This window comes from Vibrio sp. L3-7, assembly GCF_963898195.1.
In the GTDB taxonomy this organism is placed as follows: domain Bacteria; phylum Pseudomonadota; class Gammaproteobacteria; order Enterobacterales; family Vibrionaceae; genus Vibrio; species Vibrio echinoideorum.
This window is the reverse complement of sequence record NZ_CAWQUW010000034.1, coordinates 57,672-115,342: the sequence shown is the minus strand read 5'-3', so window position 1 is coordinate 115,342 and position 57,671 is coordinate 57,672. Positions and strand designations below refer to the sequence as shown.

Annotated in this window: 49 protein-coding genes, 1 tRNA gene and 1 pseudogene (2 of these 51 cut by a window edge); 19 read left to right on the top strand and 32 right to left on the bottom strand. The window is 44.2% G+C overall.

All coding sequences use genetic code 11. The features are described 5' to 3' along the window. The 3 genes from AACW75_RS18575 to AACW75_RS18565 form a co-directional block, all read right to left on the bottom strand. Window positions 1-215: the start of a DNA topoisomerase III gene (locus AACW75_RS18575; protein ID WP_135458119.1), read on the bottom strand. The gene continues 1,747 nt to the left of window position 1, outside the view; only the first 215 of its 1,962 coding nucleotides appear in the window; it begins with the start codon at window positions 213-215; the stop codon falls past the left edge of the window. A gap of 126 nt (window positions 216-341) precedes the next feature. Further along, window positions 342-890, bottom strand: coding sequence for an NAD(P)H nitroreductase (locus tag AACW75_RS18570; protein ID WP_017072511.1), 549 nt, complete (start codon window positions 888-890; stop codon window positions 342-344). Window positions 891-1,113: 223 nt separating this feature from the next. Beyond that, entirely contained in the window at window positions 1,114-3,123 is a 2,010-nt protein-coding gene (locus tag AACW75_RS18565; protein ID WP_186437196.1) for an NADPH-dependent 2,4-dienoyl-CoA reductase, read from the bottom strand. 545 nt (window positions 3,124-3,668) lie between these two features. On the opposite strand from AACW75_RS18565, the gene sppA reads away from it, so the two are divergent. After that, on the top strand, window positions 3,669-5,519 hold the full coding sequence (gene sppA, locus AACW75_RS18560; RefSeq protein WP_145570887.1) for a signal peptide peptidase SppA: 1,851 nt from the start codon (window positions 3,669-3,671) through the stop codon (window positions 5,517-5,519). 118 nt (window positions 5,520-5,637) lie between these two features. Next, window positions 5,638-6,654: an asparaginase gene (gene ansA, locus AACW75_RS18555; RefSeq protein WP_017072514.1), complete on the top strand. Its 1,017-nt coding sequence runs from the start codon at window positions 5,638-5,640 to the stop codon at window positions 6,652-6,654. A gap of 307 nt (window positions 6,655-6,961) precedes the next feature. Here ansA and AACW75_RS18550 read toward each other — a convergent pair whose 3' ends face one another. Continuing rightward, window positions 6,962-7,243 carry a YeaC family protein gene (locus AACW75_RS18550; protein WP_017072515.1) on the bottom strand — a complete coding sequence of 94 codons (282 nt, stop codon included), beginning with the start codon at window positions 7,241-7,243 and terminating at the stop codon, window positions 6,962-6,964. 113 nt (window positions 7,244-7,356) lie between these two features. Between AACW75_RS18550 and AACW75_RS18545 the strand changes: the two genes are divergently transcribed. Then, a complete protein-coding gene (locus tag AACW75_RS18545) occupies window positions 7,357-8,163 on the top strand; it encodes a DUF2989 domain-containing protein (RefSeq protein ID WP_029224694.1) in 807 nt (268 codons plus the stop codon). A gap of 176 nt (window positions 8,164-8,339) precedes the next feature. Here AACW75_RS18545 and msrB read toward each other — a convergent pair whose 3' ends face one another. Beyond that, window positions 8,340-8,777 (bottom strand): peptide-methionine (R)-S-oxide reductase MsrB, encoded by a 438-nt coding sequence (gene msrB / locus AACW75_RS18540; protein ID WP_017072517.1) that lies wholly within the window; start codon window positions 8,775-8,777, stop codon window positions 8,340-8,342. Between the two features lie 319 nt (window positions 8,778-9,096). On the opposite strand from msrB, the gene gap reads away from it, so the two are divergent. The 8 genes from gap to AACW75_RS18500 all read left to right on the top strand — a co-directional run bounded on the left by gap (window position 9,097) and on the right by AACW75_RS18500 (window position 20,046). Then, a complete protein-coding gene (gap, locus tag AACW75_RS18535; protein WP_026012234.1) occupies window positions 9,097-10,092 on the top strand; it encodes a type I glyceraldehyde-3-phosphate dehydrogenase in 996 nt (331 codons plus the stop codon). Between the two features lie 243 nt (window positions 10,093-10,335). Beyond that, window positions 10,336-11,220, top strand: a complete 885-nt coding sequence (locus tag AACW75_RS18530) for a D-hexose-6-phosphate mutarotase (protein WP_135458111.1) — start codon at window positions 10,336-10,338, stop codon at window positions 11,218-11,220. A 287-nt stretch (window positions 11,221-11,507) separates the two neighbouring features. After that, the gene (locus AACW75_RS18525; protein WP_145570885.1) at window positions 11,508-13,544 is read left to right on the top strand and encodes a methyl-accepting chemotaxis protein; all 2,037 of its coding nucleotides are present in this window, start codon (window positions 11,508-11,510) and stop codon (window positions 13,542-13,544) included. 193 nt (window positions 13,545-13,737) lie between these two features. After that, window positions 13,738-14,553, top strand: coding sequence for a 23S rRNA (guanine(745)-N(1))-methyltransferase (gene rlmA, locus AACW75_RS18520; RefSeq protein ID WP_135458108.1), 816 nt, complete (start codon window positions 13,738-13,740; stop codon window positions 14,551-14,553). A 75-nt stretch (window positions 14,554-14,628) separates the two neighbouring features. After that, window positions 14,629-15,588, top strand: a complete 960-nt coding sequence (locus AACW75_RS18515; protein ID WP_145570883.1) for a ChaN family lipoprotein — start codon at window positions 14,629-14,631, stop codon at window positions 15,586-15,588. A gap of 253 nt (window positions 15,589-15,841) precedes the next feature. Next, on the top strand, window positions 15,842-16,195 hold the full coding sequence (locus AACW75_RS18510; protein ID WP_102497443.1) for a hypothetical protein: 354 nt from the start codon (window positions 15,842-15,844) through the stop codon (window positions 16,193-16,195). A 193-nt stretch (window positions 16,196-16,388) separates the two neighbouring features. Next, a complete protein-coding gene (locus AACW75_RS18505) occupies window positions 16,389-18,275 on the top strand; it encodes a BCCT family transporter (protein ID WP_145570881.1) in 1,887 nt (628 codons plus the stop codon). 193 nt (window positions 18,276-18,468) lie between these two features. Then, window positions 18,469-20,046, top strand: a complete 1,578-nt coding sequence (locus AACW75_RS18500; protein WP_145570879.1) for an alkaline phosphatase — start codon at window positions 18,469-18,471, stop codon at window positions 20,044-20,046. A 183-nt stretch (window positions 20,047-20,229) separates the two neighbouring features. On the opposite strand, the gene AACW75_RS18495 is transcribed toward AACW75_RS18500, so the two are convergent. Continuing rightward, complete coding sequence (locus tag AACW75_RS18495) at window positions 20,230-20,667, bottom strand: YcgN family cysteine cluster protein (RefSeq protein WP_017067609.1); 438 nt, start codon at window positions 20,665-20,667, stop codon at window positions 20,230-20,232. 159 nt (window positions 20,668-20,826) lie between these two features. Between AACW75_RS18495 and AACW75_RS18490 the strand changes: the two genes are divergently transcribed. After that, complete coding sequence (locus AACW75_RS18490) at window positions 20,827-21,075, top strand: YkgJ family cysteine cluster protein (RefSeq protein WP_145565595.1); 249 nt, start codon at window positions 20,827-20,829, stop codon at window positions 21,073-21,075. A 100-nt stretch (window positions 21,076-21,175) separates the two neighbouring features. Next, a complete protein-coding gene (aqpZ, locus tag AACW75_RS18485; protein WP_135458093.1) occupies window positions 21,176-21,865 on the top strand; it encodes an aquaporin Z in 690 nt (229 codons plus the stop codon). Window positions 21,866-21,961: 96 nt separating this feature from the next. Here aqpZ and recR read toward each other — a convergent pair whose 3' ends face one another. The 7 genes from recR to AACW75_RS18450 form a co-directional block, all read right to left on the bottom strand. Next, window positions 21,962-22,561: a recombination mediator RecR gene (gene recR, locus AACW75_RS18480; protein WP_145570877.1), complete on the bottom strand. Its 600-nt coding sequence runs from the start codon at window positions 22,559-22,561 to the stop codon at window positions 21,962-21,964. 78 nt (window positions 22,562-22,639) lie between these two features. Then, a complete protein-coding gene (locus tag AACW75_RS18475) occupies window positions 22,640-22,969 on the bottom strand; it encodes a YbaB/EbfC family nucleoid-associated protein (RefSeq protein ID WP_017072534.1) in 330 nt (109 codons plus the stop codon). Between the two features lie 184 nt (window positions 22,970-23,153). After that, window positions 23,154-25,409, bottom strand: a complete 2,256-nt coding sequence (gene dnaX / locus AACW75_RS18470; protein ID WP_135458091.1) for a DNA polymerase III subunit gamma/tau — start codon at window positions 25,407-25,409, stop codon at window positions 23,154-23,156. 18 nt (window positions 25,410-25,427) lie between these two features. Further along, the gene (gene apt / locus AACW75_RS18465) at window positions 25,428-25,973 is read right to left on the bottom strand and encodes an adenine phosphoribosyltransferase (RefSeq protein ID WP_145570875.1); all 546 of its coding nucleotides are present in this window, start codon (window positions 25,971-25,973) and stop codon (window positions 25,428-25,430) included. A 163-nt stretch (window positions 25,974-26,136) separates the two neighbouring features. Further along, window positions 26,137-26,508 carry a YbaN family protein gene (locus AACW75_RS18460; RefSeq protein WP_145570873.1) on the bottom strand — a complete coding sequence of 124 codons (372 nt, stop codon included), beginning with the start codon at window positions 26,506-26,508 and terminating at the stop codon, window positions 26,137-26,139. 74 nt (window positions 26,509-26,582) lie between these two features. Further along, on the bottom strand, window positions 26,583-26,720 hold the full coding sequence (locus tag AACW75_RS18455; protein ID WP_017072538.1) for a hypothetical protein: 138 nt from the start codon (window positions 26,718-26,720) through the stop codon (window positions 26,583-26,585). A 148-nt stretch (window positions 26,721-26,868) separates the two neighbouring features. Next, window positions 26,869-27,972, bottom strand: a complete 1,104-nt coding sequence (locus tag AACW75_RS18450) for a response regulator (RefSeq protein WP_017072539.1) — start codon at window positions 27,970-27,972, stop codon at window positions 26,869-26,871. A 228-nt stretch (window positions 27,973-28,200) separates the two neighbouring features. Here AACW75_RS18450 and AACW75_RS18445 point away from each other — a divergent pair, with 228 nt between their 5' ends. Beyond that, window positions 28,201-29,076, top strand: coding sequence for a LysR family transcriptional regulator (locus AACW75_RS18445; RefSeq protein ID WP_004734167.1), 876 nt, complete (start codon window positions 28,201-28,203; stop codon window positions 29,074-29,076). A 142-nt stretch (window positions 29,077-29,218) separates the two neighbouring features. Here the strand turns inward: AACW75_RS18445 and purF are convergent, their stop codons facing one another. From purF to AACW75_RS18400, 9 genes are all read right to left on the bottom strand, one after another. Beyond that, window positions 29,219-30,733: an amidophosphoribosyltransferase gene (gene purF, locus AACW75_RS18440; protein ID WP_017072540.1), complete on the bottom strand. Its 1,515-nt coding sequence runs from the start codon at window positions 30,731-30,733 to the stop codon at window positions 29,219-29,221. Window positions 30,734-30,766: 33 nt separating this feature from the next. Then, on the bottom strand, window positions 30,767-31,258 hold the full coding sequence (locus AACW75_RS18435) for a CvpA family protein (protein WP_102553021.1): 492 nt from the start codon (window positions 31,256-31,258) through the stop codon (window positions 30,767-30,769). A 61-nt stretch (window positions 31,259-31,319) separates the two neighbouring features. Continuing rightward, window positions 31,320-31,895, bottom strand: a complete 576-nt coding sequence (locus tag AACW75_RS18430; protein ID WP_135458087.1) for an SPOR domain-containing protein — start codon at window positions 31,893-31,895, stop codon at window positions 31,320-31,322. Then, a complete protein-coding gene (folC, locus tag AACW75_RS18425) occupies window positions 31,896-33,164 on the bottom strand; it encodes a bifunctional tetrahydrofolate synthase/dihydrofolate synthase (protein WP_145570871.1) in 1,269 nt (422 codons plus the stop codon). It abuts the gene before it with no gap. Between the two features lie 42 nt (window positions 33,165-33,206). Next, the gene (gene accD, locus AACW75_RS18420) at window positions 33,207-34,133 is read right to left on the bottom strand and encodes an acetyl-CoA carboxylase, carboxyltransferase subunit beta (protein ID WP_017072544.1); all 927 of its coding nucleotides are present in this window, start codon (window positions 34,131-34,133) and stop codon (window positions 33,207-33,209) included. A gap of 176 nt (window positions 34,134-34,309) precedes the next feature. Further along, window positions 34,310-35,104: a tRNA pseudouridine(38-40) synthase TruA gene (gene truA, locus AACW75_RS18415; RefSeq protein WP_017072545.1), complete on the bottom strand. Its 795-nt coding sequence runs from the start codon at window positions 35,102-35,104 to the stop codon at window positions 34,310-34,312. Window positions 35,105-35,275: 171 nt separating this feature from the next. Continuing rightward, on the bottom strand, window positions 35,276-40,186 hold the full coding sequence (locus AACW75_RS18410) for a FimV/HubP family polar landmark protein (protein WP_237297489.1): 4,911 nt from the start codon (window positions 40,184-40,186) through the stop codon (window positions 35,276-35,278). Window positions 40,187-40,394: 208 nt separating this feature from the next. Continuing rightward, window positions 40,395-41,408 carry an aspartate-semialdehyde dehydrogenase gene (locus AACW75_RS18405; protein ID WP_017074542.1) on the bottom strand — a complete coding sequence of 338 codons (1,014 nt, stop codon included), beginning with the start codon at window positions 41,406-41,408 and terminating at the stop codon, window positions 40,395-40,397. A gap of 12 nt (window positions 41,409-41,420) precedes the next feature. Further along, the gene (locus AACW75_RS18400; RefSeq protein WP_135458080.1) at window positions 41,421-42,554 is read right to left on the bottom strand and encodes a 4-phosphoerythronate dehydrogenase; all 1,134 of its coding nucleotides are present in this window, start codon (window positions 42,552-42,554) and stop codon (window positions 41,421-41,423) included. Between the two features lie 244 nt (window positions 42,555-42,798). Here AACW75_RS18400 and AACW75_RS18395 point away from each other — a divergent pair. Then, a pseudogene (locus tag AACW75_RS18395) lies at window positions 42,799-43,010 on the top strand (hypothetical protein). A 139-nt stretch (window positions 43,011-43,149) separates the two neighbouring features. Here the strand turns inward: AACW75_RS18395 and fabB are convergent. Next, window positions 43,150-44,361, bottom strand: a complete 1,212-nt coding sequence (gene fabB / locus AACW75_RS18390; protein ID WP_017074539.1) for a beta-ketoacyl-ACP synthase I — start codon at window positions 44,359-44,361, stop codon at window positions 43,150-43,152. Between the two features lie 128 nt (window positions 44,362-44,489). On the opposite strand from fabB, the gene mnmC reads away from it, so the two are divergent. Further along, the gene (mnmC, locus tag AACW75_RS18385) at window positions 44,490-46,568 is read left to right on the top strand and encodes a bifunctional tRNA (5-methylaminomethyl-2-thiouridine)(34)-methyltransferase MnmD/FAD-dependent 5-carboxymethylaminomethyl-2-thiouridine(34) oxidoreductase MnmC (RefSeq protein ID WP_222425041.1); all 2,079 of its coding nucleotides are present in this window, start codon (window positions 44,490-44,492) and stop codon (window positions 46,566-46,568) included. 134 nt (window positions 46,569-46,702) lie between these two features. Here mnmC and AACW75_RS18380 read toward each other — a convergent pair whose 3' ends face one another. The 3 genes from AACW75_RS18380 to AACW75_RS18370 all read right to left on the bottom strand — a co-directional run bounded on the left by AACW75_RS18380 (window position 46,703) and on the right by AACW75_RS18370 (window position 48,203). After that, window positions 46,703-47,224, bottom strand: coding sequence for an NADPH-dependent FMN reductase (locus AACW75_RS18380; RefSeq protein WP_017074537.1), 522 nt, complete (start codon window positions 47,222-47,224; stop codon window positions 46,703-46,705). A 175-nt stretch (window positions 47,225-47,399) separates the two neighbouring features. After that, window positions 47,400-47,663, bottom strand: coding sequence for a YfcL family protein (locus tag AACW75_RS18375; RefSeq protein WP_017074536.1), 264 nt, complete (start codon window positions 47,661-47,663; stop codon window positions 47,400-47,402). 9 nt (window positions 47,664-47,672) lie between these two features. After that, on the bottom strand, window positions 47,673-48,203 hold the full coding sequence (locus tag AACW75_RS18370) for an elongation factor P hydroxylase (protein ID WP_029224984.1): 531 nt from the start codon (window positions 48,201-48,203) through the stop codon (window positions 47,673-47,675). A gap of 301 nt (window positions 48,204-48,504) precedes the next feature. Here AACW75_RS18370 and AACW75_RS18365 point away from each other — a divergent pair, with 301 nt between their 5' ends. Then, complete coding sequence (locus AACW75_RS18365; RefSeq protein ID WP_145570865.1) at window positions 48,505-49,128, top strand: trimeric intracellular cation channel family protein; 624 nt, start codon at window positions 48,505-48,507, stop codon at window positions 49,126-49,128. Between the two features lie 108 nt (window positions 49,129-49,236). Here the strand turns inward: AACW75_RS18365 and aroC are convergent, their stop codons facing one another. After that, window positions 49,237-50,322: a chorismate synthase gene (gene aroC / locus AACW75_RS18360; protein ID WP_004734182.1), complete on the bottom strand. Its 1,086-nt coding sequence runs from the start codon at window positions 50,320-50,322 to the stop codon at window positions 49,237-49,239. A 384-nt stretch (window positions 50,323-50,706) separates the two neighbouring features. Here aroC and AACW75_RS18355 point away from each other — a divergent pair, with 384 nt between their 5' ends. After that, window positions 50,707-51,210, top strand: coding sequence for a GNAT family N-acetyltransferase (locus AACW75_RS18355; RefSeq protein WP_145570863.1), 504 nt, complete (start codon window positions 50,707-50,709; stop codon window positions 51,208-51,210). Between the two features lie 113 nt (window positions 51,211-51,323). Here AACW75_RS18355 and AACW75_RS18350 read toward each other — a convergent pair. Then, a tRNA-Arg gene (locus tag AACW75_RS18350) sits at window positions 51,324-51,400 on the bottom strand. A gap of 210 nt (window positions 51,401-51,610) precedes the next feature. On the opposite strand from AACW75_RS18350, the gene folD reads away from it, so the two are divergent. Beyond that, window positions 51,611-52,468, top strand: coding sequence for a bifunctional methylenetetrahydrofolate dehydrogenase/methenyltetrahydrofolate cyclohydrolase FolD (gene folD, locus AACW75_RS18345; RefSeq protein ID WP_017074532.1), 858 nt, complete (start codon window positions 51,611-51,613; stop codon window positions 52,466-52,468). Between the two features lie 155 nt (window positions 52,469-52,623). Here the strand turns inward: folD and AACW75_RS18340 are convergent, their stop codons facing one another. From AACW75_RS18340 to AACW75_RS18325, 4 genes are all read right to left on the bottom strand, one after another. Continuing rightward, a complete protein-coding gene (locus AACW75_RS18340; RefSeq protein WP_145570861.1) occupies window positions 52,624-54,438 on the bottom strand; it encodes a cation:proton antiporter in 1,815 nt (604 codons plus the stop codon). 214 nt (window positions 54,439-54,652) lie between these two features. After that, the gene (locus tag AACW75_RS18335) at window positions 54,653-55,852 is read right to left on the bottom strand and encodes a NupC/NupG family nucleoside CNT transporter (RefSeq protein ID WP_145570859.1); all 1,200 of its coding nucleotides are present in this window, start codon (window positions 55,850-55,852) and stop codon (window positions 54,653-54,655) included. 204 nt (window positions 55,853-56,056) lie between these two features. Next, window positions 56,057-56,977, bottom strand: coding sequence for a LysR family transcriptional regulator (locus tag AACW75_RS18330; RefSeq protein ID WP_081324466.1), 921 nt, complete (start codon window positions 56,975-56,977; stop codon window positions 56,057-56,059). A gap of 182 nt (window positions 56,978-57,159) precedes the next feature. Beyond that, window positions 57,160-57,671, bottom strand: partial view of a lytic murein transglycosylase gene (locus AACW75_RS18325; RefSeq protein WP_145570857.1) — the 3' portion only. The gene runs 487 nt beyond the window's last position; 512 of the gene's 999 nt are visible here — the last part of the coding sequence; its start codon lies off the right edge, out of view; the stop codon is at window positions 57,160-57,162.

Genomic DNA, 57,671 nt, shown 5'->3' with positions numbered 1-57,671 from the left:
TCCGGCACGATGGGAAGATCGGCTAAGTTCCACTTCTTATAACGGTCATCATAAGCGTCCGGCTCAACCTGCTCCAATAAGTGTCCAATACACCAAGTCACCACATCCCCATTGCCACATTTGATAAACCCTTGGTCTTTCTTCTGTGGATTCGGTAGTGCGGCGGCAATCGCGCGGCCTAGGCTTGGTTTTTCAGCAATGATAAGACGAGACATGTTTTTCCAGATGCTACAAACAATTAGGGCCACATTATCTAATGTGGCCCTAATAAATCAAGGAAAACTGGTTGTTTATACAGTTAGCATTCACAATTCGTTTTATAGCTATTTCCCTGAAGAGATCTATAAGAACTCGACAAATTTTGAGAAGTCGCGCTCTGGGGCTTTCATTGGTGTACAACCCGGTGTGCCTAGGTATAAGAAACCAACAATTTCGTCGTCGCCTTCTAGGCCAAATGCTTGATGAACTTCAGGGTGGAACATCCATTTACCTGAACGCCAAAAGCCTTGGAAACCTTGTGCAACTGCGGCCATTTGCATTGCTTGTGCAGCGCAACCCGCAGACAAATGTTGCTCGAATGCAGGCACTTTGTCGTGTTCAGTCACTTTTGCGATGACAGTGATAACCATAGGTGCTCGAAACGGCGCTTTCTTTACTTTATCAATCACCGCTTCTTCGCTTTTGTCCGCTTCAGCGGCACGAACCAAGATGTCAGAAAGTTTTTGTAACCCTGAACCTTGTGCGATAACAAAGCGCCACGGTGTCAGTGCGCCGTGGTCTGGAGCTCGTAAACCCGCTTTGATGATATTTTCTAACGCAACACCTTCAGGTGCCGGATCAGAGAGTTTTGCGATTGAGCGTCTGTTGAGCAATAGATCCAAAGCATCCATTTGAAGTCCCTACTAATTCTTTATTATTTGTATACTTGAACTGTAGCACAGAATACAAACGATAATAAATCTCAACGGCTGTCCATTTTAAACAATATTTGAAACAGTATTGGAAACAATAAAGGCTCCTAAATCTATGACTTAGGAGCCTTATTTCTCTGTCTAGTTCGAGCTTATTTACCCATCTAGTTCAGCTTATCGAACGAGAGTACTCTGCTTGTTGTTAGAGCTTAATCGCTAACTCTACACCTTGGCGAATCGCACGAACTGCATCCAGTTCACCCGCGTAATCAGCGCCGCCGATGACGTGAAGCTTGCCACCGAACTCTTGCCACATATCTTCGAATGGACGAACTGAAACCTGACCCGCACACACGATAACGGAATCGGCATCCAGTACCTGTTCTTTTTTGCCAACGCTAATATGCAGGCCTTGGTCATCAATTTTGTTGTAGCTCACACCGCCAAGTAGGTTCACACCACGTTTTTCTAGCGTTCGCTTGTGAATCCAACCTGTGGTTTTGCCCGGTCCTTTACCTACGCGACCCGCTTTACGCTGCATCACCCAAACCGTTTTATCGCTGAACGAATCAGGGTAAGGATAAAGTCCACCAGGGTGTTCCATATTCTTATCAATGCCCCACTCATGCAGCCAGTCGTCCAAGCTGTGAGAAGTCGGCTCTGTCAGCATAGTTGCCACATCAATACCAATACCACCAGCACCAACAATCGCGACTTTTTCGCCTACTGGTGTCTTTTCACGAATCAAGGTTTGATAATCGATCACGTTTTCTTGGTCAATGCCTTCAATATCAAGCTTTCTTGGCTCTACACCTGCAGCCATCACAACTTCATCGTACTTCAACAACATCTCAAACGTCGCTTCAGTATCGAGTTTAAGATTCACACCTGAGGCATCGATTTGGTTTGCAAAGTACCGAATGGTTTCTCTGAACTCTTCCTTGCCCGGTATCTGCATTGCCAATCTGAATTGGCCGCCGATACGATCATTTTTCTCAATGAGATCAACATTGTGCCCACGCTGTGCCAACGTTGTCGCGCAGGCTAAACCAGCAGGCCCAGCACCAACCACGGCAATGGTTTTGGTCGCTTGGGCAGGCTGAACAACAATTTCAGTCTCGTAACAAGCGCGAGGGTTCACCAAACAACTCGCTCTTTTGCCTTTGAATACGTTATCAAGACAAGCCTGGTTACAACCGATACAGGTATTAATGAACTGCGCTTGGTCTTGAGCGGCTTTATTAACAAAGTCAGGGTCAGCCAAGAATGGACGAGCCATTGATACCATGTCGGCCTGTCCTGAGCTGAGGATACGTTCGGCCTCTTCTGGCGTGTTGATACGGTTACATGTCACCACTGGGATAGACACGTATGGTTTAACTTTTTCCGTCACCCAAGAGAATGCCCCTCTTGGTACTTGTGTCGCAATCGTAGGAACACGAGCTTCATGCCAACCAATGCCGGTATTAATAATGGTCACGCCCGCTTCTTCTAGCTTCTGAGCCAGAAGTACAACATCTTCGAACGTGCTGCCTTGCTCAACCAAATCCAGCATCGACAGTCTAAAAATGATAATAAAATCATCACCAACGGCTTCACGAATCGATTTGACGACTTCTAATGGGAAGCGCATGCGTTTTTCATACGAACCGCCCCACTCATCGTAACGCATGTTGGTACGCTTACAGATGAACTGGTTAATCAAGTAGCCTTCAGAACCCATGATCTCAATGCCGTCATAGCCAGCAACTTGAGCTAGCTCCGCACTATTGGCAAAAGCACCTATGGTCTTTTTAATTTGACGCGGGCTCATCTCGCTTGGGGCAAACTTAGCGATTGGCGCTTTAATACCCGAAGCACTTTGCGCGAATGGGTGCATTGCGTAGCGCCCAGCATGCAACAACTGAAGCGCAATTTTACCACCATGCTTATGCACGGCTTCGGTAACAACTTGGTGAGCTTTAGCGTGCTTAACTTTACTGAATTCAGCACTAAACGGGGTCAATCTGCCACGTAAATTAGGAGAAAAGCCACCGGTAACAATAAGGCCAACACCTCCTTTAGCTCGCTCTTCATAAAACGCGGCGAGTTTGTGCAGGCCTTCTTTGTTTTCTTCTAAACCAGTGTGCATTGATCCCATCAATACACGGTTACGTAATTGAGTAAATCCAAGATCGAGTGGTTCAAGTAAATGTGGGTACATGGCAGACATCACTTCTATTATTTTTATCCTTGTGGTCAGACCACAATATAACTCAATCACCAAAAGTTCAAACAACCGTTTACATTTTTGTAACACCGATCATAATGCAGGACGCATTAATCGTTCAAAAGTCCTAGGGGCTGTTGACCTTTCGAGCTGGGTTTTGCAGCATCTTGTGGGCAATTTATACAAGGAAGAGACTTTGACGTGTAACTGGCCTACATGAAAAGCCGATAAAGCAGTAGAAATGAACCACAAGGGCTGCCCGAAGGGTTCGGCTAAAATCGTTTTATGCTTTGTTGAAGAATATTTGCTTAGAATGACTAGGCTACATACTCTTCGCCGCGCCTAAAACGATTTTATCTCGAACAAAACTTAACCACGAAAGATCAAAAGCCCCTATTCTGTCTACACTTAATGAGAATATATATCGATTAACAATTCTTGGTGTAGTTTGAGCTAGGGAATTATCGTAGGATATTAAGCAGTTCATATTATTGAGATTAATAGTACTGCTGCTTGTTAAAGCGACGTGATCTCACTGCGGAGACAGAATGAAAAAAATATTCAAATTTATAGGCATGATCTTTAAAGGGATTTGGAAGCTCATCACGTTTGTGCGTCTTGCGCTTGTTAACCTGTTCTTTTTACTCAGTATCGCCATCATCTACTTTGTGTACTTCCACTCGGATACGGCTCAACCGACCGTTCCACAACAATCGGCTTTAGTGCTTAATCTCTCAGGTCCGATTGTTGAACAAAGCCGCTACATTAACCCGATGGATTCCGTGACAGGCTCACTGCTTGGTAAAGACCTTCCAAAAGAGAACGTCTTATTTGATATCGTTGAAACGATTCGCTACGCCAAAGATGATGAAAACGTTACGGGTATCGTTCTAGCGCTTAAAGAGTTGCCAGAAACCAACCTGACTAAGCTTCGTTACATAGCTAAAGCGCTAAACGAGTTTAAGGCAACGGGTAAACCTATTTATGCGGTGGGTGATTTTTACAACCAAAGCCAATATTATTTAGCCAGCTACGCCAATAAAGTCTTCCTGTCACCCGATGGTGGTGTGCTCCTTAAAGGCTACAGCGCTTACTCGCTTTACTACAAAACCTTATTAGAGAAGCTAGACGTGAACACACATGTGTTCCGTGTGGGCACTTATAAGTCTGCAATCGAACCTTTCATCCGCGATGACATGTCGGACGCGGCGAAAGAATCCGCTTCTCGTTGGTTAAGCCAACTTTGGGGTGCGTATGTCGATGACGTGAGCAACAACCGTCAGATCGACGCGAAAACACTAAACCCAAGCATGGACTCTTTCTTAAAAGTTCTTGAGTCAGTTGATGGCGATATCGCGAAACTGGCAGAGAAGCTTGGTTTAGTTGATGAACTGGCGACTCGCCAGCAAGTACGACTAGAGCTTGCTGAAGTATTCGGTAGTGATGGTCAAGACAGCTACAACGCGTTTGGATACTACGAATACCGTACAACAATGCTTCCAGACGTAACAAGTGAATCGCACGATGTCGCTGTGATTGTTGCCAGCGGCGCAATTATGGATGGTAAGCAACCGCGTGGCACTGTTGGCGGTGATACAACTGCAGCGCTACTTCGCCAAGCTCGTAACGACGATCAAGTGAAAGCTGTCGTGCTTCGAGTCGATAGCCCAGGTGGCAGCGCATTTGCTTCTGAAGTTATCCGCAATGAAATAGAAGCCATTAAGCAAGCAGGTAAGCCTGTTGTTGTTTCGATGTCTAGCCTTGCCGCTTCTGGTGGTTACTGGATCTCGATGGGCGCGGATAAAATCCTAGCTCAACCAACCACATTAACCGGTTCGATTGGTATCTTTAGTGTGATCACGACCTTCGAAAAAGGTTTGAACGGTATTGGCGTTTATACTGATGGCGTTGGCACCTCACCTTTCTCAGGCCTTGGTGTTACGACTGGATTAAGCGAAGGTGCTAAAGACGCTTTCCAAATGGGCATTGAAAATGGTTACCGCCGTTTCATCAGCTTAGTTGGCGAGAATCGCGGCATGGAAGTAAACGCCGTCGATAAGATCGCTCAGGGTCGAGTATGGACAGGTCAAGATGCGATGCAAAAAGGCCTAGTGGACGAAATCGGTGATTTTGATGATGCGATTGTGGCAGCCGCTTCACTTGCCGAGCTAGAAAGTTACAATATCTACTGGGTGGAAGAGCCTCTTTCAACAACTGAACAATTTATTCAGGAATTTATGAATCAAGTTCAGATGTCGGTAGGTCTTGATATTCAATCGATGATACCAAGTAGTTTACAGCCTGTTACTCAACAGTTAGCTCAAGATAGCCAGCTGTTAGGCAACTTTAACGACCCGCAAGGTCGTTACGCCTTTTGCTTAAACTGCCAAGTTCAATAAGTTAAACCAATAACTCAATAATCAAGAGGCGCCTCTGTGTGAGGCGCCTCTTTTTATTGCATGATAATTCGCTATAATCGCCCTCCTGTTCCCTATATCACACTAAGTATTAATCGCCATGGAAAGAAAACACATCTATATCGCGTACACCGGCGGCACAATTGGCATGCAGAAATCTATTGATCACGGCTATGTTCCTGTCGCTGGTTTTATGGATAAGCAACTCGCTGGCATGCCCGAGTTCCATCGCCCTGAGATGCCTGAATACACCATTCATGAATACTCTCCATTGATGGACTCTTCAGATATGACGCCACTTGATTGGCAAACTATCGCTGACGATATCCGCGCGAACTACGATAAATACGATGGTTTCGTTATCTTGCATGGTACTGACACAATGGCTTACACCGCTTCGGCGCTGTCTTTCATGTTAGAAAACCTAGGCAAACCTGTGATTGTAACGGGCTCTCAGATCCCGTTAGCAGAGCTACGCTCAGATGGGCAAGCAAACTTGTTGAATGCACTGCACCTTGCGGCGAACTACCCTATCAATGAAGTAACACTGTTTTTCAACAACAAATTGATGCGCGGTAACCGCAGCACAAAATCACATGCAGACGGCTTCAATGCCTTTACTTCTCCAAACCTGAATCCATTGCTTGAAGCGGGTATTAATATCCAACTTGGCAATAACGTGCAGGTAAACAAACAACCTGAAGGGGCTTTCAAGGTTCATAACATTACTCCGCAACCAATCGGCGTAATCACTATGTACCCTGGCATCTCACACGAAGTGATCCGTAACACGCTTCTACAGCCTGTTAACGCAATGATTCTGCTTACTTTTGGGGTTGGTAATGCACCACAAAATCCAGAACTGCTTCAGCACCTGAAAGATGCCTCAGAACGAGGTGTTATCGTGGTCAATCTAACTCAGTGTTTGGCTGGTAAAGTCAACATGGGGGGTTACGCGACAGGTTGTGCACTAGCGGAAGCGGGTGTAGTCAGTGGCTTTGATATGACACCAGAGGCGGCGTTAGCAAAACTGCACTACTTATTAAGTCAAAACCTGAACTACGAAGAAGTGAAAGCTCAGATGCGACAAGTGTTGCGTGGTGAAATGAGCTTATAAGCTTGTTTTGCTATTCGTTGAACCAAGAGCTTCGTGTTAGTAATAATTTTCGCAGTTAACAATATTTTCTTAGTTAACCACAGTTTTCGTAGTTAACAATGTATTCCTAGTTAGCAATAGTCTTCGTAGTTAACAGGAGCTTTCGTAACTAGCAGAAGCTTTCATCATTAACAAAAGCCTTCACGTGAGCTGAACCTTCACGTAAATCAAAAGTGTTTAACGTGAGCTAAATCGTTTAATTGCTTATAAATAAACAGCTTAGTAACAAAGGGGTGGCACAGTGCTACCCCTTTGTTGTAATTTAAGCTTAATGATTCGGGTTAACCCTAACAATATCGTCTTGGTCTGATTTAAACTGCTTTTTTAGTTCAGACTTGGATTTGAAGCTAATTTCACCACCAGCTGCAATTGTCATATGTTGAGCTTCGGAGTTATGTTTAGATTGGTATAACATAACAGCCTGCATACACGAGTCGCGTTGTTCTTTAGAGAGCGCCGTACCTTCTGGCCATTTTCCAGTTTCAACTGCGAAAGTTAAACGCTCGTAGACCTCAGGTGTCATTGCGCTAAGAAGTTGTTCTGCATCCATGATAAAGCCTTAGTTTTAACAATTTTCACCAGAAAATAACCCGTAATAGAATTGAGTCAAGAACCTGACCAAAAATAAGTGTATTTGATCACAAGTGAAGGAATATGAAAATTATGAAATGGTTGGCAGTTGGCATATTGCCTCTCACTCTGGTTGGGTGTCTTGAAGGAAATAAAAACACAGAACAGTTGTGCCAAAGTAACCCGACGTTACAGTGCGAGCAATTGAACATGAACGATGGACAATGCCGTGTCGCACGTACCGACCTCATATGGCATCGATTTGAAGTTCAAAAGCAGCCAACCGAAACCAACAAAATTAAAGAGTTCGAGTTAATCACTGCTTATAAAAAATGTTTAGAGCTTGCCGCCCAAATCGAGACCATTGATCAATCCAAACTTCAAGAACGTCGTTTTACCGCATTAATGCACAGTATTGAAGAATCCGAACGAATCGTGACTGAGCTATCTCAATCAGATACGCCAGAAACACTGTACTTCTTGTGGTCGCAAACTGGGGATACCAATGCAAGGCGCAGTTTCTTACAGTTGGAAGGCAAAGAAGCATTAAACACAGCAGAGATGCAATATGCGCTAGCCACCTTTTATACCACCAGGGATCACGCGAAGACGCTAAAGCTACTCAACAATGCCCTGACCTTATCTAATGACTCGACCGTTAACACTGAAATATTTAAGTCAATGGCCAGTATCAATCATAGCTTAGGTCATAGGGAGAAAGCGTACATGTGGGCAATGGTAGCCAAAGAATTTAATGTGCCGATAGCTTCTGAATCAGAACTGGCTGTTCTCTATAACTTTGAAAAGCCAAAATACAAACAATTAAATCAAGACGCCGACAAAATAGTCGAAGCCATTGAAGATGGGATTTACAGCTCTTCTATTGTCCCTAACTACTAAACCCATCATTTACACGCTTTCTATTTCCGAACTTTTTATTTCCTAGCTTTCAAAAAAAACAGCTACCTTTCTGGTAGCTGTTTTTATTTGTACTAGAGTTTATTCTGAAATCTTGGGCTGTTCAGTAGTCCTTAATCGACAAGTACGACCTGTAAGGATTAAACAATAGTTACAAGTTATTTCGTACTTTTGTCATTTTTGTTGAAAATTAACGACACAGAATTAACACAGAATCGTTCACCTGTTGTCTGCGGGCCATCAGGAAAAACGTGACCTAAATGGCTATCACATGCAGTACAACGGATCTCCACACGCTTCATTCCGTGACTTAGATCCTCTATATAGCGTACCGCTTCATCACTTACTGGGGCATCAAAGCTTGGCCAACCACACCCAGAGTCATATTTGTTATCCGACAGAAACAAAGGGCTTTCACAGCATGTGCAGCTATAGACACCAGTGTTATGGTTGTGCAATAACTTACCGCTATATGGGGCTTCAGTACCACGTTCACGGCACACAGCAAATTCGTCGTCCGTTAGGCGCTCACGCCAGTATTCATCAGGCTTTATCATATTTCCTCCCTTTTGAACCACGTTAATATCTCTCCACATTCTCAGTTATTATATTTACTTTTTTCTATAAAGGCTTGCATATCAGTCGTTTTGTAGCACATACTTTCTCACCAGGAAACATTGTACATATACACTCATAAGTGAATCATCATTTAGGGGTATTTTACCCAACTGGAAGGGTACAGAGCCACTTGCAATGGTCAATTTTCAACCACTTACGCCCAATTGTTAAGAAAAGCGTCGCTTTTTTTTGACATTAAACAAGTTAAGTCGGATTATCTATTGCAGATGTATACTGGATTCTGTAATTTTACTACCAGTTATCTTTAATCAGAAATTAAGTTGTGGAGCAACTACAATGACTATCAAAGTAGGTATTAACGGTTTTGGCCGTATCGGCCGTTTCGTATTCCGCGCAGCTCAAGAGCGTGCAGACATCGAAGTAGTAGGTATTAACGATCTAATCGACGTAGAGTACATGGCATACATGCTTAAGTACGACTCAACTCACGGCCGTTTCAACGGTACTGTTGAAGTTGAAGGCGGTAACCTAATCGTTAACGGTAAAACTGTACGTGTTACAGCTGAGCGTAACCCAGAAGATCTTAAGTGGGATGCTATCGAAGTAGACGTAGTTGCTGAAGCAACTGGTCTTTTCCTAACTGACGAGACTGCACGTAAGCACATCACTGCTGGCGCTAAGAAAGTAGTTCTTACTGGTCCTTCTAAAGATGCAACTCCAATGTTCGTAATGGGCGTTAACCAAGCATCTTACGCTGGTCAAGACATCGTTTCTAACGCTTCTTGTACTACTAACTGTCTTGCACCTATCGCTAAAGTACTTAACGATAAGTGGGGCATTGAGTCTGGTCTTATGACTACAGTTCACGCTACTACAGCAACTCAAAAAACTGTAGATGGCCCTTCTGCTAAAGACTGGCGCGGTGGCCGTGGTGCTTCTCAAAACATCATCCCATCTTCAACTGGTGCTGCTAAAGCTGTAGGCGTTGTTCTTCCAGAACTAAACGGCCTTCTAACTGGTATGGCTTTCCGCGTACCAACTGCTAACGTATCTGTAGTTGACCTAACTGTTAACCTTAAAGCATCTGCATCTTACGAAGAAATTTGTGCTGCAATGAAAGAAGCTTCTGAAGGCGAAATGGCTGGCGTTCTTGGTTACACTGAAGACCAAGTAGTATCACAAGATTTCATCGGTGAAGTTCAAACTTCAGTATTCGATGCTAAAGCTGGTGTTGCTCTAACTGACAAATTCGTTAAAGTTGTATCTTGGTACGACAACGAAATCGGTTACTCAAACAAAGTTCTAGACCTAATCGCTCACATCTCTAAGTAATTTCTTTTTAGAAATAGCTTTAGATAAGCATTAGCGAAGACTGTTTTGAGCAGACTTTGAAAAAGGCGACCTTAGTGTCGCCTTTTTAATACCTGCTATCTTTTCAACGTCTTGTAAACAAAGTCGATTTTGGAAACAAAACAGTGAAGTTCAATTCCAATACTGTCTAAGCTTGTTAATCACCTACTCACAAGCATCACTCTAGTCAGCATTTGAATTCAATTTCCTTAGAAGGATCATGTAATGGATTTATCTACTCTACCTGCACTGACTGTACTTTCTGATAACGTGACTATCGTTGAGCACGAAGGTGTAAAACTGGTTCGCGTTATCCACGATAAAGCAAACGCAGCTATTTCATTGTTTGGCGGCCATGTCGTGTCATTCCAACCACAAGGCCAAGAAGACCTTATTTGGATGAGCCAACAAGCTAAATTCGATGGAAAAACAGCCTTACGTGGTGGTATTCCAGTATGTTGGCCTTGGTTTGGTCGCATTGCTGCACCTGCTCATGGTTTTGCACGTTCAAGCGAATGGCAATTAGTTGAGCACCGTGAAAGCGAAGCCGGCGTTATTGTAAGCCTAGGCCTAAAGCCTAGCGAAGCGACTCTGGCAGTGTGGCCGCATCAGTTCGATGCTCGACTGAATGTTGAAATTGGTGACCAACTAAAAGTAACGTTGGACGTGAAGAATACAGATTCACAACCATGGACTTTCTCTGGCGCACTACACACTTACCTAAACGTTGGTGATATTCATAACACAACCACAACCGGTATGGGTGCTGAGTACATTGATAGCCTGCAAGGTGGTAAGATCTGCCAAGGTGGTTCTGAACTGGTACTAACCGACACGATTGACCGCGTTTACACACAACCAGAAGTGCAAATCTTTGTTGCTGACAAAAAGCTGGATCGCACGCTAACCGTTGAGAACCACGGTCATAACTCTGCAGTATTGTGGAATCCGTGGGCAGAAGGCGCTGCAGCCATGGGTGACATGCAAGATGACGGTTACCTAACCATGATGTGCGTAGAATCAACACTACACGCACCAAGCCTAGAAGCTGGTAAAACGCTACAGCCTGGCGAGAGCCACCAGCTGATTACGGTTATCTCTTCGAACTAAGCTTCTAGCTAATCGAATTAAAAAAATGCAGCTCATAGAGCTGCATTTTTTATTTCTCCTAACCTTACACGCATCGCCCAGCAATCAACCTCCTAACACAAGCCGATTTCCTCTCAGTTCAAATCCACGCCACGTCGAACTCATCACTCCGGTTTATAAATATAATTATCAATTCATTAATTATTATCAATTACTGCCGATAAATAAGTACCTATGATAGAAAGCTCAATAATAAACGTCCTTAAAACTACTTAACAACACCTCAATGAAGACAGGATAGTGAATTCATGTTCGAGAAATACAAAAATCAAAGTGTTGGCTTCCAACTTAAGTTGGTTATTTTACTTTGCTTGCTGATCGCCTTTGGTTCCATAGCAACACTCGTGTACCGAAATGCCTCACAGGTATTATTGGATAACACACTGAAAGAGCATCAATCAAAAGTTGAAGCAATGGCCAAAACCATCTCTGGTCAGTTTGATGCCTACCTGCATACCGCTAAAGTTTTAGAATCCACTTTTCGCAACGGTTACTTAGCAGGTGTTTATGTTGAAAGTTATGACGTTGAGTTCAACGGTCATTCAATTCCCAACATGACTCAATATGGTGAGAGCCTAATCAATGACACCAAACTCGTTGATAGCTTTACCCGCGACACCGGCGCCGTAGCGACCCTATTTGCCCCATTTGGCGACGACTTTATTCGTGTGTCTACTTCTCTTAAAAAACCTTCAGGCGAACGAGTCGTTGCAACCACGTTAGGGAAAAATCATCCAGGCTATAGCAAGCTCAAAAATGGCCAGCCTTATTACTCTCAAGTTAAGCTTTTCGGCCAACGTTACATCACCTACTATGCGCCTTTGACCAATGCTCAAGGCAAAGTAAACGGTGTCTCTTTCATTGGTCTGCCAGTAGAAGAGGCGACTCAAAGCCTGTTTGAATCTTTACGCTCTGTTTCTTGGGGGGATACGGGATACACCATCATTGTTGATAACGAGAAAGAGCATCAAGGCCAGTACTTACTGCACCCTACTAACGTTGGCGGTGGTAAATCGATTGTTGATGTTGCTGACTACGACGGCAACAAACCTTTCTATCAGATCTTTGAACAACCATCAGGTCTAATTCTATATCCATACAAGGTTAAAGAAACCGTTGGTGAGAAGTATCTCGTCTATACCGAAGTTCCAGGTTGGAATTGGAAACTACTTGGCGGCACTTTTATTAAGGAAGTGACCAAAGGTAGTGACGAACTGTTGAAGCTCATCGCTATAATTGCCACCTTGATTGCTGCCGCTACCATCGTCGCGTTAACCTTCGTGTTAAACCGTACACTGACGCCACTAACGACGTTAAACGAGTACATGCTACGTTTAGGAAAAGGCGAAGTGAGCCTGCATATTCCAAACAATGGCAAGCAGACGAAAAACGAGATCAGCAACCTAAATACTGGCGTTGCGAACATGGCTGCTCAATTGAATACACTCGTGGGCGAGATACGTACGACCAGTGATCAAGTTCAGAATAGCTCGAGCAGTGTGTCACAAGATGCCAGCCACAACTTGAGTCAATCTGATCGCCAGCAAGCACAGGTTGAGCAAGTCGTTACGGCCATTGAAGAGATGGCCACCTCTGCAGAATCTGTAGCCCAGCAAGTGAACAGCATTGCTGAAAATGTTCGCCTTGCAAATGAAGACAGCCAGAAAGGTTTAGAAGTCGTTGAAGGTGTGTGTATTGATGTTGCCCAACTGAATGATCAATTAGACAAATCAGCATCGGCCATCGAGCAAGTGAGTTCTGATAGCGAAAGCATTCAAACCGTCACCAAGATGATTGATGACATCGCAGAACAAACCAACTTACTTGCGTTGAACGCTGCGATAGAGGCTGCGCGTGCGGGTGATCAGGGTCGTGGTTTTGCCGTTGTCGCTGACGAAGTAAGAACATTGGCTCATCGTACACAAACGTCAGTGCAAGACGTAGTGAGCATCATCGAGAAGTTGAAATCTTCAACTAACAATGCCGTGAACCTGATGACACAAAGCCAATCGAATGCCAACCAAGTACTCGATAAAGCGCAAGAAGCCGGTACGGCTCTAGAGTCGATTGCCTCTCAAGTTGAATCTATTGCTTCTCAAGCTGAAACCATCGCTGCGACATCAGAAGAGCAAGCTCAGGTTTCTCAAGAAATCGCCGCAAACGCACATGCGATCAGCGACCTCAACCAGCAGAGCCGTGAAACTAGCGCTAAGACCTCTCACAGTGCTGATGAACTTCAAAAACAAGCTGAGTCGTTGAAGAACCAAGTTAACTTTTTTAGCTAGAAGCCGAGTTCACGGTTTCTATCAGTGACTTGCTCATAACCAATAGAGCCAACCATACGTTGGCTCTATCTCTTCACTAACAGGCTCTACCTATTCACAGATTGCCGTTAGCCAAGACAGCTGCGTTTATTCTAGCGCCCCACTATGCTTCCTGTTAAAATTTTGGACTTGAAATTTCTACCTCGAGTTCGCAATGACTTACCAATGCCCTTTGTGTCACCAACCTTTATCTCAAAACGATCGTACGTTTAAGTGTGAAAAGAACCATCAGTTCGACCTAGCGAAAGAAGGCTATGTCAATTTGATGCCAGCACACCACAAACGCTCAAAAGATCCAGGTGACAACAAAGAGATGATGCAGGCTCGTCGCCGCTTCCTTGAAGGCAACCACTACAATCCAATGCGCCAAGCCGTTGTTCGTTTATGCTCTAGCTATCTGCCAGAAACAGCCCCTAGCCTATTAGATATAGGTTGTGGTGAAGGTTATTACACCAATGAAATTGCGGTAAACCTTCAAGAAAAGAGTGGCGCTACTTTTGGTCTAGATATCTCTAAAATTGCTATCAAATACGCCGCTAAACGTTATCCTGCGGTCGACTTTTCAGTCGCTTCAAGCCATCGCCTGCCCTTTGCGGAAAATAGCTTAGACGGCATTCTACGCATTTACGCGCCTTGCAAGGCAGAAGAGCTGCAACGCACCATCAAAGACAATGGTGTGGTGATCACCGTGACACCTGCTAGCCGACACCTGTATCAGCTGCGTGATGCAATTTATGATGGCGTTCGTTTGCACGATGAAGATCCAGAGATGATCAAAGGTTTTACTCTTGAGCACCAAGAGCAACTAAACTATATGATGGAACTATCGGGGCCAGACGCATTCGACCTGCTACAGATGACACCGTTTGCTTGGAAAGCGAGTGAAGAATTTAAACAACAACTCACCGATGCAGAGCAATTCAACTGTGAAGCTGACTTTATGCTGCGAGTGTACCGCAAACAAATTTAATTGATATTGATTATCGTTTGCATTGAAATATCATCTTGCCTCCTTTAGTATGCGTGTTCTTCAAGGAGGCATTTCATGCAACGTATTATTCTTATCGGATTAGCGACCCTGCTTACAGCTTGTGCTAATCAACCTTCAAACAGCACTTCTCAACAAGTGGCTAACACGCAAACGCAAGCCGTTTCCACATTCTATGACTACCAATTCGCGTCTCCACAAGGCGAAACGCATTCTCTCAATGCATTACCTAAACAGTTGATTGATGCTGATGTGGTTCTTATTGGCGAATGGCACACTCACTCGGCAATCCATCGCTTTCAAACCGACTTCTTAAAAGCGCGCCGTAACGCCACATCAAACATCGCGCTTTCAATGGAACAATTCACTCGAGAGCATCAAGACACATTAAACCAATATCTAAATGATGAAATTGGCGAACAAGTTCTTATGTCTCAAGCGGCTGCTTGGCCAAATTACGAAAGTGATTACCGCGCGTTAGTGGAGTTCGCTAAAACCAACAACGTCGATATCATTGCGGCAAACGCACCAAAACCCTTTGTACAGTGTATCGGCCGTAAAGGATTATCCTATCTAGATCAGCTAACGACGGAACAACGTCAATGGATTGCTTCAGAAGTGGATACTGGCGATAGCCCTTATAAAGAAAAGTTCATGGCTTCGATGCATCACGGAACACCAGAGCAAACAGAAAAACAGTTTGCGGCTCAAGTCACATGGGACGAAACCATGGCAGAGTCGATTGTTGATTACCTCGCATCAAACCCAGACCAACAAGTGATTCATGTGGCCGGTAAGTTCCACACCGAAGGTGGTTTAGGCACTGCAGCATCGATTCTACGTCGTAACCCTGATTTGAAAATTGCCATCATCAGCCCAGTTGAAGCGATCTCATCGAATAGCAGTGACTATCAGCTTGAAGTTCTCTCGCCACCGGCTCGCTTTGTTAAGAAAGAGAACCGAATGAAGGCATATAAGCACCTATCTAAGCGCGGATCCGACCTCAAGTGCGACTAAACTCGCTATCCAGACTTAATCTTATTCAAGTTTAGGTCTGGCATGCTACAAGTCTGGCAAACTAAAAGCTTGTTCAATGGCGCCCTAAGATAAATATTGATATCGGCATAGGAATTGCTTAATTACCAAGCAGTTTTGATTAAGCAGACGAAGATATATTGTGCGAATAAAAAAACATCACCACGGTGATTAAATGCACAAGTTTTTCACACCTCTGCCGATACTATATTTAAGGATAGGTAAGGAGAGCGATATGACGCCAGTAGGAACGAGTAACACTCAGCTGTATTCACCTTCGCAAATGAACGCACAAGCTAAAAGCATTGAAGCTGAAAAGCCTGCACCTCTTAAGGTTGAGCAAAACACCGTTAAACTTTCCGATGAGGGCAAAGCCCTATTATCTGCCCTTAAAGAAATCGATAAAGAAGCCAAGAAAGTCGAAGCTGAAAACGCGACCGTTACTGATAAGGTTGAGTCATTTGCTCACGGCGCATTAGGTATGGATCACCCAGATAAGATTGAAGAAGAGGAAGATAACTCTTATTCAGCAGGGCAATACTTATCCGCAGCGGCAACGGTTGGTGGCATTCTTCTCGCTCTTATATAACCTTACTTTCCTTTACGGCATTCCTTTCACTGCACCACGTGCATTGTTTGCACAGCACTGCTTACATTGTCCCTATTGCTCTGAGCCTCTTTCATTGCAAAAAATCGATTTGTCGTCACGACAACAGACCTGATTTGTCCTAAAAAACGAGTTCACGACATAATTCCGCTCTCATTTTAATGGAATAATACTCGTGAAAAACTCTTTTGCGCTTATTGATAAGCCAACCTTTTTTGGTGCGATAGCACTCCTACTCACGATCATCTTCCCGCTGATTATGTTCCCGACGCAAGGAGCAGACTGGATCGCGGTCGCTAAAACCTTTATGACAGACCAACTTGGTTTCTTGTACCTAGCGCTTGGACTCGCAGCTTGTGCCTTCATGGTTTACGTTGTGTTCAGTGATATGGGACAAATTAAACTGGGTGAAGCTGATGAAGAACCTGAATTCAAAACCGCATCATGGGCAGCAATGCTTTTCTGTGGTGGTATCGGGGCAAGTATCTTGTACTGGGGTTGTATCGAGTGGGCTTACTACTACCAATCCCCCCCTTTTCAACTAGAACCCGGCAGTGAAGAAGCCGTTCGTTGGGCTGCAACCTATGGTTTATTCCACTGGGGTCCAATTGCTTGGTCTATTTACCTAATCCCTGCTATTCCAATTGCCTACTTTTTCTATGTACGTAAACAACCTGTACTAAAAATTTCTAGTGCATTGATGCCAGTATTGGGTGAACACCATAGCCGCGGCGTTGCAGGTAAAGTTGTAGATATCCTATTCATCTTTGGTCTATTAGGTGGCGCAGCAACAACGTTAGGTTTAGCAGCACCTCTTATTACTGAAGGTCTTAACCACTTATTCGGCCTACCAAAAAATAACGTCACTCAAGTTATGGTGCTTCTGGTTTGTACTGCGATATTCGCATACTCATCGTATGCGGGTTTGGAAAAAGGCATCAAGATCCTCAGCAACATCAACTTCTGGGGCGCAATGGGACTATTGATATTCGTCCTAATCGCTGGCCCAACGATTTTCATGCTTGAAACGGGTCTAGACTCGATTGGTCGCCTATTGTCTAACTTCTTCGTGATGGCAACGTGGGCTGAACCATTCGGCGGCTACGGTACGTTCGAAAATACCCATTTCCCACAAGATTGGACCATTTTCTACTGGGCATGGTGGCTAGTTTTTGCACCAAGCATGGGCCTGTTTGTTGCGCGTATCTCTCGCGGCAGAACCATTAAACAAATGGTGTCAGGCTCTATCTTCTTTGGTTCATTAGGTTGTTTCTTATTCTTCATGATCTTAGGTAACTACGGTTTATCCCTACAGTTATCTGGTGAGCTAGATGTCGTTGCAATCCTAAACGAAGAAGGCGCAACCAAAGCTATCTTCTCGATGCTGGCACAACTGCCAATGAGCACGTTAGTGATCGCCGTATTTACACTGTTGTGTATTATTTTTACTGCGACAACCTTTGACTCTATCTCTTACATTTTGGCTTCTGTGGTTCAGAACAACGTGACCGAAGAGCCAATGCGTTGGAACCGTATGTTCTGGGCATTCACACTGTCGTTCTTACCAACGATTCTGATGTTCTTGGGCGGTCTAAGCACACTTCAAACAGCTGCAATTGTCGGTGGCTTACCGCTACTGGCTATCTCTGTGATGTTGATGATCTCAGCCGTTCGTGCAACGAGTCTCGATTTACGTCACCAAGAGAGTTACATCGAGCCGACGATTAACATCGAAGAGCTGCCAGACATGGATCCATGGTCGGCAGAAGGTATGGCATTGGCACAGTTCGAGAAAGAGAAAGACGCAGCACAAGAAGCCGCAGAACTTGAACGTGAAGCTTATAAAATCCTTGCTGATGTGAAGAAAGAAATCCGCGCTTATGTTCTTGAACAGGGTGCACAAATGGAAACACATGAGCTTCCTGAAAACCTACAACAAGCACTTGAGCAGGCTGAAAATAGCCTAAGCACAGCTCAAGCGAAAAAAGTGGAGTTATCAGAGCAAGCTCAGAAAGCTCGAGTCGCGTTCAATCAGGTGGTTGCTGAACTGCCACTTGCTTGACATTAGCCATGACACAGTCCATTTATTTGGACTCTCCTAAATAAGCCAAAGGCTCACAGAAATGTGAGCCTTTTTTTATGTTTTTCCAAAAACTTGAGTTATTGCTCAATTTCATATTGATGAAACAAATATGAAACGACTTTGACACAAATCGGTGTTCTAATCACCCCGCTTATATAAAAAGGGATAACTAATGAAGCACTTTATGAAACCAATTGTTACCGCAGTGGTAACCTCTACACTCTCATTCAACGTACTTTCAGCAGAAATCAAAAATGTCATTCTGATGATTGGCGATGGCATGGGACCTCAGCAAGTGGGTTTGTTAGAGACTTACGCAAATCGAGCGCCAAACTCTATCTACAAAGGGAACAAAACCGCCCTTTATCAACTTGCTCAAGAAGGGGTTATTGGTTCATCCCTTACTCACCCAGAAGATGCCATTGTCGTGGATTCCGCTTGTTCTGCAACCATGCTTGCAACGGGTATTTACAGCGGCTCAGAAGTGATCGGTATCGATTCTCAGGGTAACCATGTTGAGACCGTACTTGAGAAAGCGAAAAAAGCAGGCAAAGCGACCGGCTTAGTTTCCGACACGCGCTTAACTCACGCGACCCCTGCTTCTTTCGCTGCTCACCAACCTCACCGTTCTTTAGAGAATCAAATTGCATCTGATATGTTAGCTACTGGCGCTGATGTGATGCTCTCTGGAGGGTTGCGTCACTGGATCCCTAAATCGACCAACGACAAAGGTGAAACTTATAAGCAGCTTGAGCAACTGACTCAAGGTGATGTTTACCTAAAATCAAAGCGTAAAGACGACCGTAACCTTCTCACTGAAGCAGAGAAAGACGGCTACCAACTGGCGTTTAACCGCAACATGCTAGACGACGCTAAGGGCGATAAACTACTTGGCCTATTCGCCTACTCAGGTATGGATGATGGCATCGCTTACAGCAATAAGACAAAGAGTGGCGAACGAACTCAGCCAAGCCTGAAAGAGATGACACAAAAAGCGCTCAACATCCTATCCAAAGATGAAGATGGCTTTTTCCTAATGGTCGAAGGTGGCCAAATCGACTGGGCGGGACACAGTAACGATGCAGGCACGATGCTGCATGAATTGCTTAAATTCGATGAAGCAATCCAGACTGTGTATGAATGGGCAAAAGATCGTGAAGACACGCTCGTGATTGTGACCGCAGACCACGAGACAGGATCTTTCGGTTTCAGCTACTCGTCGAATAACCTACCAAAACCACAGAAACGTTCTGGCGAAGCCTTCGCTGATCGCGACTATGCACCCAACTTTAACTTTGGCGCATTCGATATTCTTGATGGTCTATACAATCAGAAGCAAAGCTACTACGGCATGATCAGCGAATTTCAGAAGCTGGATAAAGCGCTGCAAACACCTGAAAAGCTCGCTGAGATCGTCAACAAAAACAGTGAGTTCCCTATCACAGCTGAACAAGCGAAAAACGTATTAGCCAGTAAGCCGAACCCATACCGATTGGCTCAGCACAAATACTTGTCGGCAGAAGAAGTGCCTGCTATCAACGATTTCGATGCATTCTTCCCTTACAACGACCGTGGCAACTTGCTTGCTCGTGAACAAGCAACAGGCCAAAACATCGTTTGGGGTACAGGTACACATACTCACACACCAGTGAACGTATTTGCTTGGGGTCCTGCAGAAAAAATACTGCCTGTATCAAAAATCATGCACCACTCAGAACTGGGTGAGTACATTAAACAACAAGTAAACTAGCCTGAACCTTTTTTGCTCGTTTAGTTTTAGCGCCCTCCGGGGCGTTTTTTGTTTTAAGTTTTAAGTTTTAAGTTTTAAGTTTTAAGTCTTTAGTCTTTAGTCTTTAAGTTAAGCAAGTAAGTTTTAAATTTAGGCGACGCCAAATAGCAAAACAGCCGCTCAAGAGCGGCTGTTTTAGAATAATTAGCGATTCGGGTGATTCAGGATGTGGTCTTCCCAATCGACAACATCGATTTCGTATACCACTTTGTTACGAACACTTTCACCTGCAGCATGCATCTCTGATTTAGAACCAGTAATCAACGGATGCCACTCAGGAATCGGCTTAGATTCTGATAGAAGGCGGTAAGCACAAGTGTCTGGTAGCCAATGGAATTCATGAATCTTGTCACGAGTAAGCTTCAAACACTCTTCACCTGAAGTGAAGCGGTTCGGGTAGTCTTTACACGAACATGTTTTGTCGTTTAACCAGCTGCACGCCACGTTGGTGTAGTAAACTTCATCGCTATCTTCATCCATTAGTTTATGTAGGCAACACTTACCACAACCGTCACACAGTGATTCCCACTCGTTCTCGGTCATTTGCTCTAGTGTCTTTTCTTGCCAAAATGGATTCGTCATAGGATTACTTCTTACTCTTTTACTGGGGTGCGTGTTATACCGCTAGCCCATAAAAAGTTCAAGGATAATAATTGTTCATTCTTTGATTCAATCAACAGCTGTCACTCTCATCATTTTTTGCTACTATCGCGCACCCTGTTATTTAGTGAGTTTGATTTGATGGAATGTCGCCTAGGTTGTGGAGCTTGTTGTATCGCTCCAAGTATTACATCTGCTATTCCTGGAATGCCTAATGGCAAGCCTGCCGGCGTGCGTTGCATTCAATTAAATGAACAAAATCTTTGCCAGCTATTTGGCCTAGCTTCACGCCCTAAAGTTTGTCACCAATTCAAAGCCTGTCCTGTCATTTGTGGCAAAACCGACCAAGAAGCACTTGATAACCTGATCGAATTAGAAGCCATTACTTAAGAGTATTTGCCCTTTTCTATCACCTATATGCCCAAGATTTCACAACTTCGTTAAATCTCAACTATCTTATTGATACTGGTAAAGATTAATAAGGATAGTTATGAATAGATATATCGCAGAGATGTTTGGTACATTCTGGTTGGTGTTAGGTGGGTGTGGTAGTGCCGTCTTGGCAGCTGGTTTCCCCGATGTTGGTATCGGTTTACTTGGCGTTTCTCTTGCCTTTGGTTTAACGGTATTAACCATGGCTTTCGCCCTTGGGCATATATCCGGCTGCCACTTAAACCCTGCCATTACTATTGGGCTTTGGAGCGGTGGACGCTTCGATGCCAAAGACGTTGCCCCTTACATCATAGCTCAAGTGATTGGCGGCCTCATTGCTGGGGGAGTTTTATACGTTATCGCATCTGGGCAAGCTGGATTCGACGTAGTTGGCTCTGGTTTCGCGGCTAATGGTTATGGTGAACACTCTCCTGGTGGTTATTCGCTAACAGCTGCTCTGGTCTGTGAAGTGGTCATGACCATGGTATTCCTGTTCGTGATTATGGGAGCAACCGATTCAAAAGCACCTGCCGGGTTTGCACCTATCGCGATTGGTCTTTGTTTAACTCTAATTCACCTTATTAGTATCCCCGTGACGAATACCTCTGTAAATCCTGCGCGAAGTACCGGCGTAGCTGTGTTTGTCGGTGATTGGGCTGTGTCACAGTTGTGGTTATTCTGGGTCGCACCGATTATTGGTGCCGTGATCGGAGCGGCGATTTACAAAGCCGTACGTGGCTCTGATTAATCGTTTGAAAAGGTTTTAGAGTAGACGCGTTTCAGAATAGAGCTTTATAACAAAAAAAGAAAAAGCCGCTTAGTGATGATTCACCAAGCGGCTTTTTTAGATCTTATGACGACCGAGTAAAGAGTGCGAAAGCGTAGTGCCATCCACCAGCTCTAACTCTCCACCAACAGGGACACCGTGAGCAATACGGCTCGCATTCACCTCATGTGCATGACACAGTTCAGCAATATAATGCGCAGTCGCTTCACCTTCGACAGTTGGATTGGTCGCTAGAATAACTTCGTTGATATCACCACGACGTAAGCGATAGTCCAAGACATCAAGACCGATATCACTTGGACCAATGCCATCAAGTGGTGAGAGATGCCCCATCAACACAAAGTAACGGCCTGAATATTGGCCAGTTGCTTCAATTGCTGCAATATCTGCAGGGCTCTCTACTACGCAAATTTGACCATTATCCTGACGTTTAGGATTAGTACAAATATGGCAGGTATCTTCTTCAGTAAAAGTACGACATTCCTTGCAGTGACCAATCTCTGTCATGGCTTGACTGAGTGCCTCTGCTAACTGTAAACCGCCTTTTCTATCGCGCTGTAACAAATGGAAGGCCATACGCTGCGCCGACTTGGGGCCAACCCCAGGTAGACAACGTAAGGCCTCCATCAAATGCTCCAGCATATGACTGGTACGCATAGTTAACCGTTCTGATTTTCAAATAACGGTTTGTTCAACACAAACCAATATTTGAATTAACCTTTAAGAATAAGTTACTTAGAAAGGCATCTTCATACCTGGTGGAAGTTGCATTCCACCAGTTACGCCAGCCATTTTCTCTTTTTGAGTCTCTTCAACGCGACGAGCCGCATCGTTGAAAGCAGCAGCGATAAGATCTTCAAGCATCTCTTTATCGTCTTCCATTAGGCTTTCATCGATATCAACACGGCGAACGCTGTGGCTACCAGTGATAGTTATTTTTACAAGGCCAGCACCTGACTCACCTGTAATTTCCATATTTGCGATTTCTTCTTGAAGCTTTTGCATGCGCTCTTGCATTTGCTGGGCTTGCTTCATCATGTTGCCCATACCGCCTTTACCAAACATGTTAATACTCTCTGGTCTAATTGGTTTATTAAAATCATTTAAGCTGCTAAGAGCTTAAATGGGGGTTAAAGCATTGTGATTCAACCCCACGAGTTCAGTTCTCTGATTTGCTTTCCAAGGATGATATGCCCATCACCAAATGAAAGACATATCTGTATTGGAAGAACGTTATATTGAAGGAACGCTAGATTGGACGAACGCTGTCTCTATCTAGTTCAGCAGCAAAACGTCTTTCGATAAATTGTACATTGGCATCGTTTTCCAAGCTCGCAAACGCGTCTTTCAACTTGCTTTGATACAACCGCTCTCTTAACTCGAGAGGCGTTTCTCCACCGTCACCGATTTCAACACTCAAATGACACTCTTCGCCTAGTACCGTATTGAGAGACTGTAATAGCTCACTCTGAGCACGGTCCGTATTCAAGTGAGCCTGGCTCGCTCTTAACGTTAAGGTGATTGATGTGTCATTCTTAGCAAATACTGAGTTCAATGCTAACTGTTCAACAAGCTTTGCTGTCTCTAGCCTTTGAATCGTGGCGGACCATTCATCTTGAGCAATAGATTCTTGAAGCAATTTATCGACCATTTCTGGTGTCTTAATATGCTCAAGCGCGCGCTTGATCTGAGTGGGTGTAAGCTCTTTGCTCACCTCTTTGACTACAGGTTTAGACGGTTTCCAGCGATAAGGTTCATTATCATTGGTCACATTTTCTGTCGAAGAGGTAGATAAAGAAGCTGGCGACACCCGCTCAGAACTACCGTGTTGCTGGGCAACTCGGTCAAGAACTGAAGTTTTCGCAGGTGTCGCTTTAGTCTTTTTTGGCGCTGAGCCTTTATTTTCTGGTGCAGCACTGCCTCTGCGTTGAGAACGCAATTGGTGGCGTAAGCCACTCACAGGCGAAGTTGCACGCGCTGATTGCTCTTGTGAAGCAGAAGGAGCAGCGCTTGATTGTTGAACCGGACTCTGGCTCTGATAATTCGTTTGTTGTTGCTGAGGCTGCTCTGCACTGTAACTTGGACGTTCATCGTAAGTCGGTGGCGCATCATACTGGCTGTGCGGGTAATCCTGTTCTGGATACCCTTGGTTGCCGGAGTGATCAGCGTAACCTTGCGAATCTGAATATTGTGCTGGATTCTGCTGTTGCTGTTGCACTGGCTGCTGAACAGGAGCTTGTTGAGAAGCTTGTCGCTGCACTTGAGGCTGTGAAACCGCAGGAGCCTGAGCTGGCTGTCTTGGAGCTGCCGTTGGCGCTGGTTGACTCACAGGCTGAGCAACACTCTGAGCTGGAGCCTGTGCTTGAACTGCTGCCGCTGGGCTAGTCGATTCAGTCGAGATAGCTGTCGCACTAACTTGCTCTGTAGGTCTGAATGCCAACATACGCAGAACCACCATCTCAATTCCAACACGAGCGGTTGGTGATAATGGTAGGTCTTGACGCCCTTTCAGCACAATCTGATAGTACAGCTGGATATCTTGTGGACTTAACGCTTTGCTAAGCAGTTCTAATCTCTCAGCATCAGGCTGCGCTTTATCTAAGGTTGATGGTAGCGCTTGGTACATGGCCAGACGATGCAATTGGGTCGCAAGTTGACTCAATAATCCATCCCATTCCACGCCATTTTCAGCAAGGCTTTGAATACACGCCATTGCCGCTTGCGGTTGTTTGCTGCTGATAGCCTCAAGAAGATGAATCGCTTGATCGGTATCAAGTGTACCGAGCATGTGAGCAACCGTATCTGTTGCTACATTACCGTTACCTAACGCGATCGCTTGATCCGTTAAACTCAGAGCATCACGCATACTGCCATCAGCAGCATGAGCAATCATTCCGAGCGCACGAGACTCAGACGTCACATTTTCTTGTTCAAGAATATGGTCGAGTTGTTCGTGAATATTGTCAACGCTGATCGGCTTAAGATGGAACTGCAGACAACGCGACAAAATAGTCACGGGAAGTTTCTGTGGATCCGTCGTTGCTAGCAAGAACTTCACATACTCAGGCGGCTCTTCTAAGGTCTTTAGAAGCGCATTGAAGCTGTGCCTAGAAAGCATGTGTACTTCATCGATAAGGTAAACCTTGAAGCGACCGCGCGCAGGCTTGTACTGAACATTGTCCAGAAGCTCGCGGGTATCTTCAACCTTTGTACGTGATGCCGCATCAATCTCGAGCAGGTCAACAAAACGACCTTCATCGATCTCTTTACAAGTTGCACACTCACCACAAGGTGTTGAGGTAATGCCTGTTTCACAGTTGAGTCCCTTAGCAAACAAGCGGCCGATGGTAGTTTTACCTACACCACGAGTACCACTGAATAGGTAAGCATGGTGCAACCTATTCTGGCTAAGTGCATTCTCTAATGCTGTTAAAACATGGGCTTGACCAACCACTTCTTTGAATTTGGTTGGTCGCCATTTTCGCGCTAACGCAAGATAGCTCATGAATAATTCCGAAAAGGATTAATGACCGTCGAATTCGCAGATGCTAAACACTTCTAAGCCTAAGCCTTGTAAGCGCTTCTCACCGCCGATTTCTGGAAGGTTAATAACAAATGCAGCGTGTTCTACCACACCACCAAGCTGGCGAATCAACTTTGTTGTTGCTTCAATCGTACCACCTGTTGCAAGCAAATCGTCAACCATAAGTACTTTATCGCCTTCAACGATAGCATCTGTATGAATTTCTAATGTATCTGTGCCGTACTCAAGTTCATAAGATTGAGCCACAGTCTGACGAGGTAACTTGCCAGGTTTACGAACTGGAATGAAGCCAACACCAAGCTCAAGTGCCAAAGGCGCACCAAATAGGAAACCACGAGCTTCAGTACCAACGATCTTAGTAAAGCCCATACCCTTGTAAGTTTCCGCCAACAGGTCGATTGTCGCTTTGTAAGCCGCTGGATCTTCCATCAAGCTCGTCACGTCACGGAACAAAATACCCGCTTTCGGGTAATCAGGAATACTTTTGATGCTAGCTTTGATCAAAGAGATTTTTTCTGTGTTCATAATCTTATGCACTTCATTAGGCCGCTTTCCAAACTCTCGTTAACGAATCGAATAAGTTAACGCACGAAATCAAGGAAAGGTACGATTGGTATTCATTGCAACGAGAGTCATAACTATCATTGCTGAAATAATAAACGCCCGCTAAACAAGCAGGCACACTGGCTTAATGGTAGTGATTTTCTTTGCTGTCAGCAACTAACTCATGAGTTGGAAGTCGCATAAACCATGTGAGAAGAATAACAAGTACGAAAATTAGGAAAACCTTGACCCAAATGATCGGGGCAAAGTAGATGGATAACGCAAAACTCAACAAGATAAAGAATACGCCACGCGTTTTAACTTGTTTAGTCACGGCACCGTGTTGATACCAATTGTTCAATAAAGGACCAAGCATTTTGTGCTCGTGCATCCATTTATGAACTTTCGGATTGCTTCGCATAAAGCATGCGCTAGCAAGAAGGAGAAAAGGAGTGGTTGGCAGTACCGGTAAAACAATCCCTAGAACTGCGAGAAATATACAAAGGCCACCAGCAATATTGAGGCTTAAAACTCGAACGCTAATTGTGGCCTCCTTGAGTTAACTATAATAGGTTGGCTAAAATAGCTTAACTAGAATGTTGCGTAACCATTGAATACACGGAACAACGTAAGGGTCGCTGGTAGCAATGGAATCGCTATAAATGCGGCTAAAAATCCTAGAAAGTAGAATACATTAAACGGGTCTTGAAAGTCTTTGTTATCTGCCATGATTACTTCTTGCTTTTGTTAGTAAGGGTAAATGTCTGGCGAACCAAACCCTCTTTGCTAAATCGACATTTAACAAAAAAGGCATAGTCACACCATTTGCGCAACTATACCTTAATCAATTATTCACAAAAACCGAGGAAATATAGGGTTAATCGGTGGACCCTTGATGTATGTCTAGACTAAAACTGGCCGCCCCAAGCAGGCTAAGTGAGAGTTGACACCCTTTTTCGATCGGCAAATCTCGTGTAATGAAATTCTTTTTACAGTTTTCACCTAAGCGCTCACCAGCAGCAATGTGTTGATTCATCTCACCATTCGACCAACGTCCATCTAATCCCGCAGGCAAAATAGATATTGTTCCCTCTGCAAGATCAGCGACACCAAATAAGGCATTCACGGGAGTTGCACATTTGGAGCACTGAATCCCCTTCTCTAAAATCTCAGCAATATCTTTCAGATCAACATTAAAATCTTTTCTATTTCTTATGTAATCATGAAATAGCGCTCTCACCAACAACGTAGAAGCTGAGCTACCATTATCTGATGAGGACGAGTCGACTAGATAAAAAGCAAACTGCCCGTTCATCATCCACGCGTAATCAAAAACGAGTGGCATCAGCTCTGTTGATTGCAGTAATCGATAACTACAGCGCCACGCCCCTTGTCTTGTGTCTTTTTCAGGAAGCAATGCATGCAGTAAGTCTCTTGCTGCACTAGGATTCTCTTGTAAGTAATTCAGATGCCAATGTAGCTCTTGGTCTTCGGGGATCTCTCCTCCGTCGTCAACGCAAAACCATTGGCTTGAAAAATCTCGCTGGTCTGAAATATTGTCAAACGAGTCTTTCAACGTATTCGCTATCGCGCTTCCTAAATGGCCGTGATCTTCTAAAGGCTTCGCTAAAAAGTCTTTAATGCCAAAGCGCAGCGCTTTAGCGACATCTGACATGTCGTCTGTCGCTGACACAACAATCATGGGCAGTGATGGATACTCCAAACTGAGCTCCTCTACGAGCTCGATGCCATCCAATATTGGCATTGATAAGTCACACACAATTAAATCTGGCGCTGAATCTCTAAGCTTCTGCAAAGCGTCCAGTCCATTTTCAGCCTCAACCACTTTATAACCAATTGCATCTAAGTAGGCACTAGTTATACGGCGAAAAATGGGGTCATCATCAACCAACATAACGCATTTTTGGTTGATCATCTCCTGAGCCGAGGTCATTACTGGCTGACTGTAAGTTTTGTACATAATCTCTAACCTCACAAAACTAAGTCGAATTATTATTGTTATCTGTTCCAAGAACTAATATAAAACTTAGTAATAAAATGCTAAATACACAAATTTGCTCTCTTTACTGGTAATTCGTGACAAGGATTGAAATACTTGTAAATAGTGCAACAAGTTGACGTGACGCAAACATTGATCTCAGTGTTACGTATAAATTAGGTGAGATTGTAAACAAATGTGTCTGGATTTATGAAATTAGATGATTTAAACCTCTTTCGACTCGTCGTTGAAAATGGGAGCTACACCGCAACATCACGCAAGACTATGATTCCGGTTGCGACCATAACACGACGCATCCAAGCCCTAGAAGATTCTTTGAACCTAAGGCTTCTCAATAGACACGCGCGTAAACTCTCTTTAACGGAAGCTGGCGAACGTTTTTTCAATGAATGCTCTCCGCTGTTGCAACGTCTGTCTTCTACCGCAGAGGAGCTCACTGACGTCTGTAAAGGCGCTTCGGGTAAGATTCGTATTACGGCTCCCTCTAACCTTACCAAGCGCATGATGATGCCGATGTTCAGCGAATTCATGACTCAATACCCTGATATCAATATTGAGTTGATGATGAACAACCAAGCCGACCAGCTTGACCCAACGGAATGGGACGTAATTTTCAGAGTCGGCCCGCAACGTGATTCAAGCCTAATCGCCAGAAAAATCAGTGAAGTAAAAGATATTCTTATCGCAAGCCCTGATTATTTAGCTAAAAACCCGGCACCAAGCCATGCGGAAGAATTAGCAAACCATTCCTTACTCAAAGGCTACCCGCTCATTAAGTGGCAACTAAGTAATTCGAATGAAGAGACGGTGGTTAACAGCGAGAAAGGTCGTTTCAACGCGAATGCACTCAATGTTGTTAGACAAGCGTGTTCTGAAGGCCTAGGTATCACCCTAATGCCTGATGTCATGATCCGTGAATACATTGAAGATGGCAGCTTAGTGCAAGTCTTAGAGGACTGGAGCGCTAACCCTCGTGATATTTACATGCTTTATAACCACAAAGACCACCTGCCAGAGAAAGTTAGATTGTTTATCGATTTTGTGATCGCGTACCACATCCATTAGACTCTCCCCCTTCCTCACAAACAAAAAACCAGAGCCGATGCTCTGGTTTTTTATTACTTAGGTCTTTATTACTCGCTTTTGCTTCAACCCGCTAACAATGATGATTCATTATTAGCAAGAATGCTTTATTGCGAGTAAAAAGCTAAGCACCTTCGTTATGTAACTCTAAGTTAGCGAGGTCTTGTTGGATCTCGCGCTCAACTTTTGAATCGTCATTACGTAAAGAATCAAGGAAATCTAAGTACGCTTGGTCGATATCACCCGTTACATACTCTCCATTAAATACCGAAGTATCAAAGCGAGAGATATCTTGGTTACCCATACCAACCGCAGAGATTAAATCTGGTAGCGTTTGGAAGATCAAAGCGTCTGCGCCAATCTGCTTACAAATCGTTTCGTTATCACGACCATGAGCAATTAGCTCCGTTGCGCTCGGCATATCAATACCGTAAACGTTAGGGAAGCGAACCTCTGGCGCAGCTGAAACCATGAAGACTTTACTTGCGCCAGAATCACGAGCCATCTCAATGATCTGCTCTGATGTTGTACCGCGAACAATAGAATCATCAACCAATAGAACGTTCTTACCTTTAAACTCAGAACGAATCGCGTTGAGTTTACGACGAACCGACTTCTTACGCTGTTGCTGACCAGGCATGATAAACGTGCGGCCAACGTAGCGGTTTTTCACGAAACCTTGACGATATGGCTTGTCAATCGCTTGAGCAATTCGTAGCGCTATATCATTCGATGTTTCAGGAATTGGGATAACTACGTCAATGTCTAGGTCTGCGTACTCTTCTTTAATACGCTTCCCTAACATCTCACCCATTTCAACACGCGCACTGTAAACCGAAATTTTATCGATGAACGAATCAGGACGAGCAAAGTAAACAAACTCGAAGATACATGGGTTTAGTTGAGGATTGTCTGCACATTGTTTAGTGAAAAGTTCACCTTCGAATGTTGCGTAAATCGCTTCACCGGGTGCTACGTCACGCATAAAATCAAAACCAACAGCGTCTAACGCCACTGACTCAGACGCAACCATGTACTCTGTTTTACCGTTAACTTCACGCTTACCAAGACACAATGGACGAATACCATGTGGGTCGCGGAATGCGATCATGCCGTGGCCGATGATCATCGCTGTTACTGCGTAAGCACCACGGATAGTGCGGTGCACGTTTGCAACTGCGCGGAAAACATCTTCTGAAGTCACGTTACCTTTAACGGTATCAATCTCATGAGCCAATACGTTCAGTAGGACTTCCGAATCAGAGGTTGTGTTTACATGACGACGATCTTTTTCGAACAACTTCTCACGAACTTGATTTGCATTCGTTAGGTTACCGTTGTGCGCCAACGTGATGCCAAAAGGAGAGTTTACGTAGAAAGGTTGAGCTTCAGAAGCACTTGAACTGCCCGCTGTAGGATAGCGAACATGACCAATACCAACGTTACCTTGGAGGCGCTGCATGTGTTTTGCTTCAAAAACATCTTTAACTAAACCGTTCGCCTTACGAAGACGGAAACGATTGCTTTCTATGGTACAAATACCAGCGGCATCTTGGCCACGATGCTGCAATACCGTTAAAGCGTCATAAATAGACTGGTTTACAGGAGTTGAACCCACGATTCCAACAATACCACACATGTCCTAATCCTCGATTTTCGACATTAACTGGCGCTAAAGCGCGCCAGATAAGAAACTAGATGTTGCTTGTAAATGCTCGAAGAACGGCGCAATGATTCGACTAAATTCCGGAACCAATTGCGAATTCTTCCACCACTCAGAACTTGGGAATGCAGTAAACGCATCCATGAAAAACAACACTGCAGAGACAATCAAAACACCACGTAAACCGCCAAAGACGACACCGAGGATTCTGTCTGTACCCGACAGGCCTGTTTTCTGAACTAGTTGACCGATGACATAGTTAACTAAGGCACCAACAACTAACGTTGCAACAAATAATGCTGCTATCGCAGTTCCGTTTCGAAACATATCATCTTCGATATTCGTAAAGTAAACCGCCAATTTGACGTAATACTGACTGGCGATAAAAAAAGCACCAAACCAAATAACGAGTGACAATGCTTCTTTAGCAAAACCACGAACTAAACTGATCACGGCGGAGAAGCCGATCACGCCTAAAATGACAAAATCTAACCAATTCATGAATTCTTCATCTTAAGTTGGCGCGCATTTTAACAGAAAAAATGCTGACGCAAACGTTTTCTTATGGATTTAACGGTTTAAATTTGAGCAATTGGCCTTTTGAACCCGTAATTTTTTCTAATTCCTTAATTTGTCGCTCAAGTTTGGATTTAGAGACATCAGGGCCAATAATTACTCGCGTAAAAGTTTTCTCTTGCTTGGTGTGGGCCTGGTAACCACGCTTTTGTAAATCCTTAACAACGTTTTTTGCGTTATCAGCATTCTTCAAAGCCATCAATTGAATAAGCCAAGCACTGTCTTGGTATTCATTTTTTTCTGGTACTGGTTTCACCACCACTGCCACTTTGTCAGCTTCTTTATTATTTGAAGATGACGCCGTTTGCGTATCGGATTTATCGGCAACACCACTTTCAACCACTTGCTCAACCGGAGAATCCGGTAGCGCAATCTGATCTTCAACGGGATCGAGCACATCAAAAACCTCTACATTACTATCAAGCTCAGGCTTAATCGGAATGCTTGCAAACTCTTCTTTATAATGGAGCTTCTTACCATCAAGTACATCTGGCAATACGATCACGCCAATAGCTACTAAAATAATGGTACCGACTAATCGGCTTTGGAATTTACTTGCCATTTAGTTTCCTTTTTTCTGCCAATGCTCCAACACTTCCCCTACGGTATGGAAAGAACCGACCACCAACACAACATCGTCACCTTTAACCGACGCTAAAGCCGCTTCAAACGCCGCTACAGGGTTTATATGCTGCTCTACACCTTGAGGAAGGCTTTGACACAACTCCGCGGCTGTTGCTGCGCGAGGCCCTTGCAGTGATGCTGGATACCAATGTGTTGTGATTGGTGCTAATACTTCCAATGTCGAAGGAATATCTTTGTCATGAAGCATAGCGACAACAACGTGTAAGTTTTTACCTGCATACGTCTTAGTGACTTGCTGTACAAAGTATTCAGCTGAGTGTGGATTGTGTGCCACATCAAGCACAATCACAGGTTGGTCGCTAATTTTCTGCATACGTCCAGGAAGCTGAGCACTCTTCAAACCGTTCACTACATTAACATCACTAATAGTGAGTTCTGAAGTCCCCAACGCCATCAACGCTGTTGCTGCATTGGGTAATGGTAAACTTGGAATTGGTAGCGCTTCTAATTCAAATGCGCCACTACGCCAGTTCCAAGCATCAACATCAACATCAACATCATAAGTATATTGAATACCCACTTGATAGAATTCAGCCTGAATATCATCAGCATGCGCAGCAACCGTAGCCGGAGGCTTAGGCTGACCACAGATTGCTGGTTTACCACTACGATAGATACCCGCCTTCTCAAAACCAATCACGTTGATATCATCACCCAGCCAATCAACATGGTCGACAGCTAAACTGGTAATTACAGATACATCATGTTCGACGATATTGGTCGCATCTAAACGCCCACCTAGACCCACTTCTAATAACACGACATCAACCGCTTCTGCTTGAAAAGCGCGTAACGCCGCCAAAGTGCCATATTCAAAGAAGCTAAGACTGATTTCGCCACGTTCTTTCTCAATAGAATCGAAAGACTGAACCATCTTTTCATCAGATAGATCTTGGCCGTTGATACGAACACGTTCGTTATAGCGAATTAAGTGAGGCGAACTGTAGACACCAACCGAATACCCAGCGTCCAATAGAATGGCTTCCATCAGTGCACACGTTGAGCCTTTACCATTAGTTCCAGCAACAGTAATCACGTGTTGAGCAGGTTTAGTGAGATTTGCCTTAGAGGCGACGGCCTGAACTCGGTCTAGCCCAAGATCAATAGCGCTTGTGTGGATGTTTGATAAATAATCAAGCCACATCTCCAAAGAGGATGTGGCTTGAGGAATAGGTTGTTGACTCATCTAACTCATAACCATAATTAAGTAGGTTTGTTAGAAGGTACTTTACCCTTTTTCTGGCGCTTCTGGTACTTCATAAGTAGCTTCATTCGGTGAATCGTTCACAGAAACTACTAATGGCGAAGGCTGGTTGGTCATTTTAGCAACAAGGCTTGCAACGCGCTGACGCATCTCACGACGGTCAACGATCATGTCGATAGCACCGTGGTCTAATAGGAACTCACTACGTTGGAAACCTTCAGGTAGGTCTTCACGTACTGTTTGTTCAATTACACGACGTCCCGCAAAACCGATCAGAGCTTTTGGCTCACCGATGTTTACATCACCTAGCATAGCCAAACTCGCAGAAACACCACCCATTGTTGGGTCTGTCATTACTGAGATAAATGGTAAGCCTTTCGCAGTCAAACGTTCTAGAGCCGCGCTGGTTTTCGCCATTTGCATTAGAGACATAAGTGCCTCTTGCATACGTGCGCCGCCACTTGCAGAGAAACAAACTAAGCCACAGTTGTTTTCGATAGCCGCATCAACAGCTTTCACAAAACGAGCACCAACAACAGAGCCCATTGAACCGCCCATGAATGAGAATTCAAAAGCACACGCTACGATAGGTAAACCAAGAAGTTCGCCTTTCATTGCGATTAGCGCATCTGTCTCACCACTGTTTTTCTGTGCTGTAGAGATGCGCTCTTTGTAACGCTTAGAATCTTTGAACTTTAGCTTATCTTGTGGTTCAAGATCAGCACCAAGTTCAACACGCTCACCTTTGTCTAGGAATGTATCCAGACGGCGACGTGCTTTCATGCGCATGTGATGGTCACATTTTGGACATACTTCTAAGTTACGCTCTAGTTCAGCATGATACAGAACCTGCTCACAAGAAGTACATTTAGTCCAAACCCCTTCAGGGATAGACGCTTTACGAGATGTTACGATGTTGCTCTTTTCTAAAATCTTTTCAAGCCAACTCATGGAAGACCTTTTTGTTTCGATTCTTCCGCTTGATTGCGAAAGAAATAAATTTGGGAATTATGCGAGGGAATTAAAGCACATAAAACAGCGACTGTAGATAAAAAACTGGTTGTACCTATTTTCTGTCACTATCTTACGCACGAAACCGTAATAGTTTTTGAACCTAAGTCTCACATTTAGTTCAAATTATCCGGTAAAAATAGAGGGCCAATTGGCTCTCGTGGTAACTCAAAATGTTTAGGATAATCAACGTCTACCAGATACAAGCCTTCTGCTTTTGCAGTCGCGCCTGCCACTTTTCGATCTTTTGCTTCTAAAAGCCATTGGATCCACTCTGGTTTTTGCTCACCTTTACCTACTGCAATTAAGCTACCAGTGATATTCCTCACCATGTGGTGAACAAACGCATTCGCTTTAATATCGATCACTATGTAGTGCCCGTGACGGGTCACGTTCAAGTGAATCATGTTTCGCCAAGGACTACGAGATTGACAATGCGTGGCCCTAAACGAAGTGAAATCGTTCTCACCAAGTAAGTATTGACCCGCTTCATGCATTTTTTTCTCATCAAGGTGACCATGATAATGGCTCACTCCTGAATTCAAAATGCCAGGACGTAATGCATGGTTAAAGATAATGTAGCGATAACGGCGAGCGGTTGCAGAAAAGCGAGCGTGAAAATCTTCATTCACTTCTGTCGCCCAACGAACAGCAATATCTTTTGGCATATTGGCATTCGCGCCCATTGTCCAGGCCACCATTTTGCGATCGACATTCGTTTCAAAGTGAACAACTTGCCCCGTACCGTGAACACCAGCATCCGTTCGGCCTGCACACATAACTTCTACCGGGTGATTTGCGACAACTGAAAGAGCCTTTTCCAATTCTTCTTGGACACTTTTCACGTCTCGTTGGCGCTGCCAACCAAAGTAGTGGGTACCGTTATATTCAATACCTAAAGCAATTTTCATGTTCTTGTTCTCTTTGAAAATGGGCGAGAAGTATATACGCAAATGAGTGTTAGCCCAAATGAGATGGGGTTAAAACTGCAATAAACAATCACCACCGCCCTAGTCGGTGCTTCTGAGAAACCGAAATGAAATAAAGGGTAGCCAACGCTACCCTTTATGTTTTGATTAAGTTTATCGGCCGTTTAACGTATCGATAAGGTTCTTTGCTTCTCGGCGAATATCATCGCTTCCGTCGACTATCGCCTCTTCTAAGAGCTTAATTGCACCTTGAGAGTCGCTCATCTCAATGTAGATCTTCGCCAAATCAAGTTTACCAGCAGCTTCTGCGTTGTTATCCACATCATAATTACCAATGTCACCAATTACATCTGGGAACTCGTTAAGGCCAACATCCAGTTTTAACTCTTCGTCATCTGGATTAATTGCGTCTTCGCCTTCTTGTTCCACTTGAGCCATTAGTTCATCAATCGTCATGTATTGCTTGTCACGACCGCTGCCAGACTCTGTTAAGTTGTCTTGCTGCGCCCAATTCTCTTCTTTGATTTTAGGTTCAGCTTGCTGTCCTGCCGATGCCCAAATTTCTTGCTGATCATCAGGAACATCGTTGTGCATACTTGCTTGTTGTTCTGGTGCTAGATTGAAGCCCTTCCAATCTTCACCACCCACTTCAAGCATCGCATCAATATCTAGCCCGGCACTATCAATCAATGTGGCATCTAAGGGTTTATCGAACATGTTGTCGACAGAGTCTTGAACATCTTCTGACAACAACTCAGCTAATGCTGTTTCATCGAAATCATCAAAGCCTTCTAGTGGCTCGTCTTGGTTCAATGCTGTAATTGAGTTTTGTTCAGGGACTTCACTTAAAGAAGTCATAGGTTGAGTAAAACCTTCAACCTTAGGTTCTTCTATATCAGAGAGTTCATCCGTCTGGCTAAAGCTTTGCGGGTTTGAGAACAAGTCATGCAACGCGTCTTGCTCTTCACCTTGAGGGCTAAACGAAGTTAGTGGTGCTGGCTTCTCTGCAAACGCATCTGAGATAGCCTCATCTTCACCGTATTCCGGTAAATCAAATTCATCTAACTCCACACCCTCTATTTCAGCAACTGGCTCTGCACTGCTTTGCTCAATATCGTCTAAAACAGAGTCTGCTTTGGCACTCTCTTCATCGTATTCAGGAAGATCGAGATCATCGAACTCAAACTTCTCTGTTTCAGCAGATAGATCTTGTTCTAATTGTGCTTCATCGGGTTCACTAACGGCTTCTGCTAATGCATCTTCTTCACCAAACTCCGGCAATTCGAAATCATCAAAAGAGAACTCATCTTCGCTATCTGAGGAAGTAGTTTCAGTTTGAGGTACAGATTCAACTGGCGGTGTAGTTTCGATTTGAGGTGCAGCGTCTAGTTGTGATTCAGTATCGAGTTGAGAGTCTGCAACAGGAGCTTCTAATTCCGTTGTGACTTCAGCATCAGCTTCCGCCAATGCATCTTCTTCACCAAACTCCGGCAATTCGAAATCATCAAAAGAGAACTCATCTTCGCTGTCTGATGGTGTAGCTTCTATTTGAGGCGCAGCATCTAGTTGCGATTCAGTATCGAGTTGAGAGTCTGCAACAGGAGCTTCTAATTCCGGTGTGACTTCAGCATCAGCTTCCGCCAATGCATCTTCTTCACCAAACTCAGGCAATTCGAAGTCATCAAAAGAGAACTCATCTTCGCTGTCTGATGGTGTAGCTTCTATTTGCGGTGCAACTTCAACTTGCGGTGTGGTTTCTGTTTGAGGCACAGCATCGGTTTCAGGTGCAGCGTCTAGTTGCGATTCAGTATCGAGTTGAGAGTCTGCAACAGGAGCTTCTGATTCCGATGTTACTTCCGCGTCAGATTCCGTCAATGCGCCTTCGTTAGTTGTATCCTCTCCAACCAGCCAATCGTCGTCCTCTGGTACACCAAATTCATTAGGAATGATCTCTGGCATATTCGCAGCACGAACTGGCTCTGGCTCTGGCTCTGGCTCTGGCAAGGATTCAACAACATCGTCGATCGCTTCCGCTAACCAATCTTCTACCGTTTCTTCATCATCTTCAGAGATATCATTCAAAGATGATGGCGAAGCTTGGTCTTCAAAATTAGGTATGGTGTCTTCACGACTGTCTTGTGCGGCTGGCTCTTCCTGCTCTGCTTTTTGTTGACTAGGTTCTTCTTGCTCCAGCTCGTCAAAAGCTGATGCTTCGAAATCAGAATTTTCAGATAACAGTGAATCGATATCCATTTCGTCATCTTCAACAGACGACACGTTTTCTTCTGTCAATGCTTCAGCAACATCCGAAAGAGGCGTTTGTTCTGGCTCTGAAATAGGATCAATTAGAGCTTCAGTTGGCTCTTCAACCGCTTCCTGTAAATCACTGTCATTAGGCGTCATCAACTCATCAATCAACGCTTCGTCAGTTGTTTCTAGCGCATCATCTAGCAGTGCATCCGTTGCAGGCGCTACGCCAAACAAGTCATCGATAAAATCATCACTGTTAAACGCTTTATCATTTTCAGACTGTACATCAGCCTTGTTTTCAGCAAGTTCCGAATCTAACAATTCATCGCTGGTTGAAAGTTGTTCAGGTTGTAATGTTTCACTTGTATCTGTTGTTTGTGCTGACTCGACTTCAGGGAGTTCAACTTCAGTTGGTTGAGCGGTTACCTGTTCAAGTTCAACGTCTGAATCAATAATAAGGTCATCACTGGCTTTATCTAAATCAAAGGCTGCGTCTAACTCTTTATCAAACGCCTGCTCTTCTGATTCAAGCTCGTCTTCAATGCCACTGGTCAGTAGGTCATCAAACGGGTCTAAAGATTCAGTTTTCTGCTTATCCGTTTCATCTGTTGAAAGATCGTCAACTAATAGCTCGCTATCAAGGAAATCATCGAGTAGTTCCGTGCTCTCAGCGTCAAGCTCAAAGTCGTCATCATCAGAATCACTGATCAACTCATCTAACGTTTCTGTGCTGTCTTCAGCGATATTTAGTTCATCATCGGTCGATAAACCAGAAAGCTCTTCAAGTTCAGATAAAGCATCAAAGCCTAAAGGTTTTTCAGACTCATCATCCGATTCATCTTCAAGCATTTCGTCAAGGAGATCTGTTGAGTTGCTTAGATCAACGTCATTCCCAGATAGCTGTTCATCCAGTAGGTCAACGCTGCCTTGTTCTTCTTCACTTTTTAATGGCTGATCAAACTGAGCTAGAATACTGTCGATGTCATCATCAGACGCTAAACCGCTGTTAAGGCCAGAGGCGATTTCATCGTCGCTATCTAGGTTAAAAGGATCATTAGCTTCATTATTTTGCGCTGCAACTTGAGCAAAGATGTCATCAATATCATCTTCTACACTAGGAGCTGAAGGTTGTGAGGTCTGCTGCTCAGAGATAAGAGCATCGATATCAAACTCGTCATTGCTCAGATCAACTGGCTTAGCATCGCTCTGTTGCTCTGAGATAAGCGCATCAATGTCAAAGTCATCGGTTGCTGACATCTCTGTGTTGGTAGCAGAATCATTTTGCTCTTCTGAAATCAACGCATCGATATCGAAGCTATCATCATCTTCGTCATCAAGAGCAAACAGATCATCGAGTAGAGACTGGTCTAGTTCATTCGAGCCTAAATCTTCTGTTGCGGATTCTTGAGATAGCAACGCCTCAATGTCACCAGTAGACATTGCGTTGTCATCAGAAAGGTCAAAATCGCCGTCATCCGAATCAAGTGCACTTTCCGCCGTTTTATCAAGCGCACGTTCCATCTCTTCAAGGCCAAGTGCCTTTTCTTCGCCGTTAACACTTATGCCGTTACTGCTGTCTAAGTCTAGGTCATCAAAGTTGGTGTCTAAGTCACCGTTGTCACCGATGCTGGCAAATGGGTCATCGTCTTCACCGTCGAGATTGAAGTCGAGATCGGACTCTTCTAAGCCAGCAAAGACATCGTCTTCTTCTGCCAATGCTTGGTCGTCAAATAACTTGTTGGCGTCATCTTCCGTACCAAACAATTCATCATCTAGAGAAAGGTCGTTATCGAAGTCGTCCATCTCATCGCCTAGAGTGATAGGCGCTACGTTGCTTGGTTCTGGCTGAATCGGTTGATCTTGATTCGTTTGCTGTTGCTCATCATCTTTAGAACGACGACCTAACAACATCACAACGATCAAGCCAAGTAGAAGGCCAGGAATTATCGCAAGAGCCGCAACCAACCAACCATTAGATAACAGCTCGTCCATCGCACTTGGTGCCATTTTTTCGATTTCGGCGTTCTTTCTACGCTCTTCATCAAGCAGCTTTTCCACTTCACTGCGGATGCGGTCTTCATCACTCAGTTCTGTTTTTAGTTCGTCGACTTCCAATTGGACATTCGACAACATCAAACGAAGCTGATGGTTTTTCTCTTCAAGTGACAGCAACTCTGTTTCTGAAAGCTCTAGCTGCTTCTCTAACTTATTCACCTCTTTAACTGGGAATAATTGAGTTGGAGACGATGGCTTTTTAACAGGTTCTGTTTTGCTTGCTTGTTTCGCAGGCACTGATTCAGTCGACGCTAACGGTTTAGCCTTGGCATCAGTTCGACTTGGCGCTTGAACCGCTTTGGGTTTTGAAGCCGCTGGCTTAATTGCTGAAGCATCAAGCTTAGCCAAATGCGAATTCATAATGTTGATCGCTTGCTGAGTCGAACTTGCACGTGTTTGCTCTAAAGAGGGCACACGTAAGTTACTGGAAGGCAGCAAACTATGGATATTCTGATTTTCAAACGCTTGTGGGTTTAAGCGATAAATAGCCAGCAGGGTTTGTTGGACTGAAACGGAATTATCAGGTCGTAACTTGGAGGCGATAGACCATAAAGTTTCGGAGCCACGAGTTGGGCCATAGAAACGAGAAGGTTCAGCGCTATCGAATTGCGCTCTTTGAAGAGGTTCTGAAAACGTAGGCGCTGATTGTATCTGGCCATTAGGCCCTACAACTCGAATGGAATCTGCACGAACAACGGAAATCTGAGTCGCAAGGATAACTGCAAAAGGCATTACCCACTGCTTGAAAATTTGAAACATAAAAGGCTCAGCTAGGTGCTTAAATTCGGATAAAGTGATGAACTATTAAATATATCGGATAAATGACGTAAAACTATAGAGATGAAAACAAAAAATGTGTTGCAGCAACAATATTCGCAGCAATTTCACACAATTTGACTAACAATATTTTCAATCGATTAAAAAAGCCCCACTAAAGAGTGAGGCTTGTTTATCAAAGCAGTGAAGCTTAGAAGTAATCGCGAATCAGAAGTTCAGCGATTTGTACTGCGTTTGTTGCTGCGCCTTTACGAACGTTATCAGCAACCACCCACATGTTCACACCGCTGTGATGGCTAATATCGTTACGAATACGACCAACCATTACGTGGTCTTTACCACCAGCATCACGAACCTGAGTTGGGAAGTCTAGTGCTTGGAACACTTCAATACCGTCAGTGTTCTCTAAAAGCTGAACCACTTGCTCTGCACCGATTGGAGCGCGAGTTTCAATGTGAAGCGACTCTGCGTGGCCATAGAATACCGGAACTCGAACACAAGTCGGGTTAACCGTGATTGAAGAATCTGCAAAGATTTTTTGAGTTTCCCAAACCATCTTCATTTCTTCACGTGTGTAGCCGTTCTCTGTAAATTCATCGATTTGAGGAATACAGTTGAACGCGATCTGCTGTGAGAATGCTGACTTGTCAGCTGGCATGCCGTTAAGAAGCTTAGCCGTTTGACCTGCTAGCTCATCGATACCCGGCTTACCTGCACCAGACACAGATTGGTAAGTTGAAACGTTAATACGCTCAAGACCCACTTCATCGTGAATTGGCTTAAGTGCTACTACCATCTGAATAGTAGAACAGTTAGGGTTTGCAATAATGTTGCGGTTACGGAACTCAGCAATCGCTTCAGGGTTCACTTCTGGTACAACCAAAGGAACATCATATTCGTAACGGAAGCGTGATGTGTTATCGATAACCACAACGCCTTCATCAGCAGCAATTGGAGCCCAACGTTCTGAAAGTTCGCTACCTGCAGAGAAAAACGCAATATGTACTTGAGACCAATCGAAGTCTTCTACGTTTTGTACTTGTATTGTTTTGCCGTTAAAACGGGAAGTTTTGCCTTCACTACGTTCACTTGCTAGTAAGTGCATTTCACCGACAGGGAATTTACGCTCTTTAAGTACTTCAAGAATGGTTTCACCAACCGCACCAGTCGCACCTAAAATAGCAATATTAAATTCTTGGCTCATTGTTTCTCTCTTTTATAAAGTTGGCTTTACCATAAAACCGAGTTTAGATAACGGCGTTAAATTACAAGACTCATCGCCCGTTAACTCGACTGCACTATACTCTCTGCGGTCCCAATATTCTTTACGCATCTTGTCAAAAGAACCCGGCGTAGAGATATTGCGACGGAATAAGGCGTCGTCTTTGCGCACATCATAGATCAACTGAGTCAAATTGTGCAGTGTTGCTTCATCCCAAGCTCTATCTAATTTCATTTGAGGTACAGGCGCTGTTGGTAGAAGGTCGCTTGCATAAGCACGTTGTTCAGTACCTAAAAATTCACAATAGCTGTTGAAGATCATCGTAGTACCGCGCGCTTTGCCCTCTAAACCGTAGCCCGCTACGTGAGGTGTTGCAAAAGCAAGTAGTGGAAGCAGCTCGAAATCGACTTCAGGCTCAAACTCAAATACATCCAGAACCGCAGTAAACCCGTCGGCTTTTTGCAGGCGATTTTTTAACGCTTGGTTATCAACGACTGGACCGCGAGCCGCATTAATCAGAATTTGATCGGCGCGGAAGTTGTTCAGTACTTGCTCATTGATCAAGTGATGAGTTGGGAATTCACCCGTTTTAGTGATTGGCGTATGCAAAGTGATCACGTCCGATTGCTCAAGCAGTGTCTCTAATTCAGTAAACTCGCGAGTATCACCCTCTTGTTGTTTTAGAGGATCGTTCAGCAATACTTTAATGCCAATACCTTCAAGGCACTTCGCTAAATAGCTACCCACCTGACCACAACCAATAATACCGACCGTTTTTTCGAATACAGAGAAACCTTGTTGCTGAGCCAACACCATCATCGCGCTGAACGCATACTCAGCAACACCCACCTTGTTACAGCCAGGCGCCGCAGTAAAGAAAATGCCACGATCTTTCATCAATTCTTGGTCGACATGGTCCATACCTGCCGTCGCAGTACCGACAAACTTCAGCTTATTGGCTTTGCTAATCAATGACTCGTTCACCTTGGTGACAGAGCGAATCATCAAAGCGTCTACGTCAACAAGATCGTCAGCAGTTAGCGTTCGACCGGACTTCATTGTCACTTCACCTAACTGGCTAAAAAGCGCTTCAGCATAAGGCATATTTTCATCGATTAAGATTTTCATTGGGAAGGTACTTTTGTTGGGGTCTGTCGACCTTAAATGTGAATTGAAATGATTGTGCAAAATTCCACACACGGTGTCGAGTAGCAAATGGAATACATTATAAATAAAGGGCTGAATTGGCTTTAACGCTAACAAGAGATTTGACAGTGGCATCATTTCTAGCGTTCATCAAACGATAACCCGAATAATGATCAACCCTGGCAATTGGGTAACTGAGTAACTGAGTAACTGAGTAACTGAATAACTGAGTAAATCTAAAACGAAAAATGCCCGATTGAATAAACAATCGGGCAAACATCCAGAACAAAAGGATCCTATCTCGCTCTCCAGGAGACAGAGTCTTGCGTCTGTTCAACCAGTAGTAACTAAGTCACCACTGATCAAGCTCTGGAAACCTTTCAACTTCTAAATCTTGATTTAAAAAGCCATTTTCTAAAGCGAAGCTTACAAAGCTAGGGTTAAAAAACACGCTTAAAACCATATTTATAAAGCTATGTTCTGATGGTCATGATTACTGAGTGGCCTGTGCGTGTTGAATCTGCACTCACGTCACCCATTAACGATTAACCTTTTATTAATTTAACCTTAGCTTCAATTAGCCTTGGTATTTTTTGATTACTAGCGTTGCGTTCGTACCACCGAAACCAAAGCTGTTAGACATAACTGTCGTTAGCTCTTGCTCACGAGTTTCAGTTACGATGTCTAGGCCTGCGCCTGCTTCGTCTAAGTTTGCTACGTTAATGCTAGGTGCAATAAAGCCGTTATCTAGCATTAGCGTTGAGTAGATAGCTTCGTGTACGCCAGCTGCACCTAGAGCGTGACCAGTCATCGCTTTCGTTGCTGAAATTGCTGGGCTGTTGCCACCAAACACTTCTTGGATAGCGCCTAATTCTTTAACGTCACCAACAGGAGTTGAAGTACCGTGAGTGTTCACGTAGTCAACGCCATCAACGTTTTGCATTGCCATCTTCATACAACGAACCGCGCCTTCACCAGAAGGAGCAACCATGTCGTAGCCATCTGAAGTCGCGCCGTAACCTACGATTTCACCGTAAATTTTTGCGCCACGAGCAACTGCGTGCTCAAGCTCTTCGATAACTAGCATGCCGCCGCCACCAGAGATAACGAAACCATCACGGTCAGCATCGTAGGTACGAGAAGCCAATTCTGGAGTGTCGTTGTACTTAGTAGAAAGTGCGCCCATTGCGTCGAACATCATAGTCAGAGACCAATCAAGCTCTTCACCGCCACCAGCGAATACTACGTCTTGCTTACCAAGTTGGATAAGCTCCATTGCGTGACCAATACAGTGTGCAGAAGTCGCACATGCAGAACTCATAGAGTAGTTCACACCACGGATTTTGAAAGGAGTTGCTAGACAAGCAGAAACCGTAGAAGCCATTGTACGTGGAACCATGTATGGACCAACGCGCTTCACGCCTTTTTCACGGATGATGTCTACTGCGTTTACTTGGTTTAGAGATGAAGCACCACCTGAACCCGCAACGATACCCGTGCGGTCATTAGATACTTGATCTTCTGTTAAACCAGAATCAGCAATTGCTTGCTCCATTGAAAGATAAGCGAATGCCGCTGCATCACCCATAAAGCGCATTTTTTTGCGATCAATATGGTCAGCAGGGTTCATTTTTAGGTTACCCCAAACTTGAGAGCGCAAGCCATTTTCCTTGAACTGCTCTGAAGCGGTAATACCTGATTTACCCTCTTTCAGTGATGCTAAAACTTCTTCGACGTTGTTACCGATACTTGAAACAATACCCATACCGGTGATTACGACTCGTTTCATGTGACATTCCTATAATTCTAAATTCAGCTAGATGATAACTAAGAAGCCTAACAAAAGTGGTCAGCTTTCCTAGAAATTCGTACAATCCCTACCAACATATCGCTTCAAATCACAAAATGATAGATTTTATGACTTCAATTACTAATGCAGAACTGGAATGGAATGAGTCTGGCACGCCAGTATCAGACCAATTTGATGACGTTTACTTCTCCAATGTTAACGGTTTAGAAGAAACTCGCTACGTCTTTTTAAAGCAAAACCACCTTCCAGAGCGTTGGGTTGAACATGAACAACGCCGCTTTGTGATAGCAGAAACCGGTTTTGGCACTGGTTTAAACTTTCTCGCGGTTTGGCAGTGGTTCGATGCTTTTCTTAAAGATAACCCACAAGCGATGACCAAAGAGTTACATTTCATCAGTTTTGAGAAATATCCTCTAAATAAAGATGATCTGATTAAAGCGCATCAATCTTGGCCAGAATTAGCCGAGTATGCGAAACAACTCCAAGAACACTACCCTATCGCACTGCCTGAATGTCATCGTATTGTACTGGGTGATGGCGTAATCACGCTTGACCTATGGTTTGGTGACATCAAAGATTGCATGCCTAACGTTCCGACACCAAAACAAGGCTTAGTTGATGCCTGGTTCTTAGACGGCTTTGCTCCTAGCAAAAACCCTGAGATGTGGAATCAAAACTTATTCAACGGCATGGCAAAGTTGGCCAAACAAAATTGCAGCTGCGCCACGTTTACCGCTGCAGGTTTTGTGCGCCGCGGTTTAATCGAAGCAGGCTTTGGTATGAAAAAGGTCAAAGGTTTTGGTACCAAGCGAGAAATGATTGCTGGCCGACTTAGCGAGAAACATGCTCACACCAACATCAAACCTTGGTATGGCCTACCTCAAAACAGTGATTCACAAGATATCGCCATTATCGGTGGTGGCGTTGCCAGTGCCGCATTAGCCAAAACGTTAAGCCGCCGTGGTAAAAACATCATGCTTTATTGTGAACACCAACAAGCTGCGGGCAATGCCTCAGGCAATAATCAAGGTGCGATTTACCCGTTATTGAGTGAAGCGACATCGAACGTGTCTCGCGTGTTTGGCCCTGGGTTACTGTTTGCTCGTCAATTTATTAATCAAGCGGCTCAGTCTGTTCAATTTGACCACAGCTGGTGTGGCGTGAACATTTTGATGTGGGATGAAGGCTCCACTAAAAAGCTCAACCGCATGTTGGAAGGCAATTTCCACACAGATCTGATTCAGCGTTTAGCACCAGAGCAAGCGAACGAAAAGATTGGCTTACCGGTCGATAAAGAGAGTGTTTACTTTCCATTGGGTGGGTGGCTAAGCCCTCTTCAGCTTACTCAAGGTTTGATTGGCAAGTTAGAAGAGACAAACCAAGTGAGCGCACACTATCAACATCAAGTCACTCAACTTGAGTGGTTAGATGCTGAACAACAATGGTTGTTGACGATTAAGACACCTCAAGGCGAGATTCAGACAAAACACGACCAAGTGGTTGTTGCGAATGGACACAAGTTCACTCAGTTTAAACAAACTCAGTCCGTACCACTCACTCCGGTTAAAGGCCAAGTGAGCCACATTCCGACGACTGACAACCTAACCAAACTCAAAACCGTGTTGTGTTTTGATGGCTACCTAACGCCGCAAAATACAAATAACGGCCATCACTGTATTGGTGCCAACTACGACAAGACCAATATCGACCAAGAGTTTGATATTGAGGTTCAGCAACATAATGGTGAGCGCCTGCATGGGTCGCTACCAGACCAAGCATGGACAAAAGATGTCGATACCAGTGACAACTTAGCGCGCCAAGGTATTCGTAGTGTAAGCCGCGATCACTTGCCGTTTGTCGGAAATGTTGGCGATTTTGAGTCAATCAAAGAGCAGTACCAAAATCTACACAACTTTAACCCGCAACGTCATTCGATTGATGAGGTTCAAACGGTGAAAAGCTTCCCTAACCTATATTGCTTTATTGGATTGGGTTCACGAGGTTTAAGCTCTGCGCCATTGTTGGCTGAAGTTTTGGCGTCACAAATTTGCGGTGACCCGTTGCCTCTACCTGTAGATGTACTTGAAGCGATTCACCCAAGTAGAATGTGGGTACGAAGACTGCGTAAAGGCAAAGCACTAACGGCTGGATGGACTGCAGACAAGCATTCTAAATCGAGCCAGTAATTCCTAGTTCAGCTATTCTGAACATCTCAAATGTCTCAAGATCTAAGATATCTGAAATTAACAGCTAAAAAGCCCGAGCGACATTAAGTCACTCGGGCTTTTCGTTAATTGTGTAACCATAAACTGGATTGTATTTACAGCTTAGCTACCGCTTCTTTAATCTGTTGAGCGATCTCTTCATTACTGATTGAACCAGATTCAAAGTCAAAGTTATCGTAGAAACTAGGTACTGAAAGCGACGCTTTTACGTTACCGCCAAAGTATGGTGCTGAACCCGTTGCTGCGCCAAGTACGGTTTGTGCACCACCAGGGCCAGGTGAAGTCGCTAAATAAACGGCCGGCTTCTCACCAAACACTGAACGTTCAATACGTGTCGCCCAATCAAATAGGTTTTTATAAGCTGCTGGGTAATGACCGTTATGCTCTGCAAAAGAGATAACAAACGCGTCAGCTTCAGCAAGGTCACGTAAGAATGCTTGTGCACCTTCAGCTTGGCCAATCTCTTTCTCAGTATCTTCACTGAACATAGGAACGTTGTAGTCATTAAGGTTTAGAACTTTAACTTCAGCTTCATCAATCAAGTTAGCTGCGTAAGTTGCTAGTGCTTTGTTGATAGAAGTAGAGCTTGTGCTTGCGCCAAATGCGATAACTTTCATGATGTAACCTTTTCTGTGATTTCGTTAAGTGGGATTAGAATAACGTAGTAAGAAAATGAAACCATCACAAGGATTGAACGGACTCATTCAAAAATTTCGAATGAGTCTCAAATAAACAGTTCGCTCAGCAAAATGAGAAGGAAGGGACTGAACGGATAGCATCAATATATCGAGATTAAGCTTGGTTTTGTAACTCAACCCAAAGATCATTTACGATCGTGCGATCTGCTGGTGTTAGTTCAGAGCGAGCGTCATCTAAGCTCTTTTCAATGCGTGCTTTTACTTCTGCTACTTCTTCAATGCCATCTTCTTCACATGAAGCCACTGAAAGAGAAATATGACCACGTAAGTAACCACCTGCAAACAGTTCATCGTCTGATGCGTTTTCAATGCGAGCATCAATTACTTCAAGTAGTTTTTCTTCAAATTCGATAATCATAATATTCTCTTATTTCACTATAAATTGGCTAGCACATAAAGGTTCAACATCGTAGAAGCTGCATAATGCTTCAGAGAGCATTTTCACTCGAGGCGGAAGGCCAACTTCTAAGATACCCATGACTTCGCTGTGTACTTTATTCATAAAGGCCAAACGATCTGGCTCAAAATCGCCGTGTAGATTGTCACAGCTGACATTAAAAGGAAAGCCTGCGCTCGTCGCAATGATCCATTCGTACGCTTGTGGGCGTATTTCAACTTTTTCAAACTCGGCTTGAACCGATTCAGTACGTCCATCTGGCTCATACCAATAACCAAAATCTTCCAACAAACGACGTTCAGGGCCAGCAACGCACCAGTGTGCGATTTCATGTAAAGCCGAAGCGTAAAAGCCACGAGCGAACACAATTCGATGGTGTGGGATCGTATCGTCGGCAGGCAAGTAAATAGGCTCGTCAGCGCCTAGCTCTAACTTAGTGTTAAAGCTCTCTGAGAAGGTTTGATTAAAAATATCGATAATGTCTGAATATTGGTGGGTCATAGAACTGGCTTGAAATGAAGTAAACACCCGTATTTTGCTTTGTTTTTTCGCCTTGGTAAAGCCCCTATCAAGCGTAATGTTACCAACTCAAGCGCTCTCCACCGCCACAAAGCAACCCGTATCTACAATAGATAACCTCAACTGATGCCAATTGATTACTTCAACTAATCTGAAACATCGATTCAAGGTACAAATATTCATTCGTCAACAAACGTTTTTACTACTACACTCGCGCTTCATTTTTATATCCTCAAGGCCTATAACACTTCAATTTATAGACCTAAATTATAGAGCTACAGCAATGCTATTAAGTATTTTGTATATCATTGGCATCACGGCAGAAGCCATGACCGGCGCTCTCAGTGCTGGCAAACAAAAAATGGATTGGTTTGGCGTAATGTTAGTTGCGAGTGCAACAGCAATTGGTGGCGGGACAGTACGAGACATCTTACTTGGCCACTACCCTTTAGGTTGGGTTGAAAACCCCCAGTATTTGGCTATCACCTGTTTGGCTGGTGTTGTCACAACGGGGCTGGCTAAATGGGTGATCAAGCTAAAAGGCTTGTTCATTCGTCTGGATGCCTTGGGGCTAATTGTATTCAGTATCATTGGTACTAAAGTGGCGATGACCATGGGTCTGCACCCAATGATTTGTATGGTGTCAGCATTAGTGACTGGCGTGTTTGGTGGCTTACTGCGCGATCTTATCTGTCGTCAAACCCCATTGGTTCTGCATGAAGAGTTGTACGCATCTGTTGCCCTTGTTGCTTCGGGTTTATACCTAGGTTTGCTTGAGCTTGGCATTAACAACGTAACAGCAACGATTGTTACGCTTGTGGTTGGCTACTTGCTGCGTATGGCAGCTGTAAGATTCAAATGGCGCTTGCCGTCTTTCCAGCTTGATCCGGAAAGCTCTGTACATTAGATATTCTCAATGACGCAGAATATAAAAAGGGTTGCTTCATTACGAAGCAACCCTTTTTTGTTTCTATCAAATCAGTTTCAATTCTGTTTTGAATAAAACGAAGCAAAACTAGATTTTTGGCGTTTCTGTTGTCACACCAAAGTTTTGACCACGATGACGCAATAGATGATCAAGCAATACAATTGCTAACATCGCTTCTGCGATAGGCACGGCACGAATACCCACACATGGATCGTGACGACCTTTAGTGATTAGCTGCGTTGCTTCGCCATCTTTAGTGATGGTGTCACCAGGAACTGTAATGCTTGATGTCGGCTTAAGTGCAATGCTCGCCACAATATCTTGGCCAGTAGAGATACCACCTAAGATACCACCAGCGTGGTTACTACTGAAACCTTCTGGAGTTAATGGATCACGGTGTTCGCTACCGCGCTGATTAACCACATCAAAACCGTCACCAATCTCAACACCTTTCACCGCATTGATGCTCATTAGAGCGTGAGCGATGTCTGCATCTAGACGATCAAAGATTGGCTCACCAAGACCTACAGGCACTTTAGTCGCAACCACTTGAATCTTCGCACCGATCGAGTTGCCTTCTTTTAGCAAGTCACGGATCAATTGGTCAAATTCTGGTACTTTGTCGGCATCAGGGCAGAAGAAAGCGTTGTTTTCGATCTCGTTCCAATCCACTTTATCAATTGAGATATCACCCATTTGAGAAAGATAAGCTTGGATTTCAACACCAAATTCTTGCTTAAGGTATTTCTTCGCAATCGCACCCGCAGCAACACGCATTGCAGTTTCTCGAGCAGAAGAGCGACCGCCACCTCGGTAATCACGCACACCGTACTTTTGATGGTAGGTATAATCAGCGTGGCCAGGGCGGAACTTGTCTTTAATTTCGGAATAGTCTTTAGAGCGTTGGTCTGTATTTTCAATCAATAGACCAATAGAAGTACCCGTAGTTTGGCCTTCAAATACACCTGATAAGATTTTCACTTCATCCGCTTCACGGCGAGCCGTTGTATAACGTGAAGTACCTGGGCGACGACGATCCAAATCTCTTTGAAGGTCTGCTTCGGTAATTTCTAATCCTGGTGGGCACCCATCTACGATACATCCTAGTGCGATACCGTGACTTTCTCCGAACGTAGTCACGCGGAAATGTTGTCCGATACTGTTTCCTGCCATTACTTCCTCTAAATCAGCCATCAAACAGAAGGTTTGAGTCTATAAACCTACTGACTAACAGCTTTACTTGTCTATTCTTCGTGAATTCATAGTGGCTTTAATACCAAATGATGTAAACCCCAAAAAACGAACAATTTTAACTTTCTATTACATGAGCCGAATGAAATGAATAGTGAAGGAAAATGAGTGGTGCTCTAAAACAGTTGTTTTTATTATGGTCAAAACACATAAAGGTTTAGTGTCCGCCCTTTCAGGCCTATGACGAAACAAGGTTCATCATTTTTCAACAGCATGCTCAATTAACCATGTCTTCGATTAACAAAGGTTAATGAACTCGTTGTAAATACTCTCTATGTTGTAGCCAAAATAATAAGGAGAAAAATAATGATCGAGTGGAGAGTTAAAAAATTTGCGGATCTGTCTGTTCAAGAGCTCTATGATTTCTTGCAACAAAGAGTCGACATTTTTATCGTAGATATGAACACGCCATACAGTGATTTGGATGGTAAAGATAATCACCCCGAGACTTATCATGTCATGGGTTATGAGAACGAAGGTCTAGTAGCTTATAGCCGAATTATGGCTCAGAAGCTTGGATACCCAGCCGATCTTCTACCTTTGCTGGATTCTGATGCAAATGACGTTTGTATTGGACGAGTGATTGTAGCGAAAGGCTACCGTGGAAAGCAGCTTGGTAACCAATTGATGCAAGTTAGCTTTGATGCCACACGAAAGGTTTATCCAGATTGTTCGATTTTTATTTCGGCACAAGCACATCTCAAAGACTACTATGGTAAATTCGGCTTCGACGTTGTAACCGATAGTTACTTGGAAGACGGGTGCAGTATGTTAGGTCTTAGATATACCCCACAGCTCGTGGCCGTTTAGCAAAAGCCGAAAGACAGAGACATCGAAATACAAAACATGGTATTGATAGATTAAGTCGTTCTGAAATGCAAAAAACCCGACAACTCAGAGAGTTATCGGGTTTCTTTAAATAGTGGTACGCCCTGAAGGATTCGAACCTTCGACCACCTCCTTAGAAGGGAGGTGCTCTATCCAGCTGAGCTAAGGGCGCGCTACAGGAAAGGATTATACGAATTCGAATCAGTAAAGCAACGGCTTTGTGTAACATTCTGATCCAAGTGAGTAAAAAAAGGGCAATGAGATTATAAGTGTAGGAAAATAGACCAAAGCAAACGTTTGCTTGATGGTAATCAAAAAGATTTTCTGGAATAATGCGCCAAAACATCAGCCACTAACTTGAATATCAATACTAAGGAAATTCATGACTGCTCAAAATATTGATGGAAAGCTAATTTCTCAAACAGTTCGCTCTGAAGTTGCGGCACGTGTAAAAGCTCGTACTGAAGCTGGATTACGCGCTCCGGGCCTAGCGGTTGTTTTAGTGGGTGAAGACCCTGCCTCTCAAGTTTACGTTGGAAGTAAACGTAAAGCGTGTCAGGAAGTAGGCTTCGTTTCAAAGTCTTTTGATTTACCAGCGACAGCAACCGAAGATGAACTGCTAACGCTAGTAGACCAACTCAATGAAGACCCAGAAATTGACGGCATTCTGGTTCAATTGCCTCTACCTGCTGGTATTGATACCACTCACGTTCTTGAGCGTATCACTCCAGAAAAAGACGTTGATGGCTTCCACCCATACAATGTGGGCCGTTTAGCTCAACGTATGCCTAAGCTGCGCTCTTGTACGCCTAAAGGCATCATCACACTACTAGATCGCTACAACATCGACTTACGCGGCAAGCATGCAGTTGTAGTTGGCGCATCAAACATTGTTGGTCGCCCAATGACGTTAGAACTGCTTCTAGCCGGCTGTACGACGACAACATGTCACCGCTTTACCAAAGATCTTGAAGGTCACGTACGTCAAGCAGACGTTGTTGTGGTTGCAGTAGGTAAACCAAACTTCATTCCTGGTGCCTGGGTTAAGAAAGGCGCGGTCGTGGTCGATGTTGGCATCAACCGTTTAGAATCTGGTAAGTTAGTTGGTGATGTTGAATACGACGTGGCTAAAGAGAACGCAAGTTTCATCACTCCAGTACCAGGTGGTGTTGGACCAATGACAGTTGCGAGTCTAATCGAAAACACCATGATCGCTTGTGAGCAATTTCACTCGAAATAATCCACAACGACAATCTCGGTAGCATTACCATTGAGATGAATTGTTTCGTCTTAAAATAGAATAAGAAAGCCGCAGCGTGAAAACGTTGCGGCTTTTTTGATTCTGAGCTATTTATTTTTGATACACAGCGAGTCGCTTTTAATACTGAGCACTCGCTATTTATTTGGGATATCGATTCTTTCTGCCTGCTCTGAAGGCGGCAATAAACTAATGATTTCACATTCTGTTGCTATTAATTTTTCCAACTCAGAACCTTGTGTCACTAATCGGAAGTTACCTTCAGTAATCACACCGAGTGGGATCGCTTTAGGATAAAGCGATTTGAACTCATTAAGGTCAAAAGTTTCGGTTAATCCCGTACTTTTTATTTGGCTTCCCTGAGCCATTAACGAGTTGAGTTTTGAATAAGTGATCCCTTCAGAGAACAAACTTCTATTGCCATCACGACTCACCTGATGCCTTTCATGTTTTGTCTCGGATGACTCAAGTTCAAACACTTTGCTTTCACCAAATTCATCTTGATAGTGCATGCTCACCAATGGATTCGTTTGTCGGTATGGCGATACGATCATTGCACGCCCTATCCCGTCCAATTCCAGATTATTTTCAGCGTGGCTCGAAGCTGGGTTACCGAAATAGACATTCAAGTTCTCCATGCGCGCCAAGCGAATGCTTTCCCAGTTGGTATCGGCTAGCACGCTGTTAATGTTATGTGTTGCCAGCACTTTGGCAAACTGCCGAGCAAAATGAGTCGCGCCAAAGAAAATAACTCCTTGTGCCTTCTCTTGAGTCACACCTAACCTTCTAGCCCACCAGCTTGCCGTTAAGCTCTGAATCACTACCGTACCTATGATGACTAAGAACACCATAGGTACCAGTAAATCAGCACCTTCAATCAATTGTTTTTCCTGGAGCTTTATAGCAAACAAAGAGGAGACTGCGGCTGCGACGATCCCGCGAGGCGCCATCCAGCTTAAGAACCATTTATCAGCAGAGGTAAGATCCGTACCGATCCCGCTGATCCATACACTCAAAGGACGAGCCACCAGCATAACCACCGCTAATAAGCCAACACCGCCCCAACCTATTGAGAGGAAAGTCCCCGAATCAAGCCTGCTCGCTAACAGAATAAACAACGCAGAAATGAGTAACACAGTCAGGGTTTCTTTGAATTCAATAATGTCTTCGAGATCCAAGCCTTTCACATTGGCGAGCCAGATACCCATGATGGTCACGGTTAATAAACCGGACTCTTCACTCAAGTCATTTGAAAAGGAGAATGCGGCCAACATTAGCGTCAGTACCGCCACATTACGTAGGTAATGCGGAACCCAGTGCCCTTGCAGCATCTTGGCAATCAAATGGCCACCGATACTCCCTAAGCCTAAACCAATGGCCAACGTCAGACCCAACGCCGAGAGAATATGACCCGTAGGTGCGGCCGAATAGACAATGTATTCGTAAACGAGAACAGCAAACAGAGCGCCAATTGGGTCAATAACTATCCCTTCCCATCGCAAGATGCTACCCAAGGAAGATTTGGGCTGAATGCTGCGCAGCATAGGTACGATAACCGTCGGACCAGTCACGACCACTAATGCACTAAATAAAGCAGCTAACGGCCAACTGAAACCTACGAAGAAATGAGCACCCACAACGATACACGCCCAAGTAATCAACATACCGAAACTCACGAGGTGCGTCACCATGCGCCCGTGGCCTCTGATTTCTTTAAAATTCAGGGTCAACGCACCTTCAAATAAAATGATGGCTACGCCTAATGAAATCAACGGAAACAACACGTCGCCAAAAATGGTATCGGGATTGAGGATATTTAAACCAGGGCCTAATAACAGACCGACAACAAGGAGGGGGAGAATAGCAGGAAGACGCAAACGCCAGCCTAGCAGCTGACACGCCAAGGACAACAGTCCAATTAACGCCAAGGATGAAGTGATCGACAAATCCATTTGTGCCCCTAAAGTTTTGCACCACACCCTGTGGTACAAACTGATTAACTGAATAAGAAAACCTACGTCATTACACTATAGGCTCTCTTTATCACACTAACCGAATATTATTGTGATTTATCAGTAACTTTACTTACGGGGCAACAAGGTATTCATACTCTGACTGGGTGATCATAACGAGTTAGGAAGTGCTTATGATCTAGCTAGGCAAAACTTAAAGTGAAAGTACCACGCCAGCAATAGCCGCGCTCATTAGATTGGCAAGTACGCCAGCACAAATTGCTCTAAAGCCGTACTGAGAGATGAACGAACGGCGCTCTGGAACTAGGCTGCCTAAGCCACCAATCAGGATCGCCATCGTAGAGATGTTGGCAAAACCACATAACGCAAAAGTAACTATCGCTTGTGAGTGCTCACTTAGCGCCTCTTTTACGTCCATTAACTGGATGAATGCCACGAACTCGTTTACAACAATCTTGTTTCCGATCAATGAGCCTGCAACCACAGCCTCAGACCACGGTATACCGATCAGCCATGCAACGGGTGCGAACACATAACCTAGGATAAGTTCGAAGCTCAGGTTTACACCAAACCAACCTCCAACGGTTCCCAATAAGCCATTTAGCATTGCAATCACACTAATGAAGGCAAGAAGTGTCGCGCCCACAGCAACGGCAATACGAAGCCCAGACATAGCCCCATCTGCCATTGCCTCAACGACGTTTGTTGCTCGTGGAATTTCAACATCAAACTCAATGTTTTCTTGAGCTTCTTCAGCACTGCCTGGAACCAAAATCTTGGCCATCAATAAACCGGCAGGTGCAGACATGAATGCCGCAGCGATCAAGTAATTAAGATCAACACCAAGCGATGCATACCCAACTAGCGTACCACCCGCTACAGACGCTAAACCACACACCATCACAGCAAACAACTGTGAATCTGTCATGTGCTTTAAATAAGGTTTAACAACCAATGGCGCTTCGATCATGCCAACAAAAATGTTCGCAGTAGCAGACAGTGATTCAGCACGACCTGTACCCAAAAACTTCTGCAAAGCACCACCAATTAAGTTGATCACCTTTGGCATAAATCCAATGTGGTACAAACCTGAAATCAATGCTGAGAAAAAGATAATGATGCCCAAAACATTAATTGCGAAAACGAATCCATTATTTGTTAAGCCACCAAATAGGAAATTAATCCCCTCTTGACCGTAGTTGATCAAACTAGACACCGCACCTGTTGCTGCGTTTAACACTTCTTTGCCCATTGGAACATACAGAACCAATAGCGCGAATGTAATTTGCAGTAAGAAAGCGAGAGAAACCGTTCTCAGCGGGATATTTTTTCTGTCCGTAGATAGTAACCAAGCGGCAACTAAAATAGTGATAATTCCAAGTAGGGAAGCCATGTGCATCAACCTAAAGTTGTAGGTAGGAAAGGCGACGCATTGTATAGAGGAAATCGTTTGCGGCAAGTTGCGGTTGTTAATGTGATGTTGAGGTAATTACGCCTGAACAATGAGTTATATTAAACCATTGAATTATAACCATTAAATTTGATTAAAAAGCATACTTTTTCCATGTGGAAATTATATTTATAGATTAGGAAAAAGTTAGCGATGCAGTTCTACGCAAGTTTTAAGATTTTTGTCCCAATAGGTTGGCGATCCGATATGGTCTTTAATGAACTCGATAACAGCAGAAAGCTTCTTAGGCATATTCTTTCGGCTTGGGTAAACGGCATAGAAAGGCATAATCTGACTCGCCCGCCATTCCGGTAGTACTTGGATTAACTTGCCCGTTCTAAACTCTTCTTTCACTAAGTAAGTCGCCAGATAAGCGACCCCCCACCCAGATACAGCTGCGTCTCGTACGGCTTCCGCTAAATCCACCGAGTAGTCGCCAGCCACTTTAACACTGAGATTTTCTTGGCCGTTATCAAATGCCCATGACGTGTAGTCACGCTCGCGGCTACGATAAATAAGGCAATTATGCTCAATCAAGTCGGAGGGCACATGCGGAGTCCCTGCCTTAATCAGATAATCCGGTGATGCGGCTACCACAAACTGGCTGTCGGCTAAACGCTGCGCAATGTAACCTTCCGGCAAGTCTTCATTATTGGTGATCCAGAGATCCAACCGCTCTTCAATCATGTCCACTTTGTAGTCGAACAAGTGAACTTCGATTCTCAGTTGAGGATAAAGCTGCCTGAGCTGATCAATCGCAGGAATGATGTGCAGTGTGCCAAATGACTGTGACAAACCCACACGCAAGATTCCAGAGATATCATCACGTTGACTGTCCATATCCATTTGAGCCGCTTTTACGGTATTGAACAATTGCTCACAATGTTGATAGAACACGTCCCCAGCTTCGGTCAGTGTAAGGCTGCGCGTGGTTCTTTGTACCAACTTGATACCTATCGAATCTTCGAGCAAAGCAACTTGCTTGCTGATATGAGAAACCGAAACGTTCAAGCTTTTTGCTGCACTGGTAAAGCCTTCATGCTTGATTAACGCATGGAATATCACCATCTGTGCGGCTCTATCTGTTAGCACAAGACCACCTTCTTAAATCTCTGAAATATAAAATTTAAATGAAAAGAAAAAGGACTCCGAAGAGTCCTTTATGTCGTTCTGCCTATGGTAGGCCAAATGCTATTCAAAGCGACCTAATTCTATTAATCAAATTAGCTCTATCAATCAAATCAGGTCAATTAATCAAACTTAATTCGGTCGGCTAGATGGCTGACTGCCAAGGCAAAGTAGTAAGAACGATTCCACTTCATTAGAACATTGTAGTTGTTGTAAATCAGGTACGAACGGCCTGTTTCGTCATCAGGCATAATCAGCCAAGCTTTGATGTCTTCATCCAACTGAGGAAGAGCTCGGCCATCGAAGCGTGTAATACCGAGTTCAGACCACTCTTGTAGGTATTTCGCTTTGTCTTCGTCGCGACCTTGCATTTCAATGGATACCGTTGATGGTACGTGAACCTGACGACCCCAAGTGTATTTGTCATCCCAACCCGACTGGCCGAGATAATTAGCCGCCGAAGCAAAAACATCTTCTTCGGTGCTCCAAATATCTTTCTTGCCATCGCCACTGCCATCAGCAGCGTAAGCTAAGAATGAACTTGGCATAAACTGAGGTTGCCCCATCGCACCCGCCCATGAGCCTTTCATGTCTTTTGGTGCAATATGGCCTTGATCAAGAATCGTTAATGCCG

Coding starts and splice junctions, on each gene's coding strand:
- AACW75_RS18570 (WP_017072511.1), bottom strand. CDS start 890: ATGGATGCTTTGGATCTATTGCTCAACAGACGCTCAATCGCAAAACTC.
- AACW75_RS18565 (WP_186437196.1), bottom strand. CDS start 3,123: ATGTCTGCCATGTACCCACATTTACTTGAACCACTCGATCTTGGATTT.
- sppA (WP_145570887.1), top strand. CDS start 3,669: ATGAAAAAAATATTCAAATTTATAGGCATGATCTTTAAAGGGATTTGG.
- ansA (WP_017072514.1), top strand. CDS start 5,638: ATGGAAAGAAAACACATCTATATCGCGTACACCGGCGGCACAATTGGC.
- AACW75_RS18550 (WP_017072515.1), bottom strand. CDS start 7,243: ATGGATGCAGAACAACTTCTTAGCGCAATGACACCTGAGGTCTACGAG.
- AACW75_RS18545 (WP_029224694.1), top strand. CDS start 7,357: ATGAAATGGTTGGCAGTTGGCATATTGCCTCTCACTCTGGTTGGGTGT.
- msrB (WP_017072517.1), bottom strand. CDS start 8,777: ATGTGGAGAGATATTAACGTGGTTCAAAAGGGAGGAAATATGATAAAG.
- gap (WP_026012234.1), top strand. CDS start 9,097: ATGACTATCAAAGTAGGTATTAACGGTTTTGGCCGTATCGGCCGTTTC.
- AACW75_RS18530 (WP_135458111.1), top strand. CDS start 10,336: ATGGATTTATCTACTCTACCTGCACTGACTGTACTTTCTGATAACGTG.
- AACW75_RS18525 (WP_145570885.1), top strand. CDS start 11,508: ATGTTCGAGAAATACAAAAATCAAAGTGTTGGCTTCCAACTTAAGTTG.
- rlmA (WP_135458108.1), top strand. CDS start 13,738: ATGACTTACCAATGCCCTTTGTGTCACCAACCTTTATCTCAAAACGAT.
- AACW75_RS18515 (WP_145570883.1), top strand. CDS start 14,629: ATGCAACGTATTATTCTTATCGGATTAGCGACCCTGCTTACAGCTTGT.
- AACW75_RS18510 (WP_102497443.1), top strand. CDS start 15,842: ATGACGCCAGTAGGAACGAGTAACACTCAGCTGTATTCACCTTCGCAA.
- AACW75_RS18500 (WP_145570879.1), top strand. CDS start 18,469: ATGAAGCACTTTATGAAACCAATTGTTACCGCAGTGGTAACCTCTACA.
- AACW75_RS18495 (WP_017067609.1), bottom strand. CDS start 20,667: ATGACGAATCCATTTTGGCAAGAAAAGACACTAGAGCAAATGACCGAG.
- AACW75_RS18490 (WP_145565595.1), top strand. CDS start 20,827: ATGGAATGTCGCCTAGGTTGTGGAGCTTGTTGTATCGCTCCAAGTATT.
- aqpZ (WP_135458093.1), top strand. CDS start 21,176: ATGAATAGATATATCGCAGAGATGTTTGGTACATTCTGGTTGGTGTTA.
- recR (WP_145570877.1), bottom strand. CDS start 22,561: ATGCGTACCAGTCATATGCTGGAGCATTTGATGGAGGCCTTACGTTGT.
- AACW75_RS18475 (WP_017072534.1), bottom strand. CDS start 22,969: ATGTTTGGTAAAGGCGGTATGGGCAACATGATGAAGCAAGCCCAGCAA.
- dnaX (WP_135458091.1), bottom strand. CDS start 25,409: ATGAGCTATCTTGCGTTAGCGCGAAAATGGCGACCAACCAAATTCAAA.
- apt (WP_145570875.1), bottom strand. CDS start 25,973: ATGAACACAGAAAAAATCTCTTTGATCAAAGCTAGCATCAAAAGTATT.
- AACW75_RS18455 (WP_017072538.1), bottom strand. CDS start 26,720: ATGGCAGATAACAAAGACTTTCAAGACCCGTTTAATGTATTCTACTTT.
- AACW75_RS18450 (WP_017072539.1), bottom strand. CDS start 27,972: ATGTACAAAACTTACAGTCAGCCAGTAATGACCTCGGCTCAGGAGATG.
- AACW75_RS18445 (WP_004734167.1), top strand. CDS start 28,201: ATGAAATTAGATGATTTAAACCTCTTTCGACTCGTCGTTGAAAATGGG.
- purF (WP_017072540.1), bottom strand. CDS start 30,733: ATGTGTGGTATTGTTGGAATCGTGGGTTCAACTCCTGTAAACCAGTCT.
- AACW75_RS18435 (WP_102553021.1), bottom strand. CDS start 31,258: ATGAATTGGTTAGATTTTGTCATTTTAGGCGTGATCGGCTTCTCCGCC.
- AACW75_RS18430 (WP_135458087.1), bottom strand. CDS start 31,895: ATGGCAAGTAAATTCCAAAGCCGATTAGTCGGTACCATTATTTTAGTA.
- folC (WP_145570871.1), bottom strand. CDS start 33,164: ATGAGTCAACAACCTATTCCTCAAGCCACATCCTCTTTGGAGATGTGG.
- accD (WP_017072544.1), bottom strand. CDS start 34,133: ATGAGTTGGCTTGAAAAGATTTTAGAAAAGAGCAACATCGTAACATCT.
- truA (WP_017072545.1), bottom strand. CDS start 35,104: ATGAAAATTGCTTTAGGTATTGAATATAACGGTACCCACTACTTTGGT.
- AACW75_RS18410 (WP_237297489.1), bottom strand. CDS start 40,186: ATGTTTCAAATTTTCAAGCAGTGGGTAATGCCTTTTGCAGTTATCCTT.
- AACW75_RS18405 (WP_017074542.1), bottom strand. CDS start 41,408: ATGAGCCAAGAATTTAATATTGCTATTTTAGGTGCGACTGGTGCGGTT.
- AACW75_RS18400 (WP_135458080.1), bottom strand. CDS start 42,554: ATGAAAATCTTAATCGATGAAAATATGCCTTATGCTGAAGCGCTTTTT.
- fabB (WP_017074539.1), bottom strand. CDS start 44,361: ATGAAACGAGTCGTAATCACCGGTATGGGTATTGTTTCAAGTATCGGT.
- mnmC (WP_222425041.1), top strand. CDS start 44,490: ATGACTTCAATTACTAATGCAGAACTGGAATGGAATGAGTCTGGCACG.
- AACW75_RS18380 (WP_017074537.1), bottom strand. CDS start 47,224: ATGAAAGTTATCGCATTTGGCGCAAGCACAAGCTCTACTTCTATCAAC.
- AACW75_RS18375 (WP_017074536.1), bottom strand. CDS start 47,663: ATGATTATCGAATTTGAAGAAAAACTACTTGAAGTAATTGATGCTCGC.
- AACW75_RS18370 (WP_029224984.1), bottom strand. CDS start 48,203: ATGACCCACCAATATTCAGACATTATCGATATTTTTAATCAAACCTTC.
- AACW75_RS18365 (WP_145570865.1), top strand. CDS start 48,505: ATGCTATTAAGTATTTTGTATATCATTGGCATCACGGCAGAAGCCATG.
- aroC (WP_004734182.1), bottom strand. CDS start 50,322: ATGGCAGGAAACAGTATCGGACAACATTTCCGCGTGACTACGTTCGGA.
- AACW75_RS18355 (WP_145570863.1), top strand. CDS start 50,707: ATGATCGAGTGGAGAGTTAAAAAATTTGCGGATCTGTCTGTTCAAGAG.
- folD (WP_017074532.1), top strand. CDS start 51,611: ATGACTGCTCAAAATATTGATGGAAAGCTAATTTCTCAAACAGTTCGC.
- AACW75_RS18340 (WP_145570861.1), bottom strand. CDS start 54,438: ATGGATTTGTCGATCACTTCATCCTTGGCGTTAATTGGACTGTTGTCC.
- AACW75_RS18335 (WP_145570859.1), bottom strand. CDS start 55,852: ATGGCTTCCCTACTTGGAATTATCACTATTTTAGTTGCCGCTTGGTTA.
- AACW75_RS18330 (WP_081324466.1), bottom strand. CDS start 56,977: ATGGTGATATTCCATGCGTTAATCAAGCATGAAGGCTTTACCAGTGCA.